At 63.8% G+C, this 56,975-nt stretch carries 46 protein-coding genes, 7 tRNA genes and 1 pseudogene (1 of these 54 running past the window's edge); 15 read left to right on the top strand and 39 right to left on the bottom strand.

Translation table 11 applies throughout. The features are described from left to right. From carB to EPD82_RS07880, 4 genes are all read right to left on the bottom strand, one after another. On the bottom strand, positions 1-1,683 hold the 5' portion of the coding sequence (gene carB / locus EPD82_RS07895; protein WP_141056343.1) for a carbamoyl-phosphate synthase large subunit. Its footprint begins 1,551 nt before the window's first position; only the first 1,683 of its 3,234 coding nucleotides appear in the window; the start codon lies at positions 1,681-1,683; its stop codon lies off the left edge, out of view. Positions 1,684-1,756: 73 nt separating this feature from the next. Further along, positions 1,757-2,908 (bottom strand): glutamine-hydrolyzing carbamoyl-phosphate synthase small subunit, encoded by a 1,152-nt coding sequence (gene carA / locus EPD82_RS07890; protein ID WP_240803315.1) that lies wholly within the window; start codon positions 2,906-2,908, stop codon positions 1,757-1,759. A 133-nt stretch (positions 2,909-3,041) separates the two neighbouring features. Next, entirely contained in the window at positions 3,042-3,848 is an 807-nt protein-coding gene (gene dapB / locus EPD82_RS07885; RefSeq protein ID WP_141056341.1) for a 4-hydroxy-tetrahydrodipicolinate reductase, read from the bottom strand. Continuing rightward, the gene (locus tag EPD82_RS07880) at positions 3,845-4,348 is read right to left on the bottom strand and encodes an outer membrane protein assembly factor BamE (RefSeq protein WP_082438447.1); all 504 of its coding nucleotides are present in this window, start codon (positions 4,346-4,348) and stop codon (positions 3,845-3,847) included. Before EPD82_RS07880 ends, dapB begins: the two co-directional genes overlap by 4 nt. Positions 4,349-4,442: 94 nt before the next feature. On the opposite strand from EPD82_RS07880, the gene fur reads away from it, so the two are divergent. Beyond that, a complete protein-coding gene (gene fur / locus EPD82_RS07875; protein WP_141056340.1) occupies positions 4,443-4,877 on the top strand; it encodes a ferric iron uptake transcriptional regulator in 435 nt (144 codons plus the stop codon). Positions 4,878-4,892: 15 nt separating this feature from the next. On the opposite strand, the gene EPD82_RS07870 is transcribed toward fur, so the two are convergent. From EPD82_RS07870 to EPD82_RS07860, 3 genes are all read right to left on the bottom strand, one after another. Then, a complete protein-coding gene (locus tag EPD82_RS07870; RefSeq protein WP_072247984.1) occupies positions 4,893-6,002 on the bottom strand; it encodes a porin in 1,110 nt (369 codons plus the stop codon). Between the two features lie 249 nt (positions 6,003-6,251). Continuing rightward, positions 6,252-7,115 carry an S-formylglutathione hydrolase gene (fghA, locus tag EPD82_RS07865; RefSeq protein ID WP_141056339.1) on the bottom strand — a complete coding sequence of 288 codons (864 nt, stop codon included), beginning with the start codon at positions 7,113-7,115 and terminating at the stop codon, positions 6,252-6,254. Between the two features lie 23 nt (positions 7,116-7,138). Continuing rightward, entirely contained in the window at positions 7,139-8,248 is a 1,110-nt protein-coding gene (locus EPD82_RS07860; RefSeq protein ID WP_141056338.1) for an S-(hydroxymethyl)glutathione dehydrogenase/class III alcohol dehydrogenase, read from the bottom strand. A gap of 166 nt (positions 8,249-8,414) precedes the next feature. On the opposite strand from EPD82_RS07860, the gene EPD82_RS07855 reads away from it, so the two are divergent. After that, positions 8,415-9,323, top strand: a complete 909-nt coding sequence (locus tag EPD82_RS07855) for a LysR family transcriptional regulator (RefSeq protein WP_141056337.1) — start codon at positions 8,415-8,417, stop codon at positions 9,321-9,323. Between the two features lie 95 nt (positions 9,324-9,418). On the opposite strand, the gene EPD82_RS07850 is transcribed toward EPD82_RS07855, so the two are convergent. The 5 genes from EPD82_RS07850 to EPD82_RS07830 form a co-directional block, all read right to left on the bottom strand. Beyond that, positions 9,419-11,428, bottom strand: coding sequence for a sigma-54-dependent Fis family transcriptional regulator (locus tag EPD82_RS07850; protein ID WP_141056336.1), 2,010 nt, complete (start codon positions 11,426-11,428; stop codon positions 9,419-9,421). 148 nt (positions 11,429-11,576) lie between these two features. Next, complete coding sequence (locus tag EPD82_RS07845) at positions 11,577-13,541, bottom strand: AMP-binding protein (protein WP_141056335.1); 1,965 nt, start codon at positions 13,539-13,541, stop codon at positions 11,577-11,579. Positions 13,542-13,610: 69 nt separating this feature from the next. After that, entirely contained in the window at positions 13,611-14,123 is a 513-nt protein-coding gene (locus tag EPD82_RS07840; protein WP_141056368.1) for an acetone carboxylase subunit gamma, read from the bottom strand. A 54-nt stretch (positions 14,124-14,177) separates the two neighbouring features. Next, complete coding sequence (locus tag EPD82_RS07835) at positions 14,178-16,502, bottom strand: hydantoinase B/oxoprolinase family protein (RefSeq protein WP_141056334.1); 2,325 nt, start codon at positions 16,500-16,502, stop codon at positions 14,178-14,180. A 13-nt stretch (positions 16,503-16,515) separates the two neighbouring features. Beyond that, positions 16,516-18,687, bottom strand: coding sequence for a hydantoinase/oxoprolinase family protein (locus tag EPD82_RS07830; protein ID WP_141056333.1), 2,172 nt, complete (start codon positions 18,685-18,687; stop codon positions 16,516-16,518). Between the two features lie 272 nt (positions 18,688-18,959). On the opposite strand from EPD82_RS07830, the gene EPD82_RS07825 reads away from it, so the two are divergent. From EPD82_RS07825 to EPD82_RS07815, 3 genes are all read left to right on the top strand, one after another. Further along, the gene (locus EPD82_RS07825; RefSeq protein WP_141056332.1) at positions 18,960-20,153 is read left to right on the top strand and encodes an MFS transporter; all 1,194 of its coding nucleotides are present in this window, start codon (positions 18,960-18,962) and stop codon (positions 20,151-20,153) included. Positions 20,154-20,241: 88 nt separating this feature from the next. Then, a complete protein-coding gene (locus EPD82_RS07820; protein ID WP_055424234.1) occupies positions 20,242-20,682 on the top strand; it encodes an HI0074 family nucleotidyltransferase substrate-binding subunit in 441 nt (146 codons plus the stop codon). After that, positions 20,679-21,065, top strand: coding sequence for a nucleotidyltransferase family protein (locus EPD82_RS07815; RefSeq protein WP_141056331.1), 387 nt, complete (start codon positions 20,679-20,681; stop codon positions 21,063-21,065). The genes EPD82_RS07820 and EPD82_RS07815 overlap by 4 nt, the downstream gene beginning before the upstream one ends. On the opposite strand, the gene recN is transcribed toward EPD82_RS07815, so the two are convergent. Both recN and EPD82_RS07805 read right to left on the bottom strand, forming a co-directional pair. Continuing rightward, positions 20,983-22,671, bottom strand: coding sequence for a DNA repair protein RecN (gene recN / locus EPD82_RS07810; protein WP_141056330.1), 1,689 nt, complete (start codon positions 22,669-22,671; stop codon positions 20,983-20,985). The genes EPD82_RS07815 and recN overlap by 83 nt on opposite strands. 20 nt (positions 22,672-22,691) lie before the next feature. Then, positions 22,692-23,573 (bottom strand): NAD(+)/NADH kinase, encoded by an 882-nt coding sequence (locus EPD82_RS07805; RefSeq protein ID WP_141056329.1) that lies wholly within the window; start codon positions 23,571-23,573, stop codon positions 22,692-22,694. Between the two features lie 72 nt (positions 23,574-23,645). Between EPD82_RS07805 and hrcA the strand changes: the two genes are divergently transcribed. The 3 genes from hrcA to EPD82_RS07790 are packed head-to-tail and all read left to right on the top strand — an operon-like array spanning position 23,646 to position 26,165. Beyond that, positions 23,646-24,671: a heat-inducible transcriptional repressor HrcA gene (gene hrcA, locus EPD82_RS07800; protein WP_141056367.1), complete on the top strand. Its 1,026-nt coding sequence runs from the start codon at positions 23,646-23,648 to the stop codon at positions 24,669-24,671. Positions 24,672-24,681: 10 nt separating this feature from the next. Continuing rightward, positions 24,682-25,776 carry a ferrochelatase gene (hemH, locus tag EPD82_RS07795; protein WP_141056328.1) on the top strand — a complete coding sequence of 365 codons (1,095 nt, stop codon included), beginning with the start codon at positions 24,682-24,684 and terminating at the stop codon, positions 25,774-25,776. Then, positions 25,773-26,165, top strand: coding sequence for a phage holin family protein (locus EPD82_RS07790; protein WP_141056327.1), 393 nt, complete (start codon positions 25,773-25,775; stop codon positions 26,163-26,165). The genes hemH and EPD82_RS07790 overlap by 4 nt, the downstream gene beginning before the upstream one ends. Positions 26,166-26,170: 5 nt before the next feature. Here the strand turns inward: EPD82_RS07790 and recD are convergent, their stop codons facing one another. From recD to recC, 3 genes are read right to left on the bottom strand one after another with little or no spacing between them, the layout of a single operon-like run. Then, positions 26,171-28,255 carry an exodeoxyribonuclease V subunit alpha gene (gene recD / locus EPD82_RS07785; protein WP_141056326.1) on the bottom strand — a complete coding sequence of 695 codons (2,085 nt, stop codon included), beginning with the start codon at positions 28,253-28,255 and terminating at the stop codon, positions 26,171-26,173. Then, positions 28,252-31,917, bottom strand: coding sequence for an exodeoxyribonuclease V subunit beta (gene recB / locus EPD82_RS07780; protein WP_141056325.1), 3,666 nt, complete (start codon positions 31,915-31,917; stop codon positions 28,252-28,254). Before recB ends, recD begins: the two co-directional genes overlap by 4 nt. Then, entirely contained in the window at positions 31,914-35,498 is a 3,585-nt protein-coding gene (gene recC / locus EPD82_RS07775) for an exodeoxyribonuclease V subunit gamma (RefSeq protein ID WP_141056324.1), read from the bottom strand. The genes recB and recC overlap by 4 nt, the downstream gene beginning before the upstream one ends. Positions 35,499-35,711: 213 nt before the next feature. On the opposite strand from recC, the gene EPD82_RS07770 reads away from it, so the two are divergent. Then, positions 35,712-37,052: a dicarboxylate/amino acid:cation symporter gene (locus EPD82_RS07770; protein ID WP_055424227.1), complete on the top strand. Its 1,341-nt coding sequence runs from the start codon at positions 35,712-35,714 to the stop codon at positions 37,050-37,052. A 97-nt stretch (positions 37,053-37,149) separates the two neighbouring features. Here the strand turns inward: EPD82_RS07770 and EPD82_RS07765 are convergent. The 7 genes from EPD82_RS07765 to EPD82_RS07735 form a co-directional block, all read right to left on the bottom strand. Then, a tRNA-Asp gene (locus tag EPD82_RS07765) sits at positions 37,150-37,226 on the bottom strand. A 14-nt stretch (positions 37,227-37,240) separates the two neighbouring features. Beyond that, positions 37,241-37,316 (bottom strand) — tRNA-Glu (locus EPD82_RS07760). Positions 37,317-37,333: 17 nt separating this feature from the next. Then, a tRNA-Ala gene (locus tag EPD82_RS07755) sits at positions 37,334-37,409 on the bottom strand. A 22-nt stretch (positions 37,410-37,431) separates the two neighbouring features. Continuing rightward, positions 37,432-37,508: transfer RNA gene (locus EPD82_RS07750), tRNA-Asp, on the bottom strand. 14 nt (positions 37,509-37,522) lie between these two features. Further along, a tRNA-Glu gene (locus tag EPD82_RS07745) sits at positions 37,523-37,598 on the bottom strand. 17 nt (positions 37,599-37,615) lie between these two features. After that, positions 37,616-37,691, bottom strand: a tRNA-Ala gene (locus tag EPD82_RS07740). Positions 37,692-37,774: 83 nt separating this feature from the next. Further along, positions 37,775-37,867, bottom strand: a tRNA-Ser gene (locus EPD82_RS07735). A 126-nt stretch (positions 37,868-37,993) separates the two neighbouring features. Here EPD82_RS07735 and EPD82_RS07730 point away from each other — a divergent pair. Further along, a complete protein-coding gene (locus EPD82_RS07730; protein ID WP_072247987.1) occupies positions 37,994-38,371 on the top strand; it encodes a hypothetical protein in 378 nt (125 codons plus the stop codon). A gap of 49 nt (positions 38,372-38,420) precedes the next feature. On the opposite strand, the gene EPD82_RS07725 is transcribed toward EPD82_RS07730, so the two are convergent. Continuing rightward, complete coding sequence (locus tag EPD82_RS07725) at positions 38,421-39,458, bottom strand: aldo/keto reductase (protein WP_141056323.1); 1,038 nt, start codon at positions 39,456-39,458, stop codon at positions 38,421-38,423. 80 nt (positions 39,459-39,538) lie between these two features. Between EPD82_RS07725 and rlmM the strand changes: the two genes are divergently transcribed. Further along, positions 39,539-40,603, top strand: coding sequence for a 23S rRNA (cytidine(2498)-2'-O)-methyltransferase RlmM (gene rlmM, locus EPD82_RS07720; RefSeq protein WP_141056322.1), 1,065 nt, complete (start codon positions 39,539-39,541; stop codon positions 40,601-40,603). An 84-nt stretch (positions 40,604-40,687) separates the two neighbouring features. Beyond that, positions 40,688-42,019: a DEAD/DEAH box helicase gene (locus EPD82_RS07715; RefSeq protein WP_141056321.1), complete on the top strand. Its 1,332-nt coding sequence runs from the start codon at positions 40,688-40,690 to the stop codon at positions 42,017-42,019. Positions 42,020-42,070: 51 nt separating this feature from the next. Here the strand turns inward: EPD82_RS07715 and EPD82_RS11935 are convergent, their stop codons facing one another. Beyond that, complete coding sequence (locus EPD82_RS11935) at positions 42,071-42,235, bottom strand: hypothetical protein (RefSeq protein ID WP_170210808.1); 165 nt, start codon at positions 42,233-42,235, stop codon at positions 42,071-42,073. 10 nt (positions 42,236-42,245) lie between these two features. After that, a pseudogene (locus tag EPD82_RS12400) lies at positions 42,246-42,323 on the bottom strand (helix-turn-helix domain-containing protein); the annotation flags it as partial. Positions 42,324-42,340: 17 nt separating this feature from the next. On the opposite strand from EPD82_RS12400, the gene EPD82_RS07705 reads away from it, so the two are divergent. Beyond that, complete coding sequence (locus EPD82_RS07705) at positions 42,341-43,612, top strand: Rpn family recombination-promoting nuclease/putative transposase (RefSeq protein WP_141056320.1); 1,272 nt, start codon at positions 42,341-42,343, stop codon at positions 43,610-43,612. A gap of 81 nt (positions 43,613-43,693) precedes the next feature. Here EPD82_RS07705 and EPD82_RS07700 read toward each other — a convergent pair whose 3' ends face one another. Together EPD82_RS07700 and EPD82_RS07695 are read right to left on the bottom strand one after the other, a co-directional pair. Further along, on the bottom strand, positions 43,694-44,104 hold the full coding sequence (locus EPD82_RS07700) for a hypothetical protein (RefSeq protein ID WP_141056319.1): 411 nt from the start codon (positions 44,102-44,104) through the stop codon (positions 43,694-43,696). Between the two features lie 9 nt (positions 44,105-44,113). Next, entirely contained in the window at positions 44,114-44,896 is a 783-nt protein-coding gene (locus tag EPD82_RS07695; protein WP_141056318.1) for a hypothetical protein, read from the bottom strand. Between the two features lie 95 nt (positions 44,897-44,991). Here EPD82_RS07695 and EPD82_RS07690 point away from each other — a divergent pair, with 95 nt between their 5' ends. Continuing rightward, complete coding sequence (locus tag EPD82_RS07690) at positions 44,992-46,122, top strand: RNA-guided endonuclease InsQ/TnpB family protein (protein ID WP_141056317.1); 1,131 nt, start codon at positions 44,992-44,994, stop codon at positions 46,120-46,122. 21 nt (positions 46,123-46,143) lie between these two features. Here EPD82_RS07690 and EPD82_RS07685 read toward each other — a convergent pair whose 3' ends face one another. The 10 genes from EPD82_RS07685 to EPD82_RS07645 form a co-directional block, all read right to left on the bottom strand. Then, positions 46,144-47,790, bottom strand: a complete 1,647-nt coding sequence (locus EPD82_RS07685) for a conjugal transfer protein TraN (protein WP_141056316.1) — start codon at positions 47,788-47,790, stop codon at positions 46,144-46,146. Beyond that, on the bottom strand, positions 47,787-49,451 hold the full coding sequence (locus tag EPD82_RS07680) for a hypothetical protein (RefSeq protein WP_141056315.1): 1,665 nt from the start codon (positions 49,449-49,451) through the stop codon (positions 47,787-47,789). Before EPD82_RS07680 ends, EPD82_RS07685 begins: the two co-directional genes overlap by 4 nt. Positions 49,452-49,500: 49 nt before the next feature. After that, a complete protein-coding gene (trbC, locus tag EPD82_RS07675; RefSeq protein WP_170210807.1) occupies positions 49,501-50,235 on the bottom strand; it encodes a type-F conjugative transfer system pilin assembly protein TrbC in 735 nt (244 codons plus the stop codon). Positions 50,236-50,237: 2 nt separating this feature from the next. Continuing rightward, positions 50,238-51,257, bottom strand: a complete 1,020-nt coding sequence (traU, locus tag EPD82_RS07670) for a conjugal transfer pilus assembly protein TraU (RefSeq protein ID WP_141056313.1) — start codon at positions 51,255-51,257, stop codon at positions 50,238-50,240. Continuing rightward, a complete protein-coding gene (gene traW, locus EPD82_RS07665; RefSeq protein ID WP_082438461.1) occupies positions 51,241-51,867 on the bottom strand; it encodes a type-F conjugative transfer system protein TraW in 627 nt (208 codons plus the stop codon). The genes traU and traW overlap by 17 nt, the downstream gene beginning before the upstream one ends. 65 nt (positions 51,868-51,932) lie before the next feature. Next, entirely contained in the window at positions 51,933-54,203 is a 2,271-nt protein-coding gene (mobH, locus tag EPD82_RS07660) for a MobH family relaxase (RefSeq protein ID WP_141056312.1), read from the bottom strand. A 6-nt stretch (positions 54,204-54,209) separates the two neighbouring features. After that, on the bottom strand, positions 54,210-54,707 hold the full coding sequence (locus EPD82_RS11925) for a S26 family signal peptidase (RefSeq protein WP_055424254.1): 498 nt from the start codon (positions 54,705-54,707) through the stop codon (positions 54,210-54,212). An 89-nt stretch (positions 54,708-54,796) separates the two neighbouring features. Next, positions 54,797-55,099 carry a hypothetical protein gene (locus tag EPD82_RS11920; RefSeq protein ID WP_170210806.1) on the bottom strand — a complete coding sequence of 101 codons (303 nt, stop codon included), beginning with the start codon at positions 55,097-55,099 and terminating at the stop codon, positions 54,797-54,799. Between the two features lie 409 nt (positions 55,100-55,508). Beyond that, positions 55,509-55,973 carry a FlhC family transcriptional regulator gene (locus EPD82_RS07650; RefSeq protein WP_055424252.1) on the bottom strand — a complete coding sequence of 155 codons (465 nt, stop codon included), beginning with the start codon at positions 55,971-55,973 and terminating at the stop codon, positions 55,509-55,511. A 5-nt stretch (positions 55,974-55,978) separates the two neighbouring features. Then, positions 55,979-56,260, bottom strand: a complete 282-nt coding sequence (locus tag EPD82_RS07645; RefSeq protein ID WP_055424251.1) for a flagellar transcriptional regulator FlhD — start codon at positions 56,258-56,260, stop codon at positions 55,979-55,981. Positions 56,261-56,344: 84 nt separating this feature from the next. Here EPD82_RS07645 and EPD82_RS07640 point away from each other — a divergent pair, with 84 nt between their 5' ends. Continuing rightward, entirely contained in the window at positions 56,345-56,752 is a 408-nt protein-coding gene (locus EPD82_RS07640) for a helix-turn-helix domain-containing protein (protein WP_141056310.1), read from the top strand. Positions 56,753-56,975 lie beyond the last annotated feature (223 nt).

Below are 56,975 nucleotides of genomic sequence, written 5' to 3'. Positions count from 1 at the left end.
GCCGCCCAGGATCATGATCTTGCGCCGGTTGCTCGGGGCCGCCTCGCACTCTTCCTCGTAGGTGGAATAGAGGTAGGCCGTCTGGGTGGCGAACTCGGCCGCGCAGGTATCGATCCGCTTATAGACCGGACGCACCCCCAGGGCATGCCGGTGCAGGCGCACGGCGGTCTCGTCGCGCTGCAGCAGCTTGGCGAGCCGCCGGTCGGAGAATCCCTTGCGCTTGAGCGCGCGCATCTGCGCCGCGTCGATCGCCTCGAGCGAGCGGCCCACGAGCGACTGCTCCGTGCGCACGAGATCCTCGATCTGGGCGAGGAACCACGGATCGATGTGCGACAGGCGATGCACGTCGGCGAGCGCATAGCCCTCGCGGAAGGCCTGGGCCACGTACCAGATGCGCTGTGGGCCGGGGTTGGCCAGCTCGTGCTCCAGTTCGCTGCGATCCGCGTCGAGCTCATCGAGCCCATAGACCCCCACTTCCAGCCCGCGCAGCGCCTTCTGGAACGATTCCTGGAAGGTGCGTCCGATCGCCATCACTTCGCCCACGGACTTCATCTGCGTGGTGAGCCGGTCGTCCGCCTGGGGGAATTTCTCGAAGGCGAAACGCGGCACCTTGGTGACCACGTAATCGATCGTGGGCTCGAAAGAGGCCGGCGTCGCCCCGCCGGTGATCTCGTTCTTGAGCTCGTCGAGCGTGTAGCCCACGGCGAGCTTGGCCGCCACCTTGGCGATGGGAAAGCCCGTGGCCTTGGAGGCGAGCGCTGAGGAGCGCGACACGCGCGGGTTCATCTCGATCACGATCATGCGCCCGTCTTCGGGGTTGATGGCGAACTGCACGTTGGAGCCGCCCGTGTCGACCCCGATCTCGCGCAGCACGGCAAGGGAAGCATCGCGCATGCGCTGGTATTCCTTGTCGGTGAGCGTCTGCGCCGGCGCCACGGTGATCGAGTCGCCGGTGTGCACGCCCATCGGGTCGAGGTTCTCGATGGAGCAGACGATGATGCAGTTGTCGGCGCGATCGCGCACGACCTCCATCTCGAATTCCTTCCAGCCGATGAGCGACTCTTCGATGAGCAGTTCGCTGATGGGGCTCGCGTCCAGCCCGCGCTTGCAGATCTCGACGAACTCCTCCATGTTGTAGGCGATGCCCCCGCCCGTGCCCCCAAGGGTGAAGGAAGGCCGGATGATGACCGGAAAGCCGATCCGCGCCTGCACGGCCATCGCCTCTTCCAAGGTATGGGCGATACCCGAGCGCGCCGACTCCAGCCCGATGCGCGTCATCGCCTCCTTGAATTTCTGCCGGTCCTCGGCCTTGTCGATCGCCTCCTCGCGCGCGCCGATGAGCTCCACCCCATAGCGCTCGAGCACCCCGCTGCGGGCGAGCTCAAGCGCGCAGTTCAAGGCCGTCTGCCCCCCCATGGTGGGCAGCAGCGCATCGGGCCGCTCCTTGTCGATGATGCGCTCGAGCACGGCGGCGGTGATCGGCTCGATGTAGGTGACGTCGGCCGTCTCCGGGTCGGTCATGATCGTGGCCGGGTTGGAATTGACCAGGATCACGCGGTAGCCTTCCTCGCGCAGCGCCTTGCACGCCTGCACGCCGGAATAGTCGAACTCGCACGCCTGGCCGATGATGATCGGGCCGGCGCCGATGATGAGGATGCTGTGGAGGTCGGTACGCTTGGGCATGTCGTTCCCTGTCGTCGGTAGGTAGCCGCCGGCCCCGTCCGCTCGTGACGGACGGGGCCGGCGGCGGAAAAACTCATGGACGTTGGTTGCGGTGCGCGTCGATCAGCGCGACGAAACGGTCGAAGAGATACCCCACGTCGTGCGGCCCCGGGCTCGCCTCGGGGTGGCCCTGGAAGCCGAAGGCCGGCGCGTCGGTGCGCTCGATCCCCTGCAGGCTGCCGTCGAAGAGCGAGACGTGCGTGACGCGGCAATTGGCCGGCAGCGTGTCGGCATCCACGGCAAAGCCGTGGTTCTGGCTGGTGATGTACACGCGCCCGGTGTCGAGATCCTTGACCGGATGGTTCGCGCCGTGATGGCCGAACTTCATCTTCACCGTCTTCGCCCCCGAGGCAAGCCCCAGGATCTGGTGCCCCAGGCAGATGCCGAAGGTGGGAATGCGCCGCGCGATCGCCTCGCGCGCGGTGGCGATCGCATAACCGCAGGCGGCCGGATCGCCCGGCCCGTTGGCGAGCAGGATACCGTCGGGCGCGAGCGCGAGCGTCTGTTCGAACGGGGTCTGCGCCGGCACCACCGTGACGCGGCAGCCGCGCGCGGCGATCATGCGCAGGATGTTGCGCTTGACGCCGTAATCGTAGACCACCACGTGCCGCGGCCCTTCGCCGGCCGGCACGTAGCCGCGCCCCAGCTCCCATTCGCCCTCGTGCCAGGCGACGACGTCGCGCCGGCTCACTTCTTTGGCCAGATCCATGCCGGCCAAGCCGGGGAAGGCGCGCGCCAGGGCGAGCGCCTCGGCCACGTCCGGCGTCTTGCCCACCGGGGCCGTGACGATGGCGCCTGCCTGCGCACCGCGATCGCGCAGGATGCGGGTGAGGCGGCGCGTGTCGATGCCGGCGATCGCCACCACCCCTTCGTCGCGCAGAGACTCGGGCAAAGTGCGGCGCATGCGGAAGTTGCTCGCCAGAAGCGGCACGTCGCGCACCACCAGACCGGCGGCCATCACCCGGTCGGATTCGAGGTCTTCGTCGTTGACGCCGACGTTGCCGACGTGCGGATAGGTGAGCGTGACGATCTGCCGGGAATAACTCGGGTCGGTGAGAATTTCCTGATAGCCCGTCATCGAGGTGTTGAACACCACCTCACCGACGGTGTGACCGGTCGCACCGATGCCCTCGCCGTGGAACACCGTTCCGTCGGCAAGGACGAGGATCGCGGGATTGAAAGACACGACGGCTCCTTGCAGTGGATTCAGCGGTGCGTAAGCTGCCCGCCGAAAAAAACGGGATGGGCGCGCTTCGCCATCCCGTTCTTTACATTTATATTTTACCGCGAAAACCTGCCGGCGGCAATCGCCGCGCCTTTCAGCGCAAGCCCAGCACGTCGCGCATGTCGTAGAGACCGGGCGGGCGCCCCTGCAGGAAACGCGCCGCACGCATGGCCCCCACGGCATAGGGCATGCGGCTCTGCGAACGGTGGGTGATCTCGATGCGCTCACCGGTACCGGCAAAGAGCACGGTGTGGTCCCCCACGATATCCCCGCCGCGGATGGTGGAAAAGCCGATCTGCCGCGACGGGCGCACGCCCACCTCTCCTTGGCGGCCATAGACGGCCTCGCGTTCGAGGTCCAGGCCCAGCACGCGGGCGAGGATGCGCCCCATCTCGAGGGCGGTGCCCGAAGGCGCGTCGACCTTGTTGCGGTGATGCGCCTCGATCACCTCTACGTCGTAGCCCTCACCGAGCAAGGCGGCGGCGCCTTCCAGCAGCCGGAAGACGACGTTGACCCCGACGGCCATGTTGGGCGCGAGGACGATGGGAATCTCCTTGGCGGCCTGTTCGATCAAGGCCCGCTGCTCGGCGTCGAACCCGGTGGTGCCGATCACGACGGATTTGCCCAGCCGCTGAGCCACTCGGACAAGCCCGACGGTGACCCCCGGTCGCGTGAAGTCGATGACGCAATCCGCCGCGGCAACTGCTGTCTCGGGATCTTCGCCGATGAGCACACCGGTGCTCCGTCCAATTGGATCCCCCGCGTCGCGGCCGATCCATTCGCTGCCGGGGCGCACGAAGGCCGCCGCAAGCTCGATGCCCGGATCCTCGAGCGCTGCCTCGACCAGCATCCGCCCCATCCGGCCGCCCGCGCCGGCGATTGCAACCCGAACCGGTTTCATGGTGCATTCTCCTCTTTCGTCTGCCCTTTGGTTTCGGCGCCGCCCCCCGCTTCACCACTTGCCGGCTCAGGCTCCTCTTTTTTCTTCTTCTCCTCTTTTGGCGGCTTGCCGGGAACCTCGACCACGCGCGGTGCGGAACTCGTCACCGGCGCATCCCCCTCGGTCGGCATCACGTCGCCAGCCACGCGCACGAGCACGTCGTTCTCGAAAAACACGGTGAGCCGCCGCTGCTGGATCGTGCCGTCGCCCTTTTTCACGTAGTAGACGTAGTCCCAGCGATCGTTGCGGAATGGATCGACGAGCAGCGGCGTTCCCAGAAGGAAACGGACCTGGTCGCGCGTCATCCCCTTCTCCAAACGAGAGACGGCTTCCGGATCCTGGAAATTACCCTGGCGCACGTCGGCACGGTAGGGCGAAGCCAGGCCCGCCAGTCGGTCCATCGAGCACGCGCTCGAGAGCAGCGCCAACGCGACGGTCGGCAAGAGAATACGAGGCGACATGAGTCTCACTAAGGTTCTGCCGAACGGCGAAAAACTATATCATAGCGCATGTCGTGCCGCCGGAACGCACGCACCAAGATGAGGGCTTCTGCCGATGGACAACACGAAGAATCTACGCAACATGGGCCTCAAGGCCACCTACCCGCGGCTCAAGATCCTCGAGCTCTTCCAGAGCGGTGAACACCGCCACCTCACCGCCGAGGACGTCTATCGCCTGCTCGACGCCGCCGGCGTGGAAATCGGGCTCGCCACCGTCTATCGGGTGCTCACCCAGTTCGAGCAGGCCGGCGTGCTGGAGCGGCACCACTTCGAGTCGGGCAAGGCGATCTTCGAGCTGGCCGCCGGCGAGCACCACGACCATCTGGTGTGCCTCGACTGCGGCCACATCGAAGAGTTCTTCGACGCGACGATCGAGGCGCGGCAGCGAGAAATCGCCCAGGAACGCGGCTTCGAGGTTGCCGATCACGCGATGTACCTCTATGCCCACTGCCGGCGCAAGAATTGCCCGAACCGCCAGAAGGACGAATAGCGCCGCGCAAACCGTTCAGAAAACGTGCCGCATCCCGACGAAGAAGAACCCCGTATCACCGACCGTCTCCTGTGCCGCATGGCCGTTGCGGGCCGCGTCGGTCTGACCCAGCCATTGCATTTGGCCCCAGTCCAGGCCGTCATGGTCGATCGCCGTATAACCGGCATACGCGGTGGTTCGCTTCGACAGCGCCCGCGTCCAGGCGACGGTCCATGACGAAGGCGAGAATCGCCCTCCCTCTCCCCCGCCCACCCCCTCGAAACGGGATTTGCCATAAGCGAAGTGCAGATTGTTTGGCCCAAACGGCACGAGTACCCCAAACTGCCAGATCGAAACATCGAAACCACCCACTCCCTGGACATCGACCCCTCGTTGCCAGGAGCCGGCCAAGCGCAGCACTCCGAAGTCGTAGGATGCGCCGAAGAACCCCTCTTTCTGGGTTTCATCGGCCACTCGCCCGCCGACGAGATGCTCGCCGTCGAAACGGACCACATGGGCAATGGCACCGGCCTTGAAGGCCCCGCCGTCGTAGCGTAGGGCCACACCGTCCTTGTCGTCGTCGCCCTCCCCCGGACCATCGGCACGTGCCGTCTCGCGGTTACCGGCCGAATGGATGGCGGAAAAAGTCAGTGAGCGGAAACCGCCCTCCCACGTCACCGCGTTGTTCCAGCGCGCCGGCGAGTTGGGCGTGATCGACAATCGTCCCAGTAAAGAAAGCCAACTCTGCGGACTGGGCACGGCGGATAGCAAAGCGTCGTAGGCGTAGGTGAAATAGCCCGGCGCGTACTGCCGCCCCAGCGCCACCCGCCCGAACGCCCCTTCCAGCCCGACCCACGCCTGACGCGTGAGCACTTCACTGCCCTCGTTTTTCAGGGAGTCCTCGCGGCTCATCACCTCCGACTTGCCCGTATCCAGCGCGTAGCCCTGTTCGAGCACGAACGTGGCGACGAGCCCATCACCAAGCGATTCTTTGCCCCGCAAGCCAATGCGGTCGCCGGAAAACCAGCTGTCGTCGACGCCAACGGTCTGGTCTCCGCGCCACTCGCCGAATTTCACAAAGGCATCGGCCACGCCGTAGAGCTCGATTCCCGCCGCAGCGACGCTCGGCGCAACCCACATCATCATCCAGAGCGATGCGAAAGCAAAAGCACCTGTTTTTTGCATGAAAATCTCTTAATTTCTGCAAACGTCGGCGATTTTACACAAATTTCTTCGATCCGAATCGTTTCATGCGTAAAAAAGGCCCGGCGAGCGCCTCGTGTTTCGAGGACGCTCGCCGGGCCGATCAGAAAAAAACCGAGCTAGACAAGACGCACAGTCTGTGCGCCTAGCATCGTTTCGGTCTCGGAAGATGCCTTGGGTAGTTAATATGCTTTATGTATAATCTCCAAGAAGGGCCTGTGCATGATGACGCAGGTGATCGTCGATGAAAGTAGCCACGAAGTAATAGCTGTGATCGTAGCCGGGGTGGCGCCGTAGCTGCAGCGGATGCCCGGCGGCGGCACAGGCGGCTTCGAGCGCTTCCGGATGAAGCTGTTCGGCGAGGAATTCGTCCGCTGCCCCTTGATCGACGAGCAGAGGCAGGCGTTCCTCGGCCTGGGCGATGAGCGCGCAGGCGTCCCATTGCCGCCAGCGTTGGGGATCGTCTCCGAGGTAGGCGCGAAACGCTTTCTGCCCCCAAGGACAACGGCTGGGGTTGGCGATGGGAGCAAACGCCGAGACCGAGGCGTAGCGGCCAGGATTTTTCAGGGCACAGACGAGCGCGCCGTGCCCGCCCATGGAATGCCCGCTCACGGCACGGCGATCGGTCACCGGCAGGTGGGCCTCGACCAGGGCCGGCAGTTCATGTACCACGTAATCATACATTCGGTAATGAGCCGACCAGGGAGCCTCTGTGGCATCGACGTAGAAGCCCGCGCCGGAACCCAAATCGTAGCTGTCGTGCTCTTCGGGAAGATGGGTGCCGCGCGGGCTCGTGTCCGGACAGACGAGGGCAAGCCCCAGTCGCGCGGCGAGTCGCTGTGCTCCGGCTTTCTGCATGAAGTTTTCGTCCGTACAGGTCAGGCCCGAGAGCCAGTAGAGTACCGGCACGGGGGCGTGTTCGGCTTGAGGCGGTAGATACACGCCGAAGACCATGTCGGTGCCGGTGCTTTCGGAGGCGTGGCGGTAGCGGCGTACCCAGCCGTCGAAACAGCGGTATTGGGCGATCAAGGTCGGTGCAGTGCGCGAAGGGCTCATGGTCGTGTCTTCCGGAACGCTCTTCAGTATAGGATCACCGAACGGATGCTCTTGCCTTCGTGCATCAAGTCGAACGCCCGGTTGATCTCTTCCAGCCCCATCGTGTGGGTGATGAAGGGATCGATCTCGATCTTGCCGTTCATGTAGTCCTCGACGTAGCCCGGCAGCTGGCTGCGCCCCTTGACTCCGCCAAAGGCCGAACCTTTCCAGACGCGCCCGGTGACGAGCATGAAGGGGCGGGTGGAGATCTCCTCGCCAGCACCCGCCACGCCGATGATGGTGGAGACGCCCCAGCCCTTGTGGCAGCATTCGAGCGCCTGGCGCATGACGTGGACGTTGCCGATGCACTCGAAGGAGTAATCCACGCCGCCGTCGGTCAGATCGACGATGACTTGTTGGATGGGGTCGGTGTAATCGCGTGGATTGATGAAATCGGTGGCACCGAAGCGGCGGGCCATGTCGAATTTCTCGGGGTTGACGTCGATGGCGAGAATGCGGCTCGCTCCGGCGATACGTGCTCCTTGAATCACGGAAAGCCCGATGCCGCCCAGGCCGAATACTGCCACCGTGGCGCCGGGTTCGACTTTGGCGGTGTTGAGCACGGCGCCGATGCCCGTGGTGATGCCGCAGCCGAGCAGGCAGACTTTCTCGAGCGGCGCATCGATGTCGATCTTGGCGAGTGCGATTTCCGGCACCACGGTGTATTCCGAAAAAGTCGAGGTTCCCATGTAGTGATAGATCGGCTGGCCGCCGAGGGAGAAACGGGTGGTGCCGTCGGGCATCAGCCCCTTGCCCTGGGTGGCGCGGATCGCCTGGCACAGGTTGGTCTTGCCGGAGCGGCAGAACTTGCACTGGCCGCACTCGGGGGTATAGAGGGGAATGACGTGATCGCCCGGTTTGACCGAGGTCACTCCTGGTCCGACTTCTTCCACGATACCGGCGCCTTCATGGCCCAGGATGGTCGGGAACACGCCTTCGGGATCGGCGCCAGAGAGGGTGTAGGCATCGGTGTGGCACACGCCGGTGGCGACGATGCGCACCAGCGCTTCGCCTGCCTTCGGGCCTTGTACGTCCACTTCTTCGATCGACAGCGGGGCGCCTGCTTTCCAGGCGACGGCAGCACGGGATTTCATCGTAGGAAACTCCTTCGGAAAGGTAGCCGCACTCGGCTGCGGCATGGGAAGTCGTGCGTCTCAGTCTACGCTGTTTCGTCTCCTCCTTTTTTACCGGATGAGAAAGGATCGTTGTCATCATGCAATAATCACGACGTCTTTTACTGAGAAATGGTCGAGGCCGAACATGCGGCGCTGGGATGAGGTCGAGGCGTTCGTCGAAGTGGTGAGGCGAGGAGGATTCAGCGCTGCGGCTGAGCGTCTAGGGGTGTCGGTGTCGCACGTCAGCCGCGGCGTTTCCGAACTCGAGCGACGCTTGGGGCTCCCTTTATTACATCGCACTACGCGTAGCGTCCGCCTCACCGAAGCGGGACGAGCCTATTACGAACGCTGCAGCAGAGCGCTCGATGAATTCCATGCCGCCGAGGCGCTCCTGGTGCAGGAGCAGCATGAACCCCGGGGAACGCTCAGGATCACCTGCGCCACGACCTTCGGCGAGCGCTTCATCGCACCCTTGCTCAACGAGCTTTTGCTGCGTCATCCTCATTTGGGGCTCGAGCTGACGCTCACCAACGAGCAGGTCGACGTGGTGGGCGAGGGCTATGATCTGGCGGTTCGCATGGGGAACCTCAAGGCTCCCTCCTCTTTGCTCGCCCGGCGCCTGTGTGACCGGCGCGAGTACGTCTGCGCCAGTCCCGAGTATCTCGGCCGCCGGGGCGTTCCTCGCACCTTGGAAGATCTGAAGCAGCACGATTGCTTGCTCGGCACCAACCCCATATGGACGTTCAGTGAAGGGGGAAAAGTGCGGGAGGTGCGCCCCGAAGGGCGCTGGCGTGCCAACTCCGGCGCGGCCTTGCTCGATGCCGTTCGCAAAGGGCTGGGAATCGCTCGCCTGCCCGATTATTACGTCGAGGAGGCGATCGCTCGCGGTGAGCTGGTATCGCTCCTCGAGCGCTATCGCCACCCCTTCACCGGCGTGTGGTTGGTCTACCCTGCTGGCCGGCAGCGCTCGCGTAAACTGCAGCTGGTATGCGATTTCCTCGTCGAACGGTTTTCCGGCCAGCCGCCCTGGCGCGAGCACGTGCCCGGTCAGTAGCACTGCGCCGATCCTACTTCAACGAAGCGGCGAATCCGTGAGGTGCTCACCACCCTCCGGTTCGACAGCACCCGGGACCTAACCGGCGGCGCGGTTCAACCCTTGCCGCGCCTTTTTATGATATTACCATCAAGACCATAACGTCTGAGCTTTTCGTACAAGGTGCTTTTGGCGATCTTCAAATCGGCCGCCGCCCGCGTCAGATTGCCGCCATGGACGGCTATGGCTCGCATGATGGCGCTCTTTTCCGCCCCCATGAGGGTGATCGTCCCGTCCAAGGGGTGATTCCCTTCTTTGATAAAGATGTTTTCCTGCTCGGATGGCATGCCTTCGCCGAGGATCTCCGGCGGAAGATCCCCTCTCTCGATGGAATCCCCCTCGCTCATCAGCAAGGCGCTCTCGATGACGTTGCGCAATTCCCGGACGTTGCCCGGCCAAGCGTATCGCTGCAAGCAGACGAGTGCTTCCTCGCTCAAGGGTTTGGCGGGAAAGCCGTGCCGAGCGGCAAAATGGGCAACGAAATGTGCGGAGAGTACCGCCACGTCCCCCTGTCGCTCGCGCAGGGGAGGAATCATGACGGTGGTCACGGCGATGCGGTAGAAGAGGTCCATGCGAAAACGCCCTTCCTCCACTTCGCGGCGCAGGTCGCGGTGCGTGGCGGCGACCAGGCGAAAATCCACCTTGCGCGGCGTGTTTTCACCGAGGCGGTAAATTTCGCCGCGCTCGAGCACCCGCAACAAATGCGGCTGCAGATCGAGCGGCATCTCGCCGATCTCATCGAGGAAGAGCGTGCCGCCGTGGGCCGCCTCGAGCTTGCCGGCCATGCCGCCACGCCGTGCCCCCGTAAACGCGCCTTCGGCGTAGCCGAAGAGCTCACTGGCGAGCAGCTCGCGCGACAGGCCGCCACAGTTGAGTGCGACGTAAGGGCCGCCGGCGTGCGGCCCGGCGCGGTGGATGCCTTGGGCGAACTCTTCCTTGCCCGCCCCCGTCTCCCCCAACAAGAGAATCGGGACTTTCGCCCGAGCCAGGCGATCGGTCTTGCGGATCAAAGCCTGCATCGTCGGATCGGCGGTAACGATGCCGGCAAAGGCATGAGGCACGCTCTCGTTGGCAACGTAATGACGCTCGCTGGCGCCGCGCGCCGCCCGGCCTACCCGCGGCAAGGGCAAATGCACCACGGCACCGAGACGCTCACCGTGATCCACGATCGCCTCCAGCCATTCCGGACGCAGCCACGATGGCACGGCCGGCGTATCCTGCGCCGGATTCATAGGACCGACGAGCCGGGAAGGACGGGAAAAATCGATCATTCCCCCCAAGGTTTCGATCGCCGCCCGGGCGTTTTCGCTTGCCCAGATGGGGTAGCCCCGTCGATCGACGACGAGTAGACCATCACTGCGGCTGCGGGATCGCGCCACCTCGAGCAAGCGATAGCGCAGTTCCATCTCTTGCATCGTGATGCGACTCTCGATGCGCTGCGCCGCGGTAACCACCAAGGCCAGGCTCTGGCGACTGAAGGAGCGGGACAGGCCGGAGACGTCGAGCACACCCAAGATCTCGCCGTCGTGCGGATGGCGGATTGCCGTCGCGGCGCAGCTCCAGCGCTTGATGCCGGCGCAGTAATGCTCCGCCGAGTGGATCTGCACCGGCTGCGCCAGCACCAGAGCCGTGCCGATGGCATTCGTCCCACATACATCCTCGCCCCAGGCTGCGCCCGGCTGAAGGTGGATGGTTTTAGCGGCATCGAGCGTCGGTGCATCCCCCTCCATCGTCAGGATCATGCAGGAGGGGTTGGTGAGCAACATCACGGTACCGGTCTCGCGGAGGAAATCCCGGGCACAGGCCATCACCGGCGCACTCGCCTGCAGCAAGTCGCGATACCCTGCCTTGATCTCCTCCAAGGAAGAGTCGGCGATCGGTGGGGGTGCGGCCGCCTGGCGCGGGTCGACGGCGAGGCGCTGACTCCTTTCCCACGAGCGCGCCACCAGTTCTCTCAGTGAAAACACGGGCTCGCGCTCGCCGGCGAGGAAACGCTCCCACGCCGTCATCACCGCCCGCTCTTTTTCCGGCTCGGGAAAAGCATCCCCGGGTAATCGAGCGTCCATCTCTACCCTCTCCTCATGTGTTCGGCGAAATGGCGTCGACGACGTTTTCCGCTCTTTTTGTGAACACAAAAAATCCCTATGGCCACATAAGCTTACACCGTTTTTCGGTAAAAGCAACGGTGGCCATGGGTAAAAGGGAGGAAACGGATCAGGATGCGCTGCGGCAGGATCGGATCGCCTCGATCGCCGAGGCGTCTTCGAGCGAACTGAGATCCCCCAGAGGCTGGTCGAGGTAGGCGGCGCGCACGAGGCGGCGCAGTATCTTGCCGTTGCGCGTCTTCGGTAAGGCCGATACAGGGTGGATGCGCTTGGGGGCAAGCGCTTTTCCCAGCACTTCGGCCACGTGAGCGATCAGCTCCCCCTCGAGTTCCGCCCAGGGGCGCGAAGCCGCCGCGGAACGCAAGGTGACGAAACACACCGCCACCTCTCCCTTGAGGGAATCGGGCACGCCGATCGCAACCGCCTCGGCCACCGCCGGATGAGCGACGAGCGCCGATTCGTATTCGGCCGGACCGACGCGCTTTCCCGCCACCTTGAGCGTATCGTCGCTGCGACCCTGGATGAACCAGTGCCCGTCGGCGTCTACGGCCACCCAATCGCCGTGCACCCACACGTTCGGGAAACGTGACCAGTAGGTCGCGAGATAGCGCTCATCGTCGCGCCAGAAGCCCCTCGTCATCCCTGGCCAGGGCGCGCGCAGTACCAATTCCCCGACTTCCCCCGGCCGATCGAGCAGCGAGCGCCCATCGGCATCGAGCACGTCGGCGACCATGCCCGGTATGGGGCCGGCAAAACCGCAGGGTTTCTGCGGCAAGCCGACGAAGCAGGAGAGAATGCCGCCGCCGATCTCGGTGCCGCCGGAATAGTTGATGATCGGACGGCGCTTCTCGCCCACCGTCTCGTAGAGCCAGCGCCAGGGGGTCTCGTTCCAGGGCTCACCAGTGGAGCCGAACACGCGTAGCGTCTCCAGCATCCCTGCTTGGGGCAGAGCCTCGTCCCCCGCAGCCATCAGCAGGCGCGCCAGCGTCGGCGCGAAACCTAGGTGCGTCAGGCGGTGCCGTTCGACCAGCGACCACAATCGCCGGCGGTCGGGATGATCCGGAACTCCCTCGAACAAGGTGATGGTGGCACCGCGCATCCAACCGCCATAGACGAGCCAAGGGCCCATCATCCACCCCATGTCGGTGACCCAGAGGATGCGATCGCGGGGCTTGAGATCGAAGGCCACGGCCAGATCTTGGGCCGCCTTGAGGGCAAAGCCGATCTGGGTGTGCACCACGCCCTTGGGTTTGCCGGTGGTCCCCGAGGTATAGAGGATCATCGACGGCGTCTCGGCGGGGAAAACGGTGGGATCCTCGTGCCGCGCACCAGCGACAAGAAGGGCGGCGTAGTCGTGTTCCTGCCAATGCGCGCCTGCCGAAGGCGCTCCACGCAAAGCACCGAGCCGGCCGACGACGAGCAGATGCCGCACCGAGGGGGAGCGCTCCAAGGCGGCGCGCGCTTCCTCGAGCATCGGCACCGCCTTGCCGCGGCGCAAGAACCCGTCGGCACACACCAGCACCTTGGCTTCGCCATCGTTGAGGCGATTCGCCACCGCCTCGGCGCCGTAGCCGGAGAAGAACGGCATCGCGATCGCCCCGAGCCGTACCGTCGCGAGCATCACGAGGGCGGTCTCGGGCAGCATGGGCAGGAAAACGCCGATCCGGTCTCCCTGCTCCACCCCCAAGCCCCGAAGCACGGAGGCGAGCCGCCGCGCTTCGTCGTCCACTTCCCTCCAGCTCAGACTGCGCACGGTGCCATCGTCCCCCTCCCACAGCAGGGCGTCCTCTTCGGGCAGTTCGCGCGCGCGCCGCCCGACGAGATGATCGTAGAAATCCCATTGCCCATCGACGAACCACTTCGGCCACATGATGCCGCGCGAGACGTCGAGCGCCTCGGTGTAGGGCTGCGCCCAACGGATCTCGAGCGCCTCGGCCGTCTCGCCCCAGAAACGGGCCGGCTCGCGCGCGGCAGCCTCGCGCAGCTCGCCGAGATCGGCGCAACCGTAGCGCTGAAGAAAACCGGCCAGCCAAGTCTGGGCGAACGGGGTTCCCGTCGCCAGTTCGATCGCCATCGTCCCCCTCCCTTTCTTGTTCGGGTCGGCGCACGCGGCATTGCACCGCGCACGCCTTTCCCTTGCATCTCAGGCGGCCGCCCGCTCCGGCACCGGCAGCCCCAGCCATTCTTTATAGAACGCCTCGATGTCCGGCTCGAAGTCATGGATCACCGGATACCACGGCGTGGGCGCCTCCACGTCGTGCAGCGTGCCGCACTCGGGGCAGTAGTACTCGCGATACACTTGCCAGGCCGGGTCCGGCGCCATCAGCTTGGGATAGATCTCGGTGAGTGCCTCTTCCGTGTCGCGCACGTAGATGACGGCGTGCATCTTCCAGTTCTGGCGGTAGTCGCAGAATTCATGGCCGCAGTCGCACTTGATCACCCAGCGCTTGTCGGCAGCGTTTTGCACGATGTAGAGATGCGGCCCCAGAGGCAGGATGATCTTGTCTTTCCAGCCGAGCCGCTCCTGCAGCACCCCGACGTAGAGTTCGAAGCGCTCCGGGTCCTTGGGCATCGCCAGCATGCGGAAGGTCGTATCCCAGTCCAGCCGGCCGTCGATGAGTTTCTCGATCTGCTCTTTCGTGTAAGTCGTTGCCATCATTCGTCTCCTCGTTTCGTTGGCGGAGGGCTCATTCCTCCGCCTTCTCTCGCCTCATTCTTCCACCAGGACCACCGGATGCACGTCGGGCAGCTTGCTGAGGTCCATCCGGTAACGGGAACCGTAGGATGGCACCCCTAGTTCATCCTCGGTGAGTTCCCAATCGGCCGGGAGATCCCAGAATTTCTTGAATTCAGCGTAGAACTTCTTCGACAGTCCGAAGCTCGTCGCGTACATGTGGCGCACCGGCAGGCTCGCGTGCTTGGTGACGATGCGCTCGCGCTCGTCTCGCATCCACGTTTTCACCGGCACGGCGCGGCGCAGGCGCTCCTTGCGGATCTCGGCGCGGCGGGTCTTCGTCTTCTCGGCGTCGACCGACCACACGCCTTTTTCGTTTTGCAGCAATACCGCACCATAGACTTTGCGCGCATATTCCGGCAGCAAAAACCCATGATTGAGATCGTTGGCGATCGCCGCAGGGTCGCGATCGAGCGGATCGCCGAAGCCAGGACCACCGCGCAGATAGTTGAGGTAGAGATCGTAGTCCTCGAAGCATTTCTCGGTGGTCATCGCCTGCTTGTCGCGTTTGACGCGGGCGGTGGCATCGATGTGCTTTTCGTAGGCATAAGCGCTGGGGTTGAGGTCGGCACCCAGAGGCAGCGAGTCGTTGGTCGTGATCCGCTCCTTGAGGCCGGTCTTGTGCGCCTCGAAGCGGTAGCCGGTCGCCGAGGGGTAGCCGCCCATCAGGCCCCAGTCACTGTTCATGTAGCCGTTGCCCATGAAATACATGGTCCAGTCCTTGGCCTTCCAGACCATGCGCAGCGTCTCGAAGCCGCAACCACCGCGGTATTTGCCGTAGCCGCCGGAGTTGGCCTTGACGTTGCGCCCGAGATAGAGGAGCGGCTCGGCCATCTCCCAGATCTCGATGTCGCCCATGTCGCCTTCGGGGTTCCAGATCGCCGCGGCGTGGTTGAGCCCGTCCTTGATCGCGCAGGCGCCGGTGCCGCAAGCGGCCGACTCGAAGCTATTGACCGCGTGCACCTCCCCTTCTTGGTTGATCCCACCACCTTGCAGCCAGTTGGCGGTGTTGGCGTTGCCAGAGTTGACTTCCTCCAGATAGCCCCGGCTGAAGTAGCCGTGCGACAGCGCCCGCCACAGCGCGCTCCAGCCCGAGACGAGGAAGTGCCAGGCGTAGGCGTGGCCCGTGCGCCGATCGTCCGGGTTCATCCACGTTCCCTTGGGCAAACGGAACTCGGTACCGTAATAGGCGCCGTCGTTGATGCGCTGCGTCGGCACCAGCGTCTGGGTCATCATCACCCAGATGCCGCTGGTGAAGGCGACCTGGTTGGCGTTGTAGCTATGCCAGCCCCAGCGGCTCGCCCCTTCGAAATCGAGTTTCCACGATCCGTCGGCACGCACCGTCATCTCGCACGGCGAATGCATGATGGTATCGATTTTTGCATACTCGGAAGGGGTTTGGACGTCGGGATGCGCATAGGGGACGTCGACGAAGGCCACGGTGCGGTACTTGCCGGGGATGGTCATCGCCTTGATGCGGTTCTGCAGACCTCGCCGCCCCTCTTCGATGACTTCATACGAGAACTGCTCGTAGGCATCCAGCCCCTCTTCCTCGATCACTTCTTCCACGAGTGCTCGCACCATGTGGCAGCCGGCGATGCGGGTGCGCTCATCGAGGATCCAGTACTTCGGCGTGCGGATCGAGCGCTGGCTCTCGTGCAGCCAGTCGCGCAGCGGTACGTCGTTGACGCCGGTCTTGCGGCAAGTGGCCATGTAGCCATCGCCGAAGCGCGACACCTGTCCCGTCGACATCGATCCGGGGGAGATCGACCCTGTGTCGATCACGTGCGTCACGCCGCCCACCCAGCCCACGAGTTTGCCGTGCGCGAAAATCGGTACGATGGTGGCGATGTCGCAAGGGTGCACGTTGCCGATCGAACAATCGTTGTTGGTGAACATGTCCCCGGGGTTGATGCCGGGATTGCTCTCCCAGTCGTTCTCGATCATGTACTTGATCGCCGCGCCCATGGTGCCGACGTGGATGATGATGCCGGTGGAGGTGAGCACGCAGTCGCCGGCCGGGTTGTAGAGGGTGAAGCACAGTTCCCCTTCCTGCTCGACGATGGGGCTTGCGGCGATCTTCTTCGCCGTCTCGCGGGCATGCACCAAGCCGCCGCGCAGTTTGGAGAAGAGCTTCTCATAGCGGATCGGGTCGCTCTCGCGCAACTCGAGCTTCTTGAGGCCGTTGTAATGGCCACTCTTGGCGGTACGCTCGAGAATGCCGTCGCGGAACTGCTTCAAGGTCATGCCGTTGCCTAGCAAGCTGCCGGCCCGGGTCGCGTTCGGGTTCATGATGTTCATGGATGTCTCCTCCTCAGATTTCTTTCAGATGGAACAGGCGGTGCTTGTCGAGCCGCACTTCAAACCCAGTTGGAACGACCAGGGTGGTGGCATCCGACTCGATGATGGCCGGCCCGGTGATACGGTTTCCGGGCTTGAGCGCTTCCATCTTCCAGATCGTCGCCTCGGCCCACTTGTGGTGACGATAAAATGGGCGCGTACCGAGTTTCGCTTCCGCCGCCGGATTCGGACCGCCATCGGGGTCTTCGGGAAGCACGGGTTTTTGCGTCGCCACGTAGCCGCGCATGATGGCGCCGGTGACCGAGAAGCCGAGCTCGGGCGAGCGGGCCGAATGGGAATACACCCGCCCGTACGTGTTCTCGAACGCCTCCACCATCTTGTCCCAATCCTGCTCCGTGCGGGCCTGCGCCACGGGAGACTCGATCTCCAGGTCGTTCAACTGCCCCATGTACTGCATGCGGAAGCCAGGGCGCAGCATCACATCCTCGGGCTTGAAGCCGTTGATGACGAATTCCTCGACGACCTTGGCGGCCAGTTCCTGCCAGGCGTCCATCAGCACGGCGCAGGCGGCCACCTTGTCGGTGTCGCTCGCATGCTGGGGCAAGGCCAGATCGACGCTCTTGTCGTAGCGGTATTCGAAGTCGGCGCAGGCGCAGCCGAAGGCGGAAAACCCTGCCGCCCAGGCCGGAATGATGACGTCGCGGAATCCCGCTCCCTGCGTATAGCCATAGGTGTGCACGGGCCCCGCGCCGCCGTAGGAGAAGCAGACGAAGTCGGTAGCGCTGTAGCCCTTGCCGCTGATGGTCGCGCGCAGGTAGTCCCGCAGGTGCAGGTCGAGCAATTCGATGACGCCGGCGGCGGCGTCTTCCACGCTCAGTCCCAAGGGGTCGGCGATCTGCGCCTTGAGATGCTGGCGCGCGCGCTCCACGTCGAGCTTGATCGCCCCGCCGAGGAAGTTGTTCGGGTTGAGATACCCCAGCACGACGTGGCAATCCGACACGGTGACGGTATCGAGCCCGCTCTCCGGCCAGCAGGTCCCCACCCGGTAACCGGCGCTGTCGGGTCCGAGCTTGATGCCGCCGCTATAGGGGTCGATGCGCACGAAGGAACCGGCCCCGGCCCCGACCGAGTCCATCGACACGAGCGGCAGCGAGAGCACGAGCCTCGCCATGTCCGGGTCGGAGGCGATGGCGAAGTTACCCTTGGTGATGAGCGCCATGTCGAAGCTGGTGCCGCCGATGTCACTGCAGGCGATGTTGTCGTAGCCCAGTTTCTCGCCGAGCAGTTTCGAGCCGATGACCCCTCCGATCGGCCCGGAAACGATGGTGCGGGCGAGCTCTTTCGCTTTCCAGCTGATGGTGCCGCCGTGGGTAGCCATCACGCGCAGGTCGAACTTGGCGCCGTGTTTCTTGAAGCGGTCGTTGACTTTCTTCAGCGTCTGGCGCGAGGGTTCGGCGGCGTAGGCTTCGAGCACCGTGGTGTTGGTGCGGTGGCTCTCCTTGCGCGAGGGGTAGTAATCGACCGAGGCGAAGACCGGGATCTTTGCTCCAAGCCGATCGAGTTCTTCGAGGCAGATATCGCGCGCACGCCGTTCGTTGGTCGCGTTCTTGTGCGATTGCAGCAGCGAGATGACGATCGCCTTGGAACCGGCGTCGACCAGTTCCCGCACCGCCTGGCGAACCTCGTTCTCACGCAGGGGCACCACGATCTCGCCCTGCACGTCGGTGCGTTCGGTCACGCCCCGGGTGCGCGACAGCGGCACGAGCGGTTCGTCGTAGCGGTGGGTGTTGAGATGGATGCGCTCCTCCAGGGCATAGCCGAGATAAGACTGGATCGCTCGCCCCATCGAATGCACGTGCTCGAAGCCCTTGTTGCAGATGAGCCCCACTTCAAGCCCCTTGCGCTGCACCACGCGGTTGAGCATCGCCGTGCCGGAATACACGCCCGTAACGAGTTCGGGATAGACGTCGTCGACGGTGCGGTTCCAGTGCGCGAGCGCGTCCTGCGACGAGTTATAGATGGCAAGCGACTCGTCTTCGGGATTGCTCTGTGCCTTGCCGACGACGAAGCGGCCATCCTCGCGGACGAAAAAGGTGTCGGTCATCGTGCCGCCGGCGTCGATTCCCATCACCTGGACTTTGGAAGTCTGCCCCCCGGCTCGAGAGGTCTGCTGTCCGGTCTCCATAGGTGTCTCCTCCTTGTTTGACGAACGGCATTCGCGAATGAACGCCTGGTTTCTTGTATGCAAGCTCCGTGCCACATTTGAAATGACGCACTGCAACAATGAGTTCAACCAGAATATAGGCTAATTCAACTATTAGTTTCTTGCATCACAGCACAAGGCAACGATTCCTGGTCGTCCGAAAATCGAACGGTTCATCCGTGAATCGAACGACGCCGTTCGAAAGAAGCGTTCGAGATGCCTTATCATCGATAAAAAGGACGGAGTTCCCTCCCATGCCCTTGTCTGATCCTGCCCCCCGTGGTGGCCTGCGCGCGTTGCCTTTGAGCGTGTGGGGCCTGGCGCTGACCTCGCTCTTCATGGACATCTCCTCGGAGATGATCCACAGCCTGTTGCCGCTCTTTCTCTCGGGCGTGCTGGGGGCCTCGATGGCCACGATCGGGCTCATCGAGGGTCTGGCGGAAGCCACGGTGGCCTTCACCAAGGTCTTCTCCGGAGCACTGTCGGACTTTCTGCACCGGCGCAAGGCCATCGTGGTGACCGGCTATGCGCTCTCGGCCTTCACCAAGCCGCTCTTCCCGCTCGCCGCCTCGGTCTCCTGGGTGCTGGCGGCGCGGCTGCTCGACCGTTTCGGCAAAGGGATCCGCGAAGCCCCGCGCGACGCGCTCATCGCCGACGTCACGCCCGACGAGCTGCGCGGCGCGGCCTACGGTTTGCGCCAGGCGCTCGATTCGGTGGGCGCCTTCGTCGGACCGCTCCTTGCCTTCGCCCTCATGGCCTGGTTTGCCGGTGACATTCGGCTGGTGTTCTGGGTGGCGGCACTGCCGGCGATCCTGGCCGTACTCGCGCTCGTGCGGCTCGTGCCCGAACCGCCCCGCGTCACCGCGCCCGCCGTGCGCGAGACCTTCTCCTGGCGGCAGGTCCTCTCCCTGCCGCGCGCCTATTGGGCGATCGTGGGCCTTGGCGTGCTCTTCACGCTGGCGCGCTACAGCGAAGCCTTCCTGCTGCTGCGCGCGCACGACGTGGGGCTGAACATCGGCTTGGTGCCGCTGGTGATGATTACGATGAACGTCGCCTATGCCACGCTCGCCTATCCGGCCGGCGTCGCCGCCGACCGGATAGGCACGAAGCGCCTGTTGCTTGCCGGCATCGCCGCCCTCGTCCTTGCCGACCTGCTGCTCGCCTCGGCAAGCGGCCCGACCGTGGTCTTCCTCGCCGCCCTCCTGTGGGGGGCGCACCTCGCCGCCACGCAAGGCATCTTCGCCAAGATGATCGCGCACGCCGCGCCGGCCGAGCTGCGCGGCACGGCCTTCGGCGGATTCAACCTGCTCACGGGCCTCGCGCTCTTGGCTGCGAGCGCGCTCGCCGGCTGGCTGTGGAGCACCGGGGGCGCCGAAGCCGCATTCGTGGCGGGGGCCGTACTCGCCGCAGGGGCGGGTGCGGCATTGATGCGGTACGGAAGAGAATGAAAGGAATGAATTTTCTTCTTCCCCATGGCAGCCAGTCGGCTACACTCCTCAGCGATCCCCATCCATTCCCGCCGCGAGACAAGACGACATGGCGTTGAACACCGAGCATCTGCGCACCACTCTGCGCGCCCTGGAAGCCGCCGTCGAGCGATTCCGCCATGCCGAAAGCGTCGGCAACGAGCTCGAGCGGGAAATCCTGCGCATGGCCATCGTCAAGGGGTTCGAACTCTCGCAAGAAGTCTGCTTCAAACTGCTCAAACGTCGGCTCAAGGAATACGGTCACACGGCCCGCCAGATCGAGAGTCTGCTTTTCAAGGACGTCTTGCGTCTGGCGGCCCGGCACGGTCTCTTGACCCTCGAAGAAACCGAGCGCTGGTTCGCCTATCGGGACAACCGCAACGATACCGCCCATGACTACGGCGAAGCGTTCGTCGCGGAGACGCTGGCGCTCATCCCCGATTTTCTGCGCGATGCCAGGGCGCTCGAATCACGCCTTACCACCGAACCGGGCGAGGATCGAACTCCATGACCGATCTTCCTTCCCTCGACCTGCCCGCCCGCTATCTGGACGAGGTCCGCACCCTTTTGCGGCGCCACGTTCCCGGCCATGAGGTCTGGGCTTACGGCAGCCGGGTGAAGGGCGACGCGCACGCGGCAAGCGATCTCGATCTGGTCGTGCGCGACCCGCTCGACCCCCATCGCCCCTGTTCGGCGCTTCCGGCGCTGCGCCGCGCCTTGCGCGACAGCGACCTGCCGATCTCGGTCGACGTGCAGGACTGGGCGCGCCTGCCTGAAACGTTTCGCCAGGAGATCGAACGGGGCTACGTCGTCATCCAGCAGGGGGAGGTTCCGTCTGGTTCATCCCCCGCCGCGCCAGCAGCTCCCGCGCGTGCTCGCGGGTCGTATCGGTGATTTCCAGCCCGCCCAGCATGCGGGCGATCTCCTCGACGCGGGCGGCCGGTTCGAGCGCTTCGACGCGGGTGTGCATGGCACCACCCTCTTCCTCTTTCCATACGCGCAGCTGCCAGTCGGCCCAGGCGGCCACTTGCGGCAGGTGCGTCACCGCCAGCACCTGGCGGTCGCGGCCGAGCTGCCAGAGCGAGCGGCCGACGATCTCGGCCACCGCGCCGCCGATGCCGACGTCGACTTCGTCGAAGATGAGCGTGGGCGTGTCGCTCGCGCGGCTGGCGATCACCTGGATCGCCAGACCGATGCGCGAGAGTTCCCCGCCCGAGGCCACGCGGGCAAGGGGCGCGAGCGCCTGGCTCGGGTTGGCGGCAACGCGAAATTCCACCCGCTCCAGGCCCGTGGCCGCAGGCTCGCCGGGCACGAGCGCCGCATCGAAGCGCCCGCCTTTCATCGCCAGCGTCTGCATTGCCGCGCTCACTTCGGCCGAGAGCCATTCGGCCGTCTCGCGCCGGCGCTCGCCGAGCGCGCGGGCGGATTCGAAGTAGGCCGACTCGGCGGCGCGCGCTTCGCGCTCCAGCCGCTCGAGGTCGGCGCTCTCTTCCAAAGCGGCGAGGCGCTCGCGCCAGCGCTCGGCAAGGGCGAAAAGTTCCTCCGGCGGCACGCGGTAACGGCGGGCGAATTCGTCGATGGCGGCAAGACGCCGTTCGAGTTCGGCAAGCCGCGCCGGATCGAGCTCGAAGGCGTCGAGATAGCGCCGAAGGCTGGCGGCGGCTTCCTGCACGCCGATGCGCGCCTCGCTCACCAGCTGCACGGCTTCGGCCAGGCGGGCGTCGTAGTCGAGGCTGCCGGCGAGCGCGCGTTCGGCCTGCCCCAGCAATCCTTGCGCCGAGGGTTCGTCTTCGCTGAGCAATGCCGCCGCCTGCGCCACCTGTTGCAGCAGCTGCGCCGCATGCGCGAGCCGCCGGTGTTCCTGCTGCACTTCTTCCCATTCGCCGGGACGCAGCGCCAGCCGCTCCCACTCCTGCAGCTGCCACAGCAGACGCTCGCGCTCCTCGCCCAGGCTCGCCTGCCGCTCGCGCGCCTGAGCAAGCCGTTCGCGTGCCGACTCCCAGGCGACGAAACGGCGCCGCACCTCCTCGGCGAGCGCCTCGGCTCCGGCGAGCCGGTCGAGCATGCGCCGCTGCACCGCGCCTTCGAGGAGCGCGTGGTGGGCGTGTTGGCCGTGGATGTCGGCGATCCAGGCACCGAACTCGCGCAGGGCCGCCGCTGGCACCGGCACGGCCTCGATCCACGCACGCGAGCGGCCCGAGCGCTCGATGTTGCGGCGCAAAAGGATCGTGTCGCCCTCGGCCTCAATGCCGTGCGCCTCGAGCCAGGCACGCGCCTCCGCCGCTGGCGGCAGGGTGCATTCGAGCGCCACTTCGGCCCGTTCGGCTCCCTGGCGAATCACCTCGGCGCTGGCGCGCCCGCCGAGCAGCAGATCGAGCGCATCGAGCAGGATGGACTTGCCTGCGCCGGTTTCGCCGGTGAGCACGCCGAAGCCGGGCGCGAAATCGAGCGCCAGCTCGCGCACCAGCACAAACTCGCGGATGGTCAGGCGAACGAGCACTTCCTCCCCCTTGCGCCGCCTCAGCCGCGAGGCAGTGCGCTCCAGTGCAGTTTCTCGCGCAGCATGGCGAAATAGCAGTATTGCCGCGGATGCAGCAGCCGCACGCCGCGCTGCGCCCGCTGGATGCGCAGCACGTCGCCCGGCAGCATCTCGATGCGCCCCTGCCCGTCGAAATGCACGTCGGCCATGTGACCCGGCAGGAGTTCGATCTCGATGGTACAGCGATCGGGCAAGGTCACCGGCCGCGCCGTGAGCGCGTGCGGGCACAGCGGCACCAGGGCGATGCCGTCCACCCCCGGATGCAGGATGGGACCGTTGGCCGAGAGCGCATAGGCGGTCGACCCGGTGGGCGTGGCCACGATCATGCCGTCGGAGCGCTGGGTATAGACGTAGGCCCCGTCGACGGTGAGCCGGAATTCGATCATCCGCCCCAAATCGCCCTTGTTCACCACGATGTCGTTGAGGGCGTGGCTCGACGTGAGCACCTTGTCGCCGCGCAGCAGCTGCCCAAAGAGCATGGAGCGCACTTCTTCCTGATGATCGCCCGCGAGGATCTCGGAGAGCCGTTCCTGCGCCTCGTCGCGCGGGATGTCGGTGAGAAAGCCCACCCGCCCCTGGTTGATGCCCACGAGCGGCACGTCGTGATGGACGAGATGGCGGGCGGCGTTCAACATCGTGCCGTCCCCGCCGACGATCACCGCCAGGTCGATCTGGGTGCCCAGGCGCGCGTAGGGCAGCGCGGGGAAAGGAGCGCAGTTGCCGAGCGAACTCGCCGTCTCCGCCTCGATCAAAACGTGATAACCTCGTTCGTGCAGAAACCGCGCCGTCTCGACCAGCGCCGCGGCGACTTCCGCCGATTGGTGCTTGCCGATCAAACCGATGGAGGTAAATGGATTCGCCATGCCCCGGATTATTCCACAACTCGGCCACGATCGGCGCCGTCGCGCGGCGAACTTCCGGAGGGAAGCGCCATGATGCTCGACCCGCGCAGTCGCATCCTGCTCAAGACGTTGATCGAACGCTACATCGCCGAAGGACAACCGATCGGTTCGCGCACCCTGTCGCGCGCAAGCGGTCTCGACCTGTCTCCGGCCACGGTGCGCAACGTGATGAGCGACCTCGACGAGCTGGGGCTCGTCTATAGCCCGCACGCCTCGGCCGGGCGCGTGCCCACGGCCAAGGGGTACCACTTCTTCATCGACGCGCTGCTCACCGTCGCCCCGCTCGAAGACGAGACCCGCGCCGAGATCGAGGCCAACCTCCAGCCCGACCAGCCGCAAAAGCTCCTGCGGAAAGCCTCCGAGCTGCTCTCGGAGCTCACTCACTTCGCCGGCGTCGTCATCGTGCCGCCGCGCGACCAGGAGCGCGTGCGCCAGATCGAGTTCGTGCCCTTGAGCGGCAACCGGGTGCTGCTGATCGTCGTCACCCAGAGCGGCGACGTGCAAAACCGCCTGCTGCACACGCCCCGCCCCTTCAGCGCGGGCGAGCTCGAGCAGGCGAGCCACTTCCTGAGCAGCCGCTTCGCCGGCCACACGCTCGACGAGATCCGCACCCTCTTGCGCGACGAACTGACCAAGCTGCAAGACCACGTCTCCGAACTCATGCGCCTGGCGCTCTCGCCCACTGCGCTCACCGACGAGGACGAAGACTGCCTGGTGGCCGGCGAGACGAACCTGCTCGAAGTCGACGATTTCACCACCAACATGCAGCACCTGCGCGAACTCTTCCGCCTGTTCGAGGAGCGCACGGGGCTGCTGCAACTCCTCGAGCTCGCCCAGCGCGCCCGCGGCGTGCAGATCTTCATCGGCGCCGAATCTGGGCTGGAGGAGCTCGAAGGCTGTTCGGTGATCACCGCCAACTATACTTTCGACGGACGCATGCTCGGCTCGATCGGCGTCATCGGGCCCAACCGCATGGCCTACGACCGCGTGATTCCCATCGTCGCGCTCACGGCGCAGCGCCTGTCGCAAGCGCTCGCCGCCACCGCCGAAGAACGCTGAAGGAGCCTGCATGGCCCGTTACGCCCCCGAGCCCCCCTTTCGCCACGACCGGCCACAACGCACGGGCGTGCTGCTCGTCAATCTCGGCACCCCTGCCGCCCCCACCCCGGAAGCCGTGCGTCCTTTCCTGCGCGAATTCCTCTCCGATCCGCGCGTCATCGAGCTGCCGCGCTGGCTGTGGCAGACGATTCTGCACCTCTTCATTCTGCCGCGCCGCCCCAAGGCGAACGCGCAGAAGTACGCCAGCATCTGGCTCGACGAAGGCTCGCCGCTCGAAGTCTATACCGAGCGGCTCACGCACGCGCTGGAATCCCATTGGACCGAGCGCGGGCGCGAACCGCTCGTGCGCTGGGCCATGCGCTATGGCGAACCGAGCGTGGCCAAAGTGCTCGCCCGCATGAAAGAAGAAGGTCTGCGACGCCTGCTCGTGGTACCGCTCTACCCCCAGTATTGCGCCAGCACCACGGCTTCCGTGTTCGACGCCGTGGCCGCCGAGCTCATGAGATGGCGCGACGTGCCCGAGCTGCGGCTCGTGCGCCACTGGCACGACGACCCCCGCTACATCGAGGCGCTCGCGCAGACGCTGGAAACCCACTGGGCGCAGCATGGCCGCCCCGACAAGCTGATTCTCAGTTTCCACGGCATGCCGCGGCGCACGCTGGAACTGGGCGACCCCTACCACTGCGAATGCCACAAGACGGCGCGGCTCGTGGCCGAGCGGCTTCGGCTCGCCCCCGACCAATGGCTCGTCACCTTCCAGTCGCGCTTCGGGCGCGCCCGCTGGCTCGAACCCTATACCCAGCCCACCCTGGAGCGGCTCGCCCGCGAGGGAGTGGCGCGCGTCGATGTCCTCTGCCCCGGCTTTGCCACCGATTGCCTCGAAACGCTGGAAGAGATCGGCATGGAATGCCGCACCGCTTTTCTCGAGGCCGGCGGCAAGCAATTCCATTACGTCCCCTGTCTCAACGATTCCCCTTTCTGGGTCGAGCGCTTTGCCGCCCTCCTCGAAGACCACCTCGGCCAGTGGCCCGACCGCACACCGGCCACGGACGAAGAACTGCAGGCACGCCTCGCGCGGGCCAAGGCCATGGGAGCAAAACAATGAAACCCGGATTCTGGATGCTCATCCAGTGGCTGCTCAACGCGGTGGCGCTGATGGTCACCGCCCAGCTCGTCGACGGCATCTCCATCACCGGCTTCGTGCCGGCGCTGGCAGCAGCGCTGGTGCTCGGCCTCATCAACCTCTTCCTCAAGCCCGTGCTCCTCATCCTCACCCTGCCGGCGAGCATCCTCACGCTGGGCCTCTTCACCCTCATCCTCAATGCGCTGCTCTTCTGGGCCGGGACGGGCCTGGTGGCCGGTGTGGTGGTCGAGGATTTCTGGTCGGCCTTCTGGGGCGCCCTCGTCTATAGCATCCTCACCTGGATCGTGTCGCTGGCGCTGTCACCGCGCGGCACCGACACCATCGTGATCAAGATTCACCGCCGCGACTGAACGAGTCACAAAGGCGCTTCCAGCCCGGACGAGCGCAGCACCCGGCGTGCGATCGCCGCTTCCAGCATGGCCCCGCCCGACGGATCGACGAGGGTGAAGCGCGAGCGGGCGCGGGTGATGCCGGTGTAGACGAGCTCGCGCGTGAGCACGGGGCTGGGGACATCGGGCAGCACCAGCACGGCATGGCCGAACTCCGAACCCTGCGACTTATGCACGGTGAGGGCGAACACCGTCTCCACCTCGGGCAGGCGGCCGGGCAGCACCCAGCGCAGTCCAGCGGCGGCGGCAAAGGCCACCATCAGCCGCGGCGCCTTTCCCTCGGGGCCGGGCAAGGCGAGCGTCACCCCCACGTCGCCGTTCATGAGGCCCAGGGCGTAGGAATTGCGCGTCATCAGCACCGGACGCCCCTCGTACCATCCCTGCTCGTCGGGCAGCAGCCCCGCGCGACGCAACCAATGAGCGATGCGCCGGTTCATTTCTTCCACCCCCCAGGGCCCCTCGCGCACGGCGCACAGCACCTGGAACCCCCCATAAGCCGCGAGCACCGCCCTTGCCCAGTCGTCCCAGGCTGCCGGCGGTGCTTCGGGCGGCGGGCGACGCTCATGCAGGTCACGCAGATAGAGGGCATGACCCGCTGGGCTTTCTTTCGTGCCGCAGACGAGCCGGCGCAGCGCCTCGTCCTCCTGGCTTTGGGGAACGAGGAGCGCCACGGTTTCGGATGCCGGCGGAACGGGCGCGGCCAGGGCGCGATCCCCTTCACCCAGCGCGTCCGGATCGCCCGCGAGGGTCCCTCGCAGAACCCTCCGCGCCGCGGCCGCATCGCCCCGATTGACCGCCGCCGCGAGCTGGCCGATGGCGCTCTCGGCAGCGAAGCGATGGCTTTGGCGCAGCATGGCGATCGCCTGATCGAGCGCCGTACCCTCGGGATCGACGTAAACGGGGGCATCGGATGGGCCATTCTCTGGGGCGAATCCCTCCGGAAGTTCCGCTCCGACCGTCTCGCGTAACCAGGCGATCGTCTCGGGCGTATAGTGCCCCTCGTCGGCGCGCCGGCACAGACCGCCGAGCACGGCACCGGCCTCGACGGAAGCGAGCTGGTCCTTGTCGCCGAGCAGCACCAGCTGCGCCCCCCGAGGCAAGGCCCGCAGCACGGCCGCCATCATTTCCAGATCGACCATCGAAGCCTCGTCGATCACCAGCACGTCCAGCACCAGGGGGTCGGCCTCATCATGGCGGAAGCGACGCGACCCGGCGCGGGCACCCAAGAGACGGTGCAGCGTCGAGACGTTTCTCGGCAGCGAATCGCGGATTCGTTCGCCCTGCGGCAGCGCCTCCCACGGCAGCCGTTCGAGCGACTGCCCGATCGATTCGCTCAGCCTCGCGGCCGCCTTGCCGGTGGGCGCAGCGAGCCGGATGCGCAGCGGCGCCTCGCCCCGCCCCGGCAAGCCCCCTTGCAGGGCGAGCGCCTGCAGCAAGGCGATGAGACGCACCACGGTGCTCGTCTTGCCCGTGCCGGGACCGCCGGTGATCAGCGCAAAGCGCCGCCGCAGCGCGAGCGCACAGGCAAGCCGCTGCCACACGTCCCCCTCGCCCACAGGGAAGAGCGTCTCGAGGATCGCTCGCACCGGCTCCGGTGCGAACGGCACGGTTTCCCGCACCCGCGTAAGGATCCCCTGCCGCACGGCGCGCTCGTTGTCCCACTGGCGGCGCAGGTAGAGTCGGTGGCCCCGAAGCACGAGCGGCGCCGCTTCTTCCTCCTCCCCCTGTCCCACCAGGTCGGGGCAGTCGAGTTCGCCGAGCCAGGCTTGGCGCGAAATCCCCTGAACCGCCCCCGCCGGCGTCGGCAACCCGCCCGCATCGCGCAACGGGATGGCCAAAGTGAAAACCGGATCGTCGGCAAGCGCAGCGAGATCGAGGCACACGTGGCCGCGCCCCAACTGGTGGCTCGCCAGGGTTGCGGCAAGGATCGCCCGTGACGGCGCCTGCGGCACTTTTTCCTGCAGGAATCGTGCAAAGGCCGCATCGAGCGGCCGCAACCAGCCATCCTGCACCCAGCGCGCCAGATCGTCGCGCAGATCTGCCTCGTTCATGTCAGTCTCCCGCCGGGGCCATCGAGGAGATCGTCGAGCCCCTCGAGCAGCGGCGCCGTGGCTTGCTCGAACAGCACTCCTTTGGCCGGCCCGTGGATGCCGCGCAGGAAGAGCAGCCCCGCCCCGCCCAGATGGCGCTGCGGTTCGTAATCGGGCAGGCGCACGCGCAGGTGCCGGTGCAGGGCATGCAGGTAAAGGGCGTATTGCAGGTCGTAGCGCCCCTCGAGCACGGCCGCCTCCAGGGCCGTCCGCCCGTAGGCGGCGTCCGTCGCCCCCAGGACGTTGGACTTGTAGTCGAGCACGTAATGGCGCCCCTCCCAGCAAAAGACGAGGTCGATGAACCCTTTGATCATGCCCTTGATCCGCCCCGGCGTCAGCCTCGGGCGCTCCGCTCCCTTCAAGGTGTGCCGCTGCACCAGGGCATCCAGCGCATCGATGCGGGTCTCGGGCACCGAGAACCAGAATTCCATCTCTGGCAGATAGTCGGAAAGCGTGGCCAATTGGCACGTCCCCCCTCCCGGCAAAGGCAGATTAGCCTGCATCACCGTCAGGAGCCAGTGGGTGAGCAGCTCGACGTGCGCCGTCCAGCCGCGCACCGCGCAGCGCCGCGCCACCTGGTCGCGCAGCCGCATCCCGCCGTCGGCGCACACCGTGGCAAACCCTTGGCGTGCCGCCCATTCGAGCAGACCGTGGAGGAAGGTGCCGGTCGCCGCTCCCGGCGGCAGGGCGTGGATCCCCGTCGCCGGCACCGTCGGCCCCGGTGGGGGCGCATGGACGAGCTCGCGCACCTTGGCTTCGTCCGGTGTCTGCGGGTCGGCCGCAAGCGTGCTGCGCAGTCCCGAGTAGCTGGAGATCCCCCACGAGGCGAAGATCCGGCGGCGCGGCGTACGCGCCGGCCCCAAGGTGATTCCTTCCCCGTCCGCCGGCAGGCGTTCCTCGCCAGGAACCGGCACGGGTGCGATCACGAGGAAATCGCATCCCTCGGCGAGCGAGTCCAGCTTCTGGCGCACCTCCGGCACGGAATCGCCCTGCCGCACGCCCAAGGCATAGCCCATGGCGCTCGCGTGCAGGTTCTCCAGCGCCCCCACGCCGATCCATGTGGCGAAACGCGCCCGGGTGAGCGCCACGTAGAGCTTGCGCAGATCCTCGGCCAGACGCTCGCGCTCGGCGCAGGCCAACGCCGTTTCGTCAGCACGGAGCGATACCTGCCGCCGCCCCGCTTCATCGTGCCAGACGAGGGGCAGATCGTCCTTCTTGACCTGCCGGAACGAACAGGCGAAGGGCAGGAAGACGAGCGGATACTCCAATCCCTTGGCCTTGTGCACCGTCACCACCTTGACGAGCGCCTCGTCGCTCTCCAGGCGCAGCTGCCGCTCCTCGGCGCCCTGCCCACCGTCCTGGCGCGCCTCGGCCAAGGCGCGGATGAGGGCATGTTCGCCGTCCAACCCGCGGCTCATCTTCTGCAAGAGCTCGCTCAAGTGCAGCAGGTCGGTGAGCCGCCGCTCGCCGCTGTCGCCTTCGGGCGTCTCCCCCGCGAGCAGTCGCGCGGGCACGTCGAAGTCATGCATCAACCGGCGCAGCATGGGCAATACCCCTTGCCGCCGCCACAGATCGCGATAACCGAGAAAGCGTGCCACTTCCGCTTCCCAGGCAAGGACATCGCGCTCCAGCACATCGATTTCTTCCCATGACCGCCCGAGCGTGGCGCTCGCCAGGGCCGAGCGCAGGCGCGCATCGTTCTGCGGCTCGGCGCAGGCCTCGAGCCAGCGCTGCAGGTCGGCCGCCGCGGGGCTCGCGAACACCGAGCTGCGCTCGGAGAGATAGACGCTGCGCACGCCGCGCCGCGCGAGCGCCGCGCGCACCAGCTTCGCCTCTTCGCCCGTATGCACCAGCACTGCCACGTCGGCGGCCCTCACCGGTCGCATCGTCCCTTTTGCCGGATCGACGAACCCTGCCCGCCCTTCCCGCCCCAGCCGCAGCAGGCGCACGATCTCCTCGGCGCAGCCGTGGGCGAGCAGGTCGCGGTACTCCTTGACACCGAGCGGCTCCGTCGCTTCTTCCCCTTGCACCCACCACGCCATGAGCGCCGGCGGCTCATTCTCCTCGCAGACGAACTGCTCATTTAACCCATTTGCCTCCGCCCACAGGAAAGGCAGAAGATCCTCTCCCTCGGCGGTTCTGAAGAGGAAGGCCCCGGCCTCGCCTTTTTCCTGCGCATTCACAAAGACGCGATTGACCGCCTCCACCATCGCCGGGGTCGAGCGGAAATTGCGCCGCAGGGTGTAGCGCCGCTCGCCGCAGGCCCGGCGCGCTTCGAGATAGGTGTAGATGTCGGCGCCGCGAAAGGCGTAGATCGCCTGCTTGGGGTCGCCGATGAGGATGAGGGCAGTCTGCGGGTCGTTCTCCTGCGGCGCATAGACCGCCTCGAAGATACGGTACTGCACCGGGTCGGTGTCCTGGAATTCATCGATGAGCGCCACCGGGAAGGACTGCCGGATGCGCGCAGCGAGCCGGGCCCCGTTGGGCCCGCGCAGCGCCTGGTCGAGACGGGTGAGCAGATCGTCGAACCCCAGCTGCGCCCGCCGCCGCTGCAGCACGGAAAAACGCTGCGCCACCCAACGCGCCGCATGCCGAAGGATGCTCGCCTTCCCCTGCTCGCGCAGCCGTTCGAGCTGCGGATGCAGGTTTTCTAGCGCATCGATCGCCTCGTGCCTCGGCGCCTCGCCGCTCTTCCACACCTCGTCCAAACCGGTGCGCGTCAAACGACCCCAAGCTTTTTTGGACAAATCCGGCGCCTCCGCCAAAGGATCGTCGCGCCATCGAGCCAACGCCGCCAGCCAGTCCTGCACGTAGTCGGCGCGCAATTTCCGCCCGTCGATCTCCTTGCGATTGTGCGCCTCATCAAAGAAGGTCTGCAACTCGGGCACCCATTTCCCCCACGGAGCTTTCGCTTCCCTCCATTGCCGCCGGACTTCTTCTGCCACCTCTGCCGGCTCTGGCCCTTCTTCCAGTTCACCGGCCAACGGCAGCAGCCGCGCCAAAGCTCCTTGGAATTTCTCCGGCACGAAGGCGTCCTTGAACCAGCCGCGCAACAGCGCCAGCGATTCGGCCGGCAGCGGCATGAAAAACTCCCGCCAGTAGTCGCGCACCGCCTCGAGCAGCAGATCGTCGGGCTCCGTCTCCAGCGTCTCGCTAAAGAGGCTACCGCTGTCGAAAGCGTGCTCGCGCAGCATGCGGTGGCACCAGCCGTGGATGGTGGAGACCGCCGCTTCGTCCATCCACTCCGCCGCCGCCTGCAGCCGGCGCTCACACCCCGACCAATCCTTTGCCGCATATTGAGCACGCAATTCGCGCAGAAAATCGTCCACCCACTCCGGGGCAGCCTCTGCGGCCGGATGGCCGAACCAGCGCGCCGCCTCGCTCAGGCGCCGACGGATACGCTCACGCAACTCCTTGGTGGCCGCCTCGGTGAAGGTCACCACCAGGATCTCGGGCGGCGTGAGCTCCCGGGAGAAAGCCACCTCCCCGCCGTGCCCCAGCACCAGGCGTACATAGAGCGCGGCGATGGTGTAGGTCTTGCCCGTGCCGGCGCTCGCCTCGATCAGGCGGCTGCCCCATAGGGGGAAACGCAGCACATCGACTTCATTGGCCATTTCCGTCATGCCTGCGCTCCTTTCTTCTCCTCCTTGGCGGCCTCCATGTGCTGCAGCAAAGGCGCGAGCAGCACTTCGACCCAGTGCTCGAACTCGCCGCTCGCGCGCAGGGCGGCGAACGTCGGCCAGGCACGCGCCAGGTAGGGATCCCGGTCACGCTCGCCATCCGTCCTGCCGTGACCTTCGTACACCCTGCGCGCCGCCTCCCACGCTGCCTCCTCGCCTTTGGCCCTCGCTTGCCACCACGCCACCGCCGACTCCACGGCGAAAGGCAGCGGCCGGCGCATGCCCTCGGCCCAGGCGCACAGCAGCGCCGCGAGCGGCTCGGTTGCGGCTTCCTCGGGCAGCAGCGGCCCGAAGGTATAGTCCCCCTTGAGGCTCAGGACGACCGTCTGCGTCGGTCCGACCCCGGCATTGGCCGCCAGATGCTGCACCCAATAGTCCACCAGGCGGTCCTGACGGTATTTGTTGTCTTTCACGAGATCGCTCGGTGAGATCAGCACCCGCGCCCGTTCGCCCCCGTCGTTGCGGCGCCATTCCCCCAACCAGTCGGAAAGCTCCAGGCCGCCAGCGGCAAAGCGCACCTCTTCGCCGCCCGCGATTTCCTGCGGCCAACGTTGCAGCGCTTCCCGATAGCGCGCGAAGAGCTCGTCCATCCCCTTCTCAAGTTCCGTCGCCCACAGCGCCCCCAGCCCCCCGGCAGGCAGCACCCCCTGCCGACGAATGCGGCCGATCGCCGCCGTTCGCGCCGCATCCACGTCCCGTCCCTGCCGCAGGGCCGCGCGCTGCGCGTCGATCACTTCCTGGCGCAGGCTCCACCGCGTCAAGCCATCGAGCGCGAAGGGCTCGGCCTCTTCACTGCCCGGATCCTCCAGTTCGAGGAAGACTTTGAGACGGTCGCGCAGAAAGGTCCGCACCGGGTGGCGCAGGAACTGCGCGAGTTCTCGCACCCGCAGCGGCTCCTCGAGCGAAAGCGGCTGCAACGGCGCAGAAGCAGTCGGCTTTTCTCCCTCACGTCGCGCACGCCATTCGCGCGCATACGTAAAGAGCGCGCCCTGCCCCGGTTCGGGCGGAAAATAGGCCGGACTGAACGGTTGCAGCCGATGCTCGGTCGTGAGCGCCGCCAGCAAATCCTCCCCCCGCACGGGCGCTTCATTTCCCGTCCAACGCCCCGTCCAGCCCGCCGCCAGGTGCTCGCGCAGCTGCGCCACCAGCACGGAAGGCGGCTGCGGCGCATTGTCGGTGATGCGACGCCCCACCCAGGAAACGTAAAAGCGCTCGCGTGCCGACAACAGCGCTTCCAGGAAGAGATAGCGATCGTCCTCGCGCCGCGAGCGGTCGCCCGGACGATAATTGCGTGCCATCAGGTCGAAGTCCGACGGCGTGCGCGCGCGCGGATAGTCCCCGTCGTTCATCCCCAGCAGATAGACGTGCCGAAAGGGGATCGCCCGCATCGGCATGAGGGTGGCAAAGATCACCCGTCCGGCGAAGAATCGCTGCGACAGCCCCTGCGCCTCCACCCCCTCCAGCCACGGTTCGCGCACCACCGAAAGCGGCAAGGATTCCTCCAGCCCCGCGGCCGCGCACGCGTCCACCCATTCCTGCAGGGCCGTCTCCAGCCGCATCAGGGTGACGGTTTCCTCATCGTCCCCCGCGGCGAAAAAGCGTGCGAGCAACGCCTGCAGCCGCCCGCCCCACTCGGTCGGCGTGGCCGGTTCGCGCAGCTGCTGCCACGCCGTCTCCAACGCCTCCAGTACATCCGCCAGCGGCCCGACGAGCTCCGCCTCCAGCCCGCCGACCTCCGCGAAGGGCTCGATCCCCTTCCAGGCTGGCGCATCGCCCGCCGCATAGCCGTAGAGCATGCGCTCGAGACCGAACCGCCAGGAATTCTGCCGCAGCCACTCCCCGCCTCCCCGCTCGCCCAGACCCAGGTCGCGCCGATGCTCCTCGTTCAGCCCCCAACGGATCTGCGCTTCCTCCACCCAGGAACGCAGGCGCGGCAGCGCCTCATCGTCGATCCCGAATCGCCGGCGCAGTGCCGGCACTTCCAGCAGATCGAGCACCTCGCCCACCCGTGCCCGCCCCTGCGGCAGATCGAGCAGGATCTCCAGCCCCTGCAGCAGCGGATCGCGGGCGCGCAGCCCCTGGTCGGCGAGCGAAAACGGGATGTGGCGCGGATCATCGGGTTCGATCGCACCGAACACCGCCTCGATGTGCGGTGCATAGGCCTCGATGTCCGGCACCATCACGATCACCTCGTCGGGGCGCAGCGTCGGGTCCTCGTCGAAGGCCGCACGCAGCTGATCGTGCAGCACCTCCACTTCCCGCTGCGGCCCGTGCGCCACGTGAAAGACGAGGGAACGGTCGTGATCGAGCGCCACGCTCGCCCCCCGCTCCCGCGTTTCGGCCAGGGGACGCAATTCGAGGATGTCTTCCTGCAGCTGCTGCAGCAAAGTTTTCGCCTCCGGCGCCTCGAACCAGTCGAGCCGCCCGCCGCTTCCCTCCACCTTCCCCGCGTAGCGCCGGCGCACCGCCTCCTCGTCGAACTCGTCGAGCAGGGCGATGAAATCCCTTCCCTGCTTGCCCCAGGCCGCGAGCAAGGGGTGACCGTGGCGATGAAGCTCCTCGTCCGGAATGAAATCGGGCTGCCCCTCGCGCCGCTGCCGGCGCTGCCGCCATTTCTCCTGCTGCCGCAATAGCTCGCGCCCATCGACCACGTCGGCCCAATGGTAACGGCAAGGGTTGTGTACGAAGAGCAGCACCGGAATCCAGCGCCCCAGTGCCGCCAGTGCCTCCACCCACTGCTGCGGCAGGCTCGAAATCCCGAAGACGACGAGCCGTGGTGGCAGTCCAGGCGGAGGCGCTCCCTGCCAGGTTCTGACCGCTTCGAGGAAGGCCGAGTGCACGCTTGATCGCGCCGTACGCTCGGCACCCGGCTCGGTACGCGCCACGTCGGCACACAAAAGGCGCCACAGCGCCGCCTGCCAGCGCTGCCCCTCTTCGAGTGGAGATTCCTTGCCGTGCGCGTCGCGCAGCACATCCCGACCCGCGCCCCAGTCCTGCAGCCAGTCGGCGCGATAGACCTGATACTGGTCGAACAGCTCGGCGATGCGCGCCGCCAGCTGATCGCGCTTGCGCAGCGCCCGCTCCTCGCTCACCCGCCGCCGCAGCTTTTCGCCCGGCGCGCCCCCCTTGGCCTGCGTTTCTTCCGCGAGGAAACGGCGCAGTGGCTCATAGACCGGATCCTTCGGTAAACCTCCGAGCAAGCGCAGCAGGCGCCAACGCAGCAAGGGGAGATCGAAGGGCGAGCGCTCCGGCACCGCCTCCGCCCCCAGCACGGCCCGATAACAGCGCCACAGGAACGTCGAGGGCAGGGAAAACTCCAGCGCCGCCGCCACGCCGCAGCCCCCTTCGTTTGCCCCCGCAGCCAGCGCGAGCCGCAGCCACTGCGCCATGGCGTTGCCCTGCACGAGGAAACACTCCGGCACGAGCGGCGGCAGCGGCTCCCGCCCCAGCCAGGCCACCGCCAGCCGGCGCAGGTTCTCGAGCCGGTTGCCGTGAAAGATCAGGAATCCCGCTCCATCAGACATCGTGTTTTCCTCACCCGGATACGCCTACATCGGGAGCATAAGGCGGGCACTCAGCCGACGCAAGAGTGCAAACCCACCGCCGTGACACCGACCCCATCGGCTGGATTTCATGGAACAGAGGCCCCGTGGTTGTAAAATTCCTTTTTTACGGGACCGGAGATCCGCACCGGATCCGTTCCCTTATCGATACCCCCATCCAAGAGGACGCCAGACATGCTCTCTGCCGAGCAACTCGCATCAGCCGCCCATCCTCCCAAAAAATTGCCTTGGTACAGGATCCTCTACGTCCAGGTACTGATCGCAATCGCCCTTGGCATTGCGTTGGGTTATTTCTGGCCCGAGAACGGCGCTGCCATGAAACCTTTGGGCGATGGTTTCATCAAGCTGGTCAAGATGATCATCGCCCCCGTCATCTTTCTGACGGTCGTCACCGGCATCGCCAGCATGAGCAACCTCAGAACGGTCGGACGAGTAGTCGCCAAGGCCATGATCTATTTCCTGACCTTCTCGACCCTGGCGTTGATCATCGGCATGGTGGTCGCCAACGTCCTGCAACCAGGCGCCGGCATGCACATCGACCCAGCCACGCTCGACACGGAAAAAATCGCCGGCTACGTCAGCAAAGCCCATGAAAGTACGATCACGGCTTTCTTGCTCAACATCATACCCTCCACCGTGCTCAGCCCGCTCGTCGAAGGCGACATCCTTCAGGTGCTCTTCGTGGCCATCTTGTTCGGCATCGCTCTTGCTTCCATTGGAGAAGCGGGCAAACCGATCCTGACGTTTTTCGAGCAGCTTACCCTCCCCATCTTCAAACTGGTGGCCATCTTGATGAAGGCGGCACCCGTCGGGGCGTTTGGTGCCATGGCGTTTACGGTAGGCAAGTACGGCATCAAATCCATCGGCAACATGGCCTATCTGATCTTCGCTTTCTACCTTACCGCCTTCTTCTTCGTCACCGTCGTGCTGGGGCTCGTCGCGCGCTACAACGGGTTCTCCATCTTCAAGCTTTTGCGCTACATCAAGGATGAATTGTTACTCGTGTTGGGCACGAGTTCATCGGAATCGGCTCTGCCCAACTTGATGCGCAAACTGGAAAAAGCAGGTTGTGGCAAATCGGTCGTCGGTCTGGTCGTGCCTACGGGTTACTCCTTCAACCTCGACGGCACCAACATCTACATGACGATGGCCGCCCTTTTCATCGCCCAGGCGCTCGACATCCAATTGAGCCTGTCGCACCAAATCCTGCTGTTGCTCGTCGCGATGATCAGCTCGAAAGGAGCTGCGGGCGTCACGGGCGCGGGATTCATCACTTTGGCCGCCACGCTGGCAGTGGTCCCCGAAGTACCTGTGGCCGGCATGGCGCTGATCTTGGGCATCGACCGATTCATGTCCGAATGCCGCGCACTCACCAATTTCATCGGCAACGCCTGCGCAGCCATCGTCGTGGCCCGCTGGGAAGGGCAATTGGACAAGGAAAAACTAGAATTCGCGCTCGATCATCCCGACGCCATCGATCTCGAAATGCAGGTCGGACCAGAGGTCGTCGACTGAAGAACGGCAGGAGCGGCGCCTGCCGCTCCTTGCCTTTCACGATGCGATCTGACGGGAAAACGAAAAAGCGGGCACGAAGCCCGCTTTTTGCAAGAACTGGCGGAGTGGACGGGACTCGAACCCGCGACCCCCGGCGTGACAGGCCGGTATTCTAACCAACTGAACTACCACTCCGCACTTGTAAACCCTGGCGTCCCCACGGGGATTCGAACCCCGGTTACCGCCGTGAAAGGGCGGTGTCCTAGGCCTCTAGACGATGGGGACCCGTCTTGACCTTCAACTGGTGGAGGTGAGCGGAATCGAACCGCTGACCTCTTGCATGCCATGCAAGCGCTCTACCAACTGAGCTACACCCCCGACGAAGCACCTGCAGCAATCCTGGCGGAGTGGACGGGACTCGAACCCGCGACCCCCGGCGTGACAGGCCGGTATTCTAACCGACTGAACTACCACTCCGCACTCGTAAACCCTGGCGTCCCCACGGGGATTCGAACCCCGGTTACCGCCGTGAAAGGGCGGTGTCCTAGGCCTCTAGACGATGGGGACCCGCAAAACCGTTTCTCTGGTGGAGGTAAGCGGAGTCGAACCGCTGACCTCTTGCATGCCATGCAAGCGCTCTACCAACTGAGCTATACCCCCGCAGCAGAAGAGCGCGCATGGTAGCAAAAAAACCATTCACTGTAAACCGGTTCCGCACGCCTTGCGGCATTGCCAATGAAACCTGGCGGAGAGGGCGGGATTCGAACCCGCGTGCCGGTTTTACCCGGCCATCCGATTTCGAGTCGGCGCCGTTATGACCGCTTCGGTACCTCTCCTGAAGCATGGAATTATAGCCAGCTCGCCAAAAAAAATCCATACTCTCGCGCGCGAGGCCGCCCCGGCATAAAGTTTTCCGCGGCCATGCCGTTAACGCCTTCACCTGCTCCCGCAAGGAAGACCCGATGCCCCGCCGATCCCTGCCCTTGCTGCTCCTTCTGGCCGCATCGCTGGCGGGCTGCGACGCCTTCTACGACGCCATCGGCCTGAACGACGCCAAGAAGGCAGAGGCCGAGGCCAAGGCGATCGGCGCCGCGTGCCGGCACGCCGGGCGTTCGCTCGAAGACTGCTACGCCCTCAATCCCAACGCCTCGAAAGCGGCGATCTTCGAGGGCTGGCGCGAAATGAACGACTACATGCTGCAGAACAACCTGCGCGAAGTACCACCGGTGTTCGCCCCCACCGAGCCGCTCAAACGCTCACAGCCCATCATCCCCAAAGCGGAGAACGTTCCCGGACCGTCCGTACCCGCCACGCCGGCACCGGCCGCACCGGGGCGATGACCCCCGGGCGGGAACACCCCTTCAGCGCGGCAGCATCCTCCGGCCCCGTTCAAGGCGCCGGGTTCGTGTAGCGAAGGTGGATTTCGTCGATGCGCGCGAGCACCTCCGGGCTCGGGCGCCAATCCCAGGCCCGGAGGTTTTCCTCCAGCTGCTCGGGGCGGGTGGCCCCGATGATGGTGCTCGTCACGCAGCGGCGATGGTAGACCCAGCCCAGCGCGAGCGTGGCCGGGCTCACTCCCAGCTCGCGCGCAAGCTGCGCGTAGGTCTCGACCGCCGGTTGGACATTGGGCTTGGCGTAGCGCTGTCCGAAGTTGGCAAAGCGCGTCAGGCGCCCCTCGGCCTGAGGATCGGCAAGGTATTTGCCGCTCAAGAGGCCAAAGGCGAGCGGCGAATAGGCGAGCAGTCCCACCCGTTCGCGGAAGCAGACTTCCTCCAGACCATACTCGAAGGTGCGGTTCATCAGATGATAGGCGTTCTGGATCGAGACGATGCGCGGCAAGCCATGCTCTCCGGCCAGGCGCACGAACTGCATCACACCCCAGGAATGTTCGTTCGAGACGCCGACATAGCGGATCTTCCCCTCCTCGACCAGCTTGGCGAGCGCTTCGAGCTGGGCGAGGATCGGCACCGTCGGCCGCTCCTTGTCCGGATCGAACCGCCAGTCCCCGAACATCGGCTGGTTGCGGTCCGGCCAGTGCAGCTGATAGAGATCGACGTAATCGGTCTGCAAGCGCCGCAGGCTGCCTTCGATCGCCTCGCGCAGATTGCGCTCGTCGAACCCGCTGGGACCGCCGCGAATCCAATTCAAACTGCGTGCCGGGCCAGCAGCCTTGGTGGCCAGGATCACCCGATCGCGCGGCTTGCGCTTGAGCCAGGTGCCGAGAATGCGCTCCGTCGCACCGTAGGTTTCGGCGCGCGCCGGCACGGGATACATCTCCGCCGTGTCGTAGAAATTGACCCCGGCCTCCCAGGCGCGATCGAGCAGCGCGTGCGCCTGCGCCTCGTCGTTCTGCTCCCCGAAAGTCATCGTCCCCATGCAGATCGCCGACACCTGCAAGGCGCCATCCCCCAGCGTGCGATACTCCATTGCCGTTCTCTCCTTCGTCGAAAAGCGCGCCGCCGCCGGCGCACCGCGGTATCATTGCCGTTTCATCCGTAGTGTACGCCATGCATTCCCCGCCGCAAGGGCTGATCGCCCTCACCCGCCCAGGTTTCGAGCCCGAAGTCGCCGTCGAGCTGCGCCGCTGGGCCGAGACCCACGGCATTCCCGCTGAAGTCACCATGCAGGTGCGCAGCGGCTACGTGCTGCTGGATGCCCACGCCCCGTTGCCGGACGACCTTCCCCTGCCCTCCTGGCGCGAGCTCGTGTTCGCCCGCGAGTGCATGCCCTGGTTCGACCGGCTGGCGCTGCCCGAACGCGATCGCGTGCGCCCCCTGGTCGAGAACATCGAGCACCACCACCCCCGCACGCGTTTCTCTGCCCTGCGTCTTGCCTTTCCCGACAGCGACGAAGGCCGCCCCCTCTCCGGTTTCTCCCGCCGACTGCGGCCGCACCTCGAGGCGGCGCTCGCCGATGCCGGCAAATTCGCCGAGCGCGCCCGCGAAACCCTCGTCGTTTTCTTTCCCTCCTCGCGCGAAGCCTTTTTGGGCAGCGCCCCCTCCAGGCTCCTCTCCCCCTGGGAGAACGGGATCCCGCGGCTGCGCCTGCCAGCGGCAGCGCCCAGCCGCTCCGCGCTCAAACTCGCCGAAGCGCTTCTCGTCCTGCTCGACGAAGACGAGCGCACCCGCTGGCTGCGCCCCGGCATGAAGGCGGTGGACCTGGGCGCCGCTCCCGGTGGATGGACTTGGCAAATGGTGCAGCGAGGTCTGCGGGTGAGCGCGATCGACAACGGCCGGCTGGATGCGCGGCTCCTCGCCTCGGAGCTCGTCGACTGGCAGCGCGCGGACGGCTTTACCTGGCGCCCGCGCGGTCGCGTCGATTGGCTGCTGTGCGACATGGTGGAGCAGCCCAGCCGCATCGCCGAACTCGTCGGCCGCTGGTTCGCCCAGCGCCTGTGCCGTTACGCCCTCTTCAACCTGAAACTCCCGATGAAAAAACGCCTCGAAGCCTTGGAAGACGCCCGCAAACGGCTGCAGCGGCTCACGCGCGGGGCCGACGGCATCGAACTGCGCTGCAAGCAGCTCTACCACGACCGTGAGGAAGTCACCCTCTTCGCCAGGGCGATCTCCTGAACGCGCTGCTGCCGATCATCCGATGCCGGCGTATAATTTCTTGCTTTCACCATTTTCTTCCGTTTCTGGAGCGCACGACCTCCGATGACCTTCTCCGAGCTTGGGCTTCTGCCTGAACTGCTTTCCGCCGTCAACGACCTCGGTTACACCGAACCCACGCCGATCCAGGCCCAAGCCATCCCGCGCATCCTCGCCGGCAAGGACCTCCTCGGCGCCGCCCAGACCGGCACCGGCAAGACTGCCGGATTCACCCTACCGCTGCTGCAGCGCCTGGCGCCCCACGCCAACACCTCGGCGAGCCCCGCCCGCCACCCCGTGCGCGCGCTCGTGCTCGCCCCCACGCGCGAGCTCGTGCTGCAGGTCTATGAATCCGTGCGTCAATACGGCAAATATCTGCCGCTGCGCGCCGCGGCGATCTATGGCGGCGTGGACATCAAGCCGCAGATCGAGGAACTGCGCCGCGGCGTGGAGATCGTCGTGGCCACTCCGGGGCGGCTGCTCGATCACCTCGAGCAGAAGACCATCCAGCTCAACCAGGTCGAATTCCTCGTCTTCGACGAGGCCGACCGGATGCTGGACATGGGCTTCATGCCCGACATCCGCCGCATCATGGAGCGCTTGCCGCGGGAACGTCAAACCGTGCTCTTCTCGGCCACCTTCTCGCCCGAGATCAAGAAACTCGCCCAACAGCTGCTGCACGAGCCGGAAACGATCGAAGTGGCGCGGCGCAACACGGTGAGCGAGACCATCACGCACCGCGTCGTGCGCTGCGAGGCCGCACACAAGCGCGACGCACTCGTCGAGCTGCTGCAGCGCCATCCTGGTCAGGCGCTCGTCTTCGTCGACACCAAAATCGCCTGCGGACGGCTCGCCTCGCTCCTGCAGCGGCGCGGCATCCAGGCCGAGGCGATCCACGGCGACAAATCCCAGCAGCAGCGTTTCGAGGTGCTCGAGGCATTCAAGAATGGCACGCTGCGCGTGCTCGTGGCCACCGACGTCGCCGCCCGGGGGCTGGACATCGAAGAACTGCCCTTCGTCATCAACTACGCCCTGCCCTCCAACCCCGAAGACTACGTGCACCGCGTCGGACGCACCGGCCGCGCCGGACACGAAGGCTTGGCAATCTCGCTCGTCGATGCGAGCGAAGAGGAGCGGCTGCAGGCGATCGAAAAGATGCTCGGTCGCCCCATTCCCGCCGAAACACTGGAGCCCCCGCCACGCGAACGGCGCGCCGAGCCCGCCCGCCGCCGTACCGAGCGCAGCGGACGCGCGCCCGACGGTTTCGACTTCTCCCGCCCCTACGAACCCAAGGCCGGCGCAGTGCTTGCCACGACGAAGCAGCAGCCGGAGGCACGTCGCGCAGGAAGCAAGAAAGCGGTGGCGGTGTTGCTGGGAGGCAGCGGACGCGCGCAGTGAGGCGACGAGGTCGAATCACCGCGGCGCGTTCTTTTCACTCCCACTCACTTATCAACGACAATCCCAACATATTGATTTCTGGTTTCTTTTACCGGTCGATTTTGCCAGATACCAGCAAAAATACCATTGCGAATCATCCCCTTGCTGATGCCTGTTGCTGCCGTATGTTGCCAGACGCACCCGCCAACCTTCTTTCGCGTGGAGCAGCGCGCCCATCCGGTTCATCCTACAGCACGGCTTCGAGCCCCTTGCGTTCGATCAGGTTGAGAAGTTTCAAGGACGGACCACTGGGCTTCTTGTCGCCCACCTGCTCTCAAAACCGTGCGCACTTTTGCGTACGTTTTTGAGAGCAGATCCAGTCAGGCCGACAGCGCCGCGACGCTTTCCGAGCCGGTGCCGCAGGCCGTAGCCGAGCGGCTGGCTAGTCTTGGCAGTGCGGTGTGGAGCGCCGCCGTCGAGTCCGCGCAGGCCCGGCTCGCCGCAGAGCGTGAGGCGTTGCAGGTAGCACGCACCGAGCTGGAGGCCGAACGCGCCGATGCGGTGGCGTTGGCTGACCGGCTGGTGCGCTGCGGGACCTCATCGGCAGACGTTACGATGGGCACGGACATGCCCCATGCGGCTACAATAGGCGACATGAACGCCCGCCACGACGCCAGCTACAAGCACCTCTTCTCCTCGCCCAAGGTGGTGCGCCACCTCGTCGAAGGGTTCATCCCCGACGAGGAGATGAAGCGCCTGGACTTCTCCACGCTCGAGCGCATGAACGCAAGCTACGTGAGCGAAGACCTGCGCGAGCGCGCCGACGACGTCGTCTGGCGGGTGAGAACCGAGGAAGACTGGCTCTACCTCTACTTCCTCATCGAATTCCAGAGCGGCGTCGACCGCTGGATGGCGGTGCGGCTCATGACCTACGTGGGGCTCCTATACCAGGACCTCATCAAGGGCGGGCAGATCGCGGGCCGGCACCTGCCGCCGGTGCTGCCCATCGTCTTCTACACGGGAGATACGCCCTGGAATGCCGCCACCGACATCGCCGAGCTGCTGCCCAAGGATCCGCCGGGGCTCATTGCCCGCTACCTGCCGCGGATGGCGTATCTGCTCATCGACGAGAACGCCTACAGTGACGAGGTGCTCGCCGGCTTGAAGAACGTGGTCGCCGCCACCATCCGGCTCAAGCGTCAGCAGAGCCCGCGGGATCTGGCCCGGTTCATCGAGGCGCTGCACCGCTGGTTTGCCGACGATGCGGAACTCGAACGCATCCTGAGCGTCTGGATTCGAGAATATCTGCTGCGCGACCTGCGCCCGGAACTGAACGTACCCGAAGCCCACGACCTGGGAGAGATCACCATGCAACTGGCCGAACGATTCAAACAGTGGGAACGAGAGGTCAAGACCGAAGGTCGGCTCGAAGGTCGGCTCGAAGGTCGGTTGGAAGGCGAAGCCCTTGCATTGCAACGCCTGCTCATTCGCCGCTTCGGTTCCTTGCCCGAATGGGTACAGGCACGTTTGCGCTCGGCAAGCGCTGACGAGATCGACACCTGGCTCGACCGCGTGCTCGATGCGACGCGCCTCGAAGATGTCTTCGGAGAATGACCCGGCGCGCGGCAGACCCCGTCATTCAGGGCGGGAAGGATGTCAACGAACGCCCAGTAAGGCAGGTGCTCAAGCCCCCTGCTACTCGTCCGCATCGGCCGAGCCAAGCACTTCCCCGACCTTCTCCAGGTCCATCCCTTCGGTCGGCGGACTACCATCTCGGCACAGATTGATGCCGTAGTCTATGGCGAAGTCGATCGTTTGCCCGTCTTTCGTGGGCACGTTCGCCTGCGTCAATCGCACATTGAGCCGTTTGCACCCCTCCTGCTTGAAGCTCTTGATGGTGGTTACCTCTGCCATGACTGGCGCGCTTGATTTGGTCGTCTCCCGGAACTTGTCCGCGATTGGGCCGACGATCTCGCCCTGGGCGCGTCCATCCGGAGCGTCGATGGCTTGCAGGAGCAACGGCTTGGCGCTGGTGTATTCGGCGGCGTGGGTGATGGGTATCAATACCATCGCAACCACCGTGACAATACCTTGGTGCAGTCTCATGGCATTTGCCTATTGCGAGTTTGTCGTTGTGCCGGCGTCAGTCTGTTGGGATCTACCGCCGAACTCACCCAACATCGCTCCCAAAGCCGCCTCGATGAGCGGCAAGGGCATGAGCTTTCTATCTTCCGCGCCCGCCGTGACCGACGCAGTACCAATGCGCGCCCCTTCGCGGCTGCGCATCTCCAGACTGATCGTGGCTTCTTGTCTGTACTCGCATCCCTTGAAACAAAAGCCGTCCGGGTCGCCTGCGACGAGGTTGTTGAACCAGCCTTTGAATCCGGTCGCTTCCCCAACGAAGTTCAGGAAATTCGACACCACCATCGACTCGCCGGCGCTCAAAACGGGGCCTCCGTGGGACAACACGATGTTCAACGACTCATTCTTTGTCTCGACATGGCCGGCCTTCTCGAACACTTCGCCCACATCGGCGCGTGCCTGACGGCTCCCGAACTCCCGCCTCGCCGCGTAAAAGCCTTCGCCTCCCAGGATCAGCTCCGCCTCCTCTTCCGAGGGTGCAATCTGACCGCCCAGGCTCGCCACGCGATCCGCCAGCACCTCTGTCAGCTTGCCGCTGTTCCTGAAGACCACGAACACCTTCTTCCCAGACAATTGCTCAAGCGGCAGACTGCCATCCTTCGTGATGGAGATGGCTGGCTGGCCCGGTTGCTCGTCACGTTGGCCGCTCTTGGTTTCATTCTGGCTTCCGGCCTGGTCATGATCCTGTGCGTGCAATGGCAGCGCCAGGCAGCCAATGACAGCCAGGACCGCTGTTTGTTTCGCGACCTTCTTCACAGCATCACCAGCGCGGAAGCCCCCGACTTCAGTCGGGGGAGGAAGCGCGGCCCCATGGGTTGACATATTGAACCAATCCGCCTATGACTATAGGCATGAAGCTGACCTTGCAGACACAACTTCTGCCTACATCGGAGCAAGCCGCTTTGCTCGAAGCGACCATGCGCGCCTTCAACGAAGCAGCCAACTGGTTGGCCGGAGAGGCGTTTGCAAGAAAGACCGCCAACAAAATCCTGCTGCAAAAGCTTTGCTACGCTGAGTTGCGCGAGAGATTCGGACTGTCGGCCCAGATGGCGGTGCGCTGCATTGCGCAAGTCTGCGAAGCCTACAAGCGGGACAAGTCCAAGCGACCGCAGTTTCGTCCGCTTGCCGCTGTCCCCTATGACCAGCGGTTGATGAGCTTCAAGGGCATTGACCGCGTGTCGCTTTTGACGCTCTCGGGTCGCATTCTCGTGCCCATGGTCATGGGCAAGTATCAGCAAGAACGGTTTACCGCCGCCAAGGGGCAATGTGATCTCGTCCTGCGCAAGGATGGCAAGTGGTTCCTGCTTGTGACCGTCGATCTGCCAGACGGCACCAAGCCGCCAACGACCGACTTCATCGGCGTCGATCTCGGAGTGGCCAATATCGCCACCGACAGCGACGGGCAACGCTATAGCGGCAATGCAGTAGAAGCGGTACGTATTAGACAACACGCGCTTCGCCGTAGCTTGCAGAAAGCCGCTGCGGGGAAAAAGCGGCGCGGACTTCGCCCCAAGAACATTCGACGCAAACTCAAGCGCTTGAGCGGCAAAGAGAGAAGATTTCGAGCCAACGAAAACCATCGTATTGCCAAATCGCTCGTTGCCAAGGCCAAAGGCACCGGGCGCGGAATCGCCTTGGAAGACCTCAAAGGCATCCGCGCTCGGACACGGTTTCGCAAGGCACAACGGGCGAGGATGGGCGGATGGGCTTTTCGTCAACTGCGCACGTTCATCGAGTACAAGGCAAGGCTCCATGGCGTGGATGTCGTGCTGGTTTCTCCTGCGTACACCAGCCAAACGTGCGCGGCATGTGGCCATGCAGCCAAAGCCAACCGCCCATCGCAAGCAGAGTTCCGCTGCGTGGTCTGTGGACATACCGACCATGCGGATGTGAACGCGGCAAGGAACATTCGTTCCATCGCCAGGGCCGCCGTCAATCGGCCTAAAGTCTCGGAACAGCATCAGGACCTCCTGTTTGCGTAGTACAGGGACAAGCCCCCGACTTCAGTCGGGGGTAGTTGACTGACTTCCTCGCTGATAGTAGTTTTGCACTTTCTGCTGCACAACTCCCTGCATGTTTTGTTGAATCCCAGAAAGGTCAGGCATCTTAATATTTCTCATGATCTCGTCCATAAACTCGGAAAGATCGATTCTGGAGAAATCGATCCTCGCGAATTCTTCCTGAGTAAAACCGGAGCAGTTTGGGCTTTTTGCACTTCCCCATCCCTTTCCGATTTGGGCTCTGCCCTGCTCGTTGATTATCTTGGCAAGGCGGCTGTTGAAGCAGCAATAGGATTTCGTTCTCTCGATGCACGTTTTAACGACGGGAAGTTTCTTCGAGCAATACGATCCCACCTCATGGCAGAGATTCTGCCCGCGGCGCAGGGCGAGGATTTGTTCCTTCTGCTCACAGGAAAGCATCTCTTGCACGATCATCATTCCAACTTGTAACGCAAATGAATATGGATCGAATCCTACGAATTCCAGTCCGGCAGCCGGTGAGAAAGAAAACTGGAGGCCATAGAAACTGGTAAGGGTAGTCGATGACCAAGCGTTCGAACTCCATGCATCTAAGGCCCTGTTGACGAGCCACGGCACATCCGAAGCATACAAAGCGTCATATACGTATGGCGAACCAAAAAATCTGGCAGCCTCAGCTCCTCCTGCTAGTAGTGCCATGTTCTTATTACTCATTCCAGCGCCGCCACCGCTCTTCTGGCAGCAGTTGGCGAGGCCGAATAGCTTGATCTTGCAGCTCGATTTCACTCCGCTGAATATTTGAATCGTGTTCGGGTCCAAGTAGGTACCTGCTTCTCTGGCCGCTTCCATGAGCGCCATCGCACGGGCGAAATCGGGATCGTTTTCATATCCCTTGTCGAAGCATTTCCCGTCCTGACAGAAAAATTGACCGGAGCAGTCCGTGACCGTGCTAGTCTTCGGCGGTTGCGACATGCACCGATAGGTCCGCTCCGTGTAGGCACACGTGCCGTTGATCATATCGTCCGGATCGCAGGACGACGTCGATTGGAGCGTACAGTTAGGATTGCTCGCGTAGCCATCGCACTCCGATGTATACGATCTGCCAGTGAAACAAGCGTATGTTTCCTGTTTTTTGTAACACCCATCTGGGGCTACTTGAGAAGAACTAATACCAGGAGGCAGCGGATTGTCCGGCGTCGTCTGGACGCACCGGCTTTCCGCGATCTGACAGTTGGTGTTTCCGCTCAGGCTACTGCAAGGCGACGCGTCGTAGTTGCTGGAAATCAGGGTGTACGTATCGTTGAGCCTGATCGTGTTCGTCGGGGTCGGTTTCGATGGATCGTTGCAGCGCCAGGTCTGAGTGTATTTCATGCAGCCGCTATTGAGAATGGAATCCCATTGCGAGCATTGCGAACTGGTTTGCCAGCACGCAGGCTGCGCATCGACGAACGGCTGACAGTAGTTGACTGCATTCGGCTTGATGCAGGTATAGGTGTCCTCGTACTCCCAGCACGACAACCCGAACTGGGACAGACATACCTGTTGCCCCGAAATGGTCTTGCAGGGTGTCGAATCGACACACACGGAACCGGTTTTTTTGCAATCCCCTGCAAGAGCAGCGCTGTTCAATATAAAGAAGAAAAAAATCATTGCAGAGATGCGGTACATCATTGCGCCCTCGCTTCAAGCGACGCACAACCGTTTTGTGTAGAAATGCTACACTGGAGGGGGCATTTTTGCCTTGTGGTTATTTGGATTGCGTTTTCGCCAGACCCCCCTACAATGGTACGCGTGAAAATAGTATTAGACCCATTCCTGAGGTATGGCCTCAAATCAATGTTTAGGTTAAAATTCCAGCTTGTCTTTAGTTCTGCGTAGCCGAAACAATTTGAGCAATACTGAACCATCCCGGTTCGGGAATCGTATGGTATACAATTCCACCCCCCACTAACTTTTGTACAACTTTCATAGTAGTCAAAACTCCCATTTTCCCCGTACCACGCGCCAATACTAGCGCAAGCCCAATTTCCATGTTTATTATATACTTCTTGGCAAATATTAAAATTGTTAGATTCAAAGACCGGCGCTGGCTGATAGATTAACAGTCGGTCGCCTCCTTTTGGGCCAACATAGACGGTGGTGCCGTTCACCTGAACTAGAAGCCAGTCGTCAAACGAGACTCTAGTCAGTGCAAATACGGTAATCAAATTGAGATCGCTGATTGTGAAAGTTAAAGTACGATCGTATACCCCATCACGCCAATAGTTATCGGCGATAGTGCCGAACTGTAGGATATAGTTCCCCCCGCCGCTTGGGAACCACGACGTAGCCATGTCTCCTGCCCAGCTATTGGGTATGATGCCACCACGATCACATCCATCCCCTCCACCCGTACACGTGATATTCGAGCTACGTCGACACTTCAGCGTCTCATACGCATTTATCGTCTGATCGCACTGGAAGTTGGAATCGGTGTCGATGTTGACGAGACGGCCCATTGTGCATTGCTGCTCATTGACTTCCTTGAAGGACGAACACGTTTCGGTGGAGTACTGCGCGGGAGTCGTCTCCACCCGCGTCGTGCATTGTGAACCGGATCCGGTTCCGCCATTGATTCCGAGCGACTTGAAGAATTCTTCTGCATTGTCCCTCGCGTGTTTTGCCGCAAGGATCATCGGGTCGTTCTTGGTGATGTTGAATTGCGGCCTGATCTGTGGATTACGCGCCAGGAAGTTCACCGCCTCGCACTCCTGACGCTTGATGGGATCGGAGTCGGGCGTTGCTGTCGCGCAGTTCTGCATCTTCGCCACCCCAGGCCCGGACAATTGCCCCTGCCCGCCTTGAAAGAATTGTGTCTCGGAAGGATTCGTGCCGTAGCCGGGTATCTTGTCGGATGCAGCCCCGCTATTGATCCCGGAAAACGCACTCTGGTTGACCGAACTGCCCAGGCTCTTGCCATCCTGAAAGGCTCCGTTCTGGTCGGCAAGGACGACACCTGTCAAGGACAGCGTTACAAGCGCAAGCGCAAGCGCCCATCTCCTGTGCCCGGAGCTTCCGGCTTTCGTCGAGGGAAGGTTGACTGGCGGCTTCTCGGCGGCCTTTTCGACGATCCGATGTATTTCCGGCATTAGCTCGGAGAAGTTTCCCGGAGGGATTCCGATCTTGCGCGCAATTTCTTCGGTATCCCACGCCGGCGGCAAACGTCCGTCGACGGCGTACCCAAGGACGATGGCCGCAAGCCGGGGTGAAAGCGCCGGAAAGCGATCCCGGATTGCCTCGACACAGGCTTTCCAGTGCGTGTGCAAAACCCGTTCGCGTATCGTCGGTTTCAATCCATATGACATTCTTCGAAGCCTCTTTGCGGATCGCGATGGGTCGGCATCAGTCGATCCCTCGGACGATCTTGCTGCGGTAGTACCTTGCCAGTGGCGCCCAGGCAGGGCTCTTGCGCTCGATGTAGTCGAGCGCGTAATCGAGCGAAACGTCCCCTGAGACCTTCACGAAGGTATCGGGCTGCGAGCATCCGTTCTCGAGCACGGCACCGGCACGAGGCTGCGCGATGACGACCGCGGGAACGCGCGTCACACTGAACTGCTGGAATGCCGGCGGATGAATGGCTACGGAGACGTTTCGCCCACCAAGGATCTTCTGCACCTCCTCGCCCATCTTGGTCATCGAATCGCCTTTGAGTCCCCGGAAGACGAGCGTTGCTCCGGCTCGCTCCGCTTGCGCTACAAGGCGATCAAACGCCTCCTTTGGCATCGAGAGAGACACCAGCACGAGCAGATCTGGCTGAGCGTTCTGGTCGATGGCCGCTTGCCCGAGCTGCTCGTATTTTTCGGCGATCCGTGCAATGTCGGGAGCGGGTGCAGCCGGCTTCGGCACGGATTCGACCTTTGGCATGCCAGCCACCCCATATTGCTGCTCGATGCCGTCTACACTCGGTAGGCGATTCATCGCTTCGCGCGCCCTCGCCTGTGCCTTCGAGATTTCTTCGTCGGTCGGCAGTCTCACCGCGCCCTGCTGGGGAGAAAAGCGTTCCTGGGCCGACGCAAGGGGAAGCGTCAGCGCCAGGAACAAAAGGGGGAGGAGGAGAGGTATGCGGTACTTCGACATGCTCAATTCCCGATGCTCACGGCGCCTTGGCAACAATTGCGCTTGCGGAATATCTGATAGGCGAAATCCTCGCCCTCGAACGGGAATTCGCGACCAGCGCCCCATAAGATGGTCGACCGCCCCAATGGCTGGCAGCACTTCCCGGCAATCTTCTTGGTCTGCGGGATCGGGTAGAGCATTTGGTACTTATAGCCGGTCTTGTCCATCACGGGCTGCGGGTAGTAGCCGCATAGCCCATCGTCGCCCGACGCGGCCCACATCAACCCTTCGCGGTGCATTTTGGCGATGATCCGGTAGACCTCCAAACTCGATGCTTGCACGCCCCCCACATGGGCTTGTACGTTGCCATTCAGTGGGTACAGGCTGCCTTGGCACCCGGCGCACCAGAAGAAGAGGTTGTTTGGAAAACCCGATGTCGCAGCAACGCAATCCGCAGCGCATGCCGCGCGCGCGGGCATGTTTCCAAATAGATAGACATCCGGATTTAGGATCCGGGTTAGCTCGTCGTCCTTCCATAGCGGGTCGAGCTCGGTGAGGTAGGCTACGTCGAAACCCGTATTCTCCAGGCAACCGTTGTCCAGAATGGCCTGCAAGTAGTAGATGACCGGGTCGACATACCAGTGCACCTGATAGAAGGAAGACTGGTCCTGGGCGTCTCGACGGTAACGGGATGCAGGTGGCGCGTCGAATCCTGGGTCCATCTTGATGCCGCCAAGACTCACCATGCAGAAGGGGCTGCGTACGACATCGACACGGCGCACGGGCTCCCAGAAGCTCACCTTCATGCCGATCTTTGGCGGATTGCCGCAAAAACAGAGCGGATTTCCTCCGGGATTGGGTGTGTCCTCCTGGTCCAGGGAAGCAAGCGTTATGCCGGCGATGCGCAGCGGGAAGATGCACGACCAGCAGATGTCCGTAATCGGGTTGGCGAACTTGCCTTTGCAGGTCTGGGCCATTGCCGGCATCGTTGAAAAGAGGACGAGCAGGCCGAGAAACACGCTCAGGCTACGGGCGAATTTCATCGACACGGATCCTTTTTCCTTCCTGGGAGACCACGGCGGGGGACTGGGTAATAGAGAATCGCCTGGATAGCGCTCCTCCCTGGTCATAGAACACCTCCCTCTTCCACTCGCGCATGAGCTTGAGCGGTTCTCCGGCGACCAGGATCGGCTTCACTGGCAGCGCCGATTCGGCCATGAACCGCTTTGCGAATTCCACTTGCTTCTCGTCCCGCCCGTCGAAGAAGAGCAAGACCTTGCTCATGCGGTCGTAGTCGAAAGGATTGATCTTCGTGCCGGCCGGATAGAGGATCCTGCCGTGCTCATCCTGAACGTTGCGATCGAGAGTGAACGTGGGATCGATGTAATACGTTCGGGCCGTTTCCGTGGGGCGTATACCGGGAACGGGTTTGGGGCGCTCGATGCCGTCGAGGACCTTGCGCTTGTAATCCTCCTGCATACGGTCGAGCTCGCCGGTTCTCTCCAGGTGACGTAGTTTTTCCTGAATGACCGCGATGAGATCGCGCTCGGCGATCTCGTACGTCGGACCGATCGCACCCAGGTCTTCGGCTTTAGCGGAGGACCATGGGACGAGCAGAATCAGCGAAACGGTTGCAAGCGTTCTCGATGTCATGGGAGATATGCTTACACACGTGGTCCTTCGAATCGAGGACTAAAAAAGCTCATTTAGCTTTCTTTTCAACGCCTAAACCGGACGGTCAAACCATCCACCGATAGCCTATCTGGGTTTTTACTCGCCAACTCCATCAGACGTCTATGCGTGATCCGCAACCCGCGTCTTTTGCACGCCGCGAGTACGTCCTGCTTGCCGATGAGGAGGTATCCGTCGGGCTGTACGGTTGCGGGCAGTTCTTCGATCGCCGCTATCACGTCGTCCACGGAGGGCAATCCGGGAGATTGCGACGCGCTTCCCGCGTCCCGATCTCCGTCCGTTCCTTCAGCGTCGAGGGCGGGCGGCTTGCCCGGCTGCTCCTGCGTTTTGACATCGGTTTTGGCTTCGCCGTAACCCGCTTCGCCCGCGTTCTCGCCAAGGCTTACCGCCTCGAGCTTTGGCTTGCTGTCCTGCTTCGCGGGTTTCGCGCGCACCTGCGAGCGCTCCGGTTCGGCTGATTTTTCCTTATCCTCCTGGCTCGGCGAATTTTTGACTTCGGACTCGATGCGTCCGCCATCCATGGCTGCGCCGGCCTCACGGATCAACGTCTGGCTGATTTCCGGCGTCAGGCGGATGGCTTTCGCAATGCCGTCCCTGAACTGTGCTTCCACGACCTTTTTCAAGGGAGCCATCTGGTCGATCCACAACCACTCTCGGCTACCCAGCTCATCGAGGATCCTCTTGGCGGTCAGCCCATATCCGCTGAACGCATCTGGCCACCGAAGCAGAACATTCCGGTCGGCGTCGATGATGGCATCAATTCCCCACTGCTTGTCGCCGGACTTGAGGTCTTGCGCGAGCGCCTTGAGGGTTTCCCCTACGGGTCCGTCGAGCCGGATCTCGTTCTTGGCTTTTTGGTCTCCGGCGTCTGGCTTGGGTGATGCGAGCATCGGCTTCGAAACAGACCGGGCCGCCGCAGGTCCGGCCGAACGCGGTCCGTCCGCAGCCTCGATCTTGGCATTGCGCAGTATCTCCGGTTGCTCCCGATGTGCCACATCGCTCGACTCGGCGGTGGAATGCTCCGCCGCTTCCGCTGGTGCCGATGTCTCGTTACCTGCGTGCGCTGCGGCGCCATCCTCATCTTCCTCGACGAGTCTCCCCTCTACTGGCGGGATGGGGCTGGACGACACAATGGCGTCGTCGCGCAACCTGATCGCCGAAAGCTTGATGCCGGGGATTTTCTCCGCCAGACAGGCAGGAGCAATCTTCCAGAGCCGATCGCCCGGTGCGGCACCATCGCGCACGAATGCGATCTGTCGTTCCACCAGCATATCCAGGATGCCGTCAGGCGTCCTGGGAATTCCCGGTATGCCGTCCTCGCGCACTTGTCTGGCAATCTCCTCTCCGGCGGCCGGCCAAATCAGGTAGATGTTTCCGCCTATGTTCCACAGCCGCGCACCGGGTTCGTTGATGAGCCACACCCCTTCCTTGATGAGGCGGCGCATGATGTCCGTCAGATGACGCTCGACGGGCACGCCAAGGTCGTATCCCGCCATTGCGACGCCGAGCGTCTTTAGATCGCGCTCGACGCTGGTTTGATCGGCCTTGACGACCAGATCGTAGATGAGGTTCGTCGGGCTTGGATTACAGGTGAGAGACTCCATCAGCCAGACGATGAGCTCGGTTCCCCCTTCTTCGATCCATTCGAGCGCTTCCGCTCCGATGATTCGATCCGCGATCAGATTCGACAGCGCGGTATGTTGCCGCGCCCTGCCCTCACGCCAATCGAGAAAATACGCCTCGATGCCGTTCTTTCTGGCCCAGTCGTAAAGGTCTTCCTTGATAGGCTTCCAAAGCGTCGTCCGATCCATGTTCGTCACGACGAGATCGGTCACAGGTTTGCCCGCGTCGTGACACAGCGCCGCGAGAAACACGGCGAGTTGCCAGCGAGGCTCCATCTCGCGCCGTTGATACGGTGTCTTCGCGGCATCCAGCAACACCTTGTCGGCAGACTGTAGCGCCCAAAGGGCGACCTCGATGGAATGCCGAAGGAGGCCGCCGGCGCCCCTGTGATGATGGGACTGCGAGGCTGGCAGAAGATGGGCGAATCGCGCAAAGCGCTCGATTGCAGGCAGGTAGTAGCGCTCGAACTGCGTGGGCGGGGCGATCGCCGTATCAGCGATGCGTTCGATCAGCGCGGATTGCGTCTCCACCAGCTTTTCTGGCGGCACGACCGGCAGACCTTTCATGAATGGCGGATAGCGCGGAATCTCGTCGCTCGACCAGTGGTAGATCGGCTCGATGTTCTTCGCACGTGGATCCCGCTGGCCCGGTTTCCTCTTCAGCCAAGAAAACATCGTTGCTCAAAAGACCCGAAATGCCCGGCCGACGATCCGATCGTCGCCGATCCAACCCACCAAGGCGTACCGCGAATCGAGGCTGTCGGGATTGGGCGCGGCCATGTAGTAATGCCCAGGCGGGATCTTGCCTACCGGCCCCGGCTCGAGTGGGACGCCCTCCCTCGATGTCGGCTTGGCGCGCCCCACGAACAGACCGTCGACGTAGTAGTCCCAGTACCCCTCCCCCACGTCCACGCGCTCCACTACCGAGCCTGGGGTGCCCACCATGCGCTTGAGAAACAGGCTTCCCCGTTCGTAAGGTCCCCCGCCGCCGTACCGAAACGCGGCCAGATCGCCTTTGTCCGGTCTCGCGCCTTTCTGGACGAGAAAGACCGTACCCGGCAACGAGTCGGAGACGTTTATGGAAACGGTGAAATAGCGCCCAAAAGCTGCGATGGCCACCAGCAGCCAGAGATAGATCGGCGCCCTTCGGCCGATGTGATGGAAGATGCAATCGAGCATGCCGGGGATGTTACTTCCCGGATCGCTCGATTTGCGTTCGAAAAGGGTCGCTCGATGACCCATTTCGGTATGTCGGATACCGCGCCGAATCAAAACGGAAAATCTGGCGGAAACCACGGACCGACGTCGGGATCTTCCTCGGTATTCGGATCGATGATCCAGCAGCCGTCGGCGTCGACCTCGGCGCACCACCCCCGCGCCTGCGGCGGCAGAGTGCCGCGTTCGATGAGCCGCTCGACGAGCGCCTCGCGCTTCTGAGGCGACAAGAGTTCCCCCAGCGGGCCGACCAGCTCCTCGAGGGCATCCCACGGCACAAGCAGCGCCGCCTGCCGCCGGGTCCATCCGGCACGAATGTATCTAATTACTAGAGGTGTAGACTGGTCCGTTGTCATCAGTTTGCGCGGGAAACCCCGGCCTTCAGGCCGGGGAGGGAGAGCGCGGCGTGCAGGGCACGCCCCTTTTCCCGCTTCCTCCTTTCGTCAAGTCGCTCTCTTGATCCACGAATATCCCTACTTGTTTACGTTCGTCCCTTACGGGACCAGTGACGGGTCCATCAGGACCGCTCCCCTCGACCGTGTGCGATGGCAGCTTCGGCGGTTTTCCCGCCAGGAGAGGGACCGTTTCGTGGCGCTCCCTTGCCGTGTCTGCATCCCTCTCTTCCAGAGCCGCAGACTGAGGAAGCATCTGCGGGTGGGTCTTCGCACTTCCATCACACGTCGCGCGATTGCTCGCGCCTGGTCTGGTCAACCGAGCTTGGGGTTACAAGCTCCGCCCTTTAGGGCGGGGAGGATTGACAAATCCTCAAACGACCTTTGTGTCACAAAACGGGCATCGTTCTGTATGTCTGCTGCCGGCGTCATAGATGAACGCCGCGCTGCATACAGTACATCTGGCCAGTACCACGATCCGCGCTCTGATGTCTCTGATGGCAAAGTACGCTGCATTGATGTCGACTGGCGCACACAGCCTCTGGAACTCACGCCATGTCGTCAGCAAGCATTCTGGCGTCAGCTTCGATCCGTGCAGTCTTTTATGCAGCGCGGCGAAGGCGGAAAGTTTCGCCGCCGAATCCTTGTCCTTTATGAAGGACAGGACGGACTCAGGCAACTTTCCGTTTGACGGTTTGACGCCGTGGACGTCCCACCACCATTGCCGCAGAGTGCGCGTTCCTATGCCGGTCATCCCGCGGACGATGGATAACCGCAGCCCGGCCTGAATGAGGTCGTAGGCCAACCGCAAATGTTCGAGTTCGGCTATCTCGACCATGGCGCTCAGCGACTACCTGAAGCGACAACGGCGAGCGAATAGGCCGCTCTCTGTCCATCTTGAAGCGATGCCAGTCGAGCCAACTCGGCCTCGTTGAGCCTTATCGTTATGAGACTGATTCCGATTCGTTCCGCTATCGCCTCGATCTGGTCGAGGCTGAGGTTGGCCAGCCGTTCCAGAACGGGTCGAGGCAAGCCGGTTACGATCTCGCCGGACTCGGACTTGGAGTTTGCGAGCTGCCTTGCCATAATCAGAAACTGTCGATTTATCGAAACGATGTCGTTCATGGCGCGTTTCCAACATTTCGTACGATTCCATTATAGACCGTATACGGTATCCGTCAAGGAAAAAGATCACTAAAAGGGGTTGTTTTGGCTTCGACGATCGCAGACCGTCTTAGGATGTGGAGAATGCATCTGGGGCTAACCCAGAAGGAGTTCTCCAGCCTGACAGGGTTGCACATTGGGGTTGTTCGCAAGTACGAAAACGGGGTCAACGTGCCAGGCGGGGAAGCCCTCGTCGCCATCGCCAAAACAGGCGTAAACCTAAACTGGCTTCTCTTGGGGCAAGGAGACATGTGCGCGGAAACCTCATCGGAGAGTCCCGCCCCCCGCGACACCTATCTTCGAAAAATCGACGCCGTGAAGGGGTTGCTCGACGGACTGGACGAGGATAGGCGCAACGCCGTGCTCGAGGAAATTTTTTCTCGCGTTCAGGAAGCGAAACGAGTAGCCGACCTGGAAGAGCTGGTCAGAGAGATGGCGAGAAAACTCGGCTGAGAACCTGTCTGAATGTTAGGTACCGGACGATTGCATCGATCCGCGACGTCGTGCATTATTGGGCACCTCGAAAAACTCCTCTCCCCCACTCTGATAAAATTCCCCTGTCCTGATTCGAGAGGAGCCCGAACCATGACGCGCCGCACTGCGATCCAGCCCGACCTCTTTGCCGCAGAAGAACATCGCGCCAAGCTCGAGCGGCTCGGCGATCCTCACCAGGAAA

The organism is Tepidiphilus succinatimandens (assembly GCF_006503695.1).
Lineage (GTDB): Bacteria > Pseudomonadota > Gammaproteobacteria > Burkholderiales > Rhodocyclaceae > Tepidiphilus > Tepidiphilus succinatimandens.
This window is presented reverse-complemented; position numbering and strand designations above follow the sequence as displayed.

Excerpts from the sequence above, each read along its gene's own strand:
- traU (WP_141056313.1), bottom strand. The coding sequence starts at position 51,257 with ATGAAATTCGCCCGTAGCCTGAGCGTGTTTCTCGGCCTGCTCGTCCTC.
- recB (WP_141056325.1), bottom strand. The coding sequence starts at position 31,917 with ATGACGGAAATGGCCAATGAAGTCGATGTGCTGCGTTTCCCCCTATGG.
- EPD82_RS07725 (WP_141056323.1), bottom strand. The coding sequence starts at position 39,458 with ATGGAGTATCGCACGCTGGGGGATGGCGCCTTGCAGGTGTCGGCGATC.
- fghA (WP_141056339.1), bottom strand. The coding sequence starts at position 7,115 with ATGAGCCCTTCGCGCACTGCACCGACCTTGATCGCCCAATACCGCTGT.
- EPD82_RS07685 (WP_141056316.1), bottom strand. The coding sequence starts at position 47,790 with ATGATGTACCGCATCTCTGCAATGATTTTTTTCTTCTTTATATTGAAC.
- EPD82_RS11925 (WP_055424254.1), bottom strand. The coding sequence starts at position 54,707 with ATGCTCGATTGCATCTTCCATCACATCGGCCGAAGGGCGCCGATCTAT.
- EPD82_RS07790 (WP_141056327.1), top strand. The coding sequence starts at position 25,773 with ATGAAACCCGGATTCTGGATGCTCATCCAGTGGCTGCTCAACGCGGTG.
- fur (WP_141056340.1), top strand. The coding sequence starts at position 4,443 with ATGGACAACACGAAGAATCTACGCAACATGGGCCTCAAGGCCACCTAC.
- EPD82_RS07770 (WP_055424227.1), top strand. The coding sequence starts at position 35,712 with ATGCTCTCTGCCGAGCAACTCGCATCAGCCGCCCATCCTCCCAAAAAA.
- EPD82_RS07820 (WP_055424234.1), top strand. The coding sequence starts at position 20,242 with ATGGCGTTGAACACCGAGCATCTGCGCACCACTCTGCGCGCCCTGGAA.
- EPD82_RS07715 (WP_141056321.1), top strand. The coding sequence starts at position 40,688 with ATGACCTTCTCCGAGCTTGGGCTTCTGCCTGAACTGCTTTCCGCCGTC.
- mobH (WP_141056312.1), bottom strand. The coding sequence starts at position 54,203 with ATGTTTTCTTGGCTGAAGAGGAAACCGGGCCAGCGGGATCCACGTGCG.
- hrcA (WP_141056367.1), top strand. The coding sequence starts at position 23,646 with ATGCTCGACCCGCGCAGTCGCATCCTGCTCAAGACGTTGATCGAACGC.
- rlmM (WP_141056322.1), top strand. The coding sequence starts at position 39,539 with ATGCATTCCCCGCCGCAAGGGCTGATCGCCCTCACCCGCCCAGGTTTC.
- EPD82_RS07840 (WP_141056368.1), bottom strand. The coding sequence starts at position 14,123 with ATGGCAACGACTTACACGAAAGAGCAGATCGAGAAACTCATCGACGGC.
- recC (WP_141056324.1), bottom strand. The coding sequence starts at position 35,498 with ATGTCTGATGGAGCGGGATTCCTGATCTTTCACGGCAACCGGCTCGAG.
- dapB (WP_141056341.1), bottom strand. The coding sequence starts at position 3,848 with ATGAAACCGGTTCGGGTTGCAATCGCCGGCGCGGGCGGCCGGATGGGG.
- EPD82_RS07845 (WP_141056335.1), bottom strand. The coding sequence starts at position 13,541 with ATGGCGATCGAACTGGCGACGGGAACCCCGTTCGCCCAGACTTGGCTG.
- EPD82_RS07855 (WP_141056337.1), top strand. The coding sequence starts at position 8,415 with ATGCGGCGCTGGGATGAGGTCGAGGCGTTCGTCGAAGTGGTGAGGCGA.
- EPD82_RS07645 (WP_055424251.1), bottom strand. The coding sequence starts at position 56,260 with ATGAACGACATCGTTTCGATAAATCGACAGTTTCTGATTATGGCAAGG.
- recD (WP_141056326.1), bottom strand. The coding sequence starts at position 28,255 with ATGAACGAGGCAGATCTGCGCGACGATCTGGCGCGCTGGGTGCAGGAT.
- EPD82_RS07880 (WP_082438447.1), bottom strand. The coding sequence starts at position 4,348 with ATGTCGCCTCGTATTCTCTTGCCGACCGTCGCGTTGGCGCTGCTCTCG.
- EPD82_RS11920 (WP_170210806.1), bottom strand. The coding sequence starts at position 55,099 with ATGACAACGGACCAGTCTACACCTCTAGTAATTAGATACATTCGTGCC.
- EPD82_RS07815 (WP_141056331.1), top strand. The coding sequence starts at position 20,679 with ATGACCGATCTTCCTTCCCTCGACCTGCCCGCCCGCTATCTGGACGAG.
- EPD82_RS07650 (WP_055424252.1), bottom strand. The coding sequence starts at position 55,973 with ATGGTCGAGATAGCCGAACTCGAACATTTGCGGTTGGCCTACGACCTC.
- EPD82_RS11935 (WP_170210808.1), bottom strand. The coding sequence starts at position 42,235 with ATGGGCGCGCTGCTCCACGCGAAAGAAGGTTGGCGGGTGCGTCTGGCA.
- EPD82_RS07805 (WP_141056329.1), bottom strand. The coding sequence starts at position 23,573 with ATGGCGAATCCATTTACCTCCATCGGTTTGATCGGCAAGCACCAATCG.
- traW (WP_082438461.1), bottom strand. The coding sequence starts at position 51,867 with ATGACATCGAGAACGCTTGCAACCGTTTCGCTGATTCTGCTCGTCCCA.
- trbC (WP_170210807.1), bottom strand. The coding sequence starts at position 50,235 with ATGTCGAAGTACCGCATACCTCTCCTCCTCCCCCTTTTGTTCCTGGCG.
- EPD82_RS07690 (WP_141056317.1), top strand. The coding sequence starts at position 44,992 with ATGAAGCTGACCTTGCAGACACAACTTCTGCCTACATCGGAGCAAGCC.
- EPD82_RS07850 (WP_141056336.1), bottom strand. The coding sequence starts at position 11,428 with ATGGACGCTCGATTACCCGGGGATGCTTTTCCCGAGCCGGAAAAAGAG.
- EPD82_RS07860 (WP_141056338.1), bottom strand. The coding sequence starts at position 8,248 with ATGAAATCCCGTGCTGCCGTCGCCTGGAAAGCAGGCGCCCCGCTGTCG.
- EPD82_RS07835 (WP_141056334.1), bottom strand. The coding sequence starts at position 16,502 with ATGAACATCATGAACCCGAACGCGACCCGGGCCGGCAGCTTGCTAGGC.
- EPD82_RS07830 (WP_141056333.1), bottom strand. The coding sequence starts at position 18,687 with ATGGAGACCGGACAGCAGACCTCTCGAGCCGGGGGGCAGACTTCCAAA.
- EPD82_RS07730 (WP_072247987.1), top strand. The coding sequence starts at position 37,994 with ATGCCCCGCCGATCCCTGCCCTTGCTGCTCCTTCTGGCCGCATCGCTG.
- EPD82_RS07825 (WP_141056332.1), top strand. The coding sequence starts at position 18,960 with ATGCCCTTGTCTGATCCTGCCCCCCGTGGTGGCCTGCGCGCGTTGCCT.
- EPD82_RS07700 (WP_141056319.1), bottom strand. The coding sequence starts at position 44,104 with ATGAGACTGCACCAAGGTATTGTCACGGTGGTTGCGATGGTATTGATA.
- hemH (WP_141056328.1), top strand. The coding sequence starts at position 24,682 with ATGGCCCGTTACGCCCCCGAGCCCCCCTTTCGCCACGACCGGCCACAA.
- EPD82_RS07870 (WP_072247984.1), bottom strand. The coding sequence starts at position 6,002 with ATGATGATGTGGGTTGCGCCGAGCGTCGCTGCGGCGGGAATCGAGCTC.